42 protein-coding genes are annotated in these 42,830 nt (G+C 72.4%); 31 read left to right on the plus strand and 11 right to left on the minus strand.

The window, feature by feature from the left end; all coding sequences use genetic code 11:
* Positions 1–121: 121 nt before the first annotated feature.
* Positions 122–706, minus strand: coding sequence for a hypothetical protein (locus tag LG634_RS29890; protein WP_226738293.1), 585 nt, complete (start codon positions 704–706; stop codon positions 122–124).
* 139 nt (positions 707–845) lie between these two features.
* Between LG634_RS29890 and hemL the strand changes: the two genes are divergently transcribed.
* The 10 genes from hemL (at position 846) to LG634_RS29940 (ending at position 9,862) form a co-directional block, all read left to right on the plus strand.
* Complete coding sequence (hemL, locus tag LG634_RS29895) at positions 846–2,171, plus strand: glutamate-1-semialdehyde 2,1-aminomutase (RefSeq protein ID WP_226738295.1); 1,326 nt, start codon at positions 846–848, stop codon at positions 2,169–2,171.
* Entirely contained in the window at positions 2,168–2,842 is a 675-nt protein-coding gene (locus LG634_RS29900) for a histidine phosphatase family protein (protein ID WP_226738297.1), read from the plus strand. Before hemL ends, LG634_RS29900 begins: the two co-directional genes overlap by 4 nt.
* A gap of 171 nt (positions 2,843–3,013) precedes the next feature.
* Entirely contained in the window at positions 3,014–4,240 is a 1,227-nt protein-coding gene (locus LG634_RS29905; RefSeq protein ID WP_226738299.1) for a polysaccharide deacetylase family protein, read from the plus strand.
* 66 nt (positions 4,241–4,306) lie between these two features.
* On the plus strand, positions 4,307–4,933 hold the full coding sequence (locus tag LG634_RS29910; RefSeq protein WP_226738301.1) for a TlpA family protein disulfide reductase: 627 nt from the start codon (positions 4,307–4,309) through the stop codon (positions 4,931–4,933).
* A 52-nt stretch (positions 4,934–4,985) separates the two neighbouring features.
* Complete coding sequence (locus tag LG634_RS29915; protein WP_226738355.1) at positions 4,986–5,708, plus strand: cytochrome c biogenesis CcdA family protein; 723 nt, start codon at positions 4,986–4,988, stop codon at positions 5,706–5,708.
* A 17-nt stretch (positions 5,709–5,725) separates the two neighbouring features.
* Positions 5,726–7,516, plus strand: coding sequence for a cytochrome c biogenesis protein ResB (gene resB, locus LG634_RS29920; RefSeq protein ID WP_226738303.1), 1,791 nt, complete (start codon positions 5,726–5,728; stop codon positions 7,514–7,516).
* The gene (ccsB, locus tag LG634_RS29925) at positions 7,513–8,595 is read left to right on the plus strand and encodes a c-type cytochrome biogenesis protein CcsB (protein WP_226738304.1); all 1,083 of its coding nucleotides are present in this window, start codon (positions 7,513–7,515) and stop codon (positions 8,593–8,595) included. Before resB ends, ccsB begins: the two co-directional genes overlap by 4 nt.
* 76 nt (positions 8,596–8,671) lie before the next feature.
* Positions 8,672–9,175, plus strand: coding sequence for an SRPBCC family protein (locus tag LG634_RS29930; RefSeq protein WP_226738306.1), 504 nt, complete (start codon positions 8,672–8,674; stop codon positions 9,173–9,175).
* 130 nt (positions 9,176–9,305) lie between these two features.
* The gene (locus LG634_RS29935) at positions 9,306–9,503 is read left to right on the plus strand and encodes a hypothetical protein (protein WP_226738308.1); all 198 of its coding nucleotides are present in this window, start codon (positions 9,306–9,308) and stop codon (positions 9,501–9,503) included.
* Between the two features lie 11 nt (positions 9,504–9,514).
* Positions 9,515–9,862 carry a DUF1036 domain-containing protein gene (locus tag LG634_RS29940; protein WP_226738310.1) on the plus strand — a complete coding sequence of 116 codons (348 nt, stop codon included), beginning with the start codon at positions 9,515–9,517 and terminating at the stop codon, positions 9,860–9,862.
* Between the two features lie 28 nt (positions 9,863–9,890).
* Here the strand turns inward: LG634_RS29940 and LG634_RS29945 are convergent, their stop codons facing one another.
* Positions 9,891–10,193, minus strand: a complete 303-nt coding sequence (locus LG634_RS29945; RefSeq protein ID WP_226738312.1) for a PLD nuclease N-terminal domain-containing protein — start codon at positions 10,191–10,193, stop codon at positions 9,891–9,893.
* Positions 10,194–10,293: 100 nt separating this feature from the next.
* On the opposite strand from LG634_RS29945, the gene LG634_RS29950 reads away from it, so the two are divergent.
* The 3 genes from LG634_RS29950 (at position 10,294) to LG634_RS29960 (ending at position 13,458) form a co-directional block, all read left to right on the plus strand.
* Positions 10,294–11,751, plus strand: coding sequence for a menaquinone biosynthesis decarboxylase (locus LG634_RS29950; RefSeq protein WP_226738314.1), 1,458 nt, complete (start codon positions 10,294–10,296; stop codon positions 11,749–11,751).
* 79 nt (positions 11,752–11,830) lie between these two features.
* The gene (gene mqnP / locus LG634_RS29955; protein WP_226738316.1) at positions 11,831–12,733 is read left to right on the plus strand and encodes a menaquinone biosynthesis prenyltransferase MqnP; all 903 of its coding nucleotides are present in this window, start codon (positions 11,831–11,833) and stop codon (positions 12,731–12,733) included.
* A 56-nt stretch (positions 12,734–12,789) separates the two neighbouring features.
* The gene (locus tag LG634_RS29960) at positions 12,790–13,458 is read left to right on the plus strand and encodes a UbiX family flavin prenyltransferase (protein ID WP_226738318.1); all 669 of its coding nucleotides are present in this window, start codon (positions 12,790–12,792) and stop codon (positions 13,456–13,458) included.
* On the opposite strand, the gene LG634_RS38025 is transcribed toward LG634_RS29960, so the two are convergent.
* A complete protein-coding gene (locus LG634_RS38025; RefSeq protein ID WP_264203783.1) occupies positions 13,455–13,586 on the minus strand; it encodes a hypothetical protein in 132 nt (43 codons plus the stop codon). The two genes, LG634_RS29960 and LG634_RS38025, sit on opposite strands and share 4 nt — an antisense overlap.
* Before the next feature lie 123 nt (positions 13,587–13,709).
* Between LG634_RS38025 and LG634_RS29965 the strand changes: the two genes are divergently transcribed.
* The 10 genes from LG634_RS29965 (at position 13,710) to LG634_RS30010 (ending at position 26,736) form a co-directional block, all read left to right on the plus strand.
* On the plus strand, positions 13,710–14,165 hold the full coding sequence (locus tag LG634_RS29965; protein ID WP_226738319.1) for an Lrp/AsnC family transcriptional regulator: 456 nt from the start codon (positions 13,710–13,712) through the stop codon (positions 14,163–14,165).
* 50 nt (positions 14,166–14,215) lie between these two features.
* Complete coding sequence (gene mqnE / locus LG634_RS29970) at positions 14,216–15,379, plus strand: aminofutalosine synthase MqnE (protein WP_226738321.1); 1,164 nt, start codon at positions 14,216–14,218, stop codon at positions 15,377–15,379.
* A gap of 163 nt (positions 15,380–15,542) precedes the next feature.
* Complete coding sequence (locus tag LG634_RS29975; protein ID WP_226738323.1) at positions 15,543–16,067, plus strand: GNAT family N-acetyltransferase; 525 nt, start codon at positions 15,543–15,545, stop codon at positions 16,065–16,067.
* 192 nt (positions 16,068–16,259) lie between these two features.
* Complete coding sequence (locus LG634_RS29980; RefSeq protein WP_226738357.1) at positions 16,260–16,529, plus strand: DUF4229 domain-containing protein; 270 nt, start codon at positions 16,260–16,262, stop codon at positions 16,527–16,529.
* Between the two features lie 437 nt (positions 16,530–16,966).
* Positions 16,967–18,307, plus strand: a complete 1,341-nt coding sequence (locus tag LG634_RS29985) for a dicarboxylate/amino acid:cation symporter (protein ID WP_372482518.1) — start codon at positions 16,967–16,969, stop codon at positions 18,305–18,307.
* Between the two features lie 329 nt (positions 18,308–18,636).
* Entirely contained in the window at positions 18,637–20,502 is a 1,866-nt protein-coding gene (locus LG634_RS29990; RefSeq protein ID WP_226738325.1) for an AMP-dependent synthetase/ligase, read from the plus strand.
* Positions 20,503–20,585: 83 nt separating this feature from the next.
* Positions 20,586–22,130 carry an alpha/beta hydrolase gene (locus LG634_RS29995; protein WP_226738327.1) on the plus strand — a complete coding sequence of 515 codons (1,545 nt, stop codon included), beginning with the start codon at positions 20,586–20,588 and terminating at the stop codon, positions 22,128–22,130.
* A 184-nt stretch (positions 22,131–22,314) separates the two neighbouring features.
* Positions 22,315–23,538, plus strand: coding sequence for an FG-GAP-like repeat-containing protein (locus LG634_RS30000; RefSeq protein ID WP_226738329.1), 1,224 nt, complete (start codon positions 22,315–22,317; stop codon positions 23,536–23,538).
* A gap of 26 nt (positions 23,539–23,564) precedes the next feature.
* Positions 23,565–24,815: an FG-GAP-like repeat-containing protein gene (locus LG634_RS30005; RefSeq protein ID WP_226738331.1), complete on the plus strand. Its 1,251-nt coding sequence runs from the start codon at positions 23,565–23,567 to the stop codon at positions 24,813–24,815.
* A 268-nt stretch (positions 24,816–25,083) separates the two neighbouring features.
* Positions 25,084–26,736, plus strand: a complete 1,653-nt coding sequence (locus tag LG634_RS30010; RefSeq protein WP_226738333.1) for a lytic transglycosylase domain-containing protein — start codon at positions 25,084–25,086, stop codon at positions 26,734–26,736.
* A 226-nt stretch (positions 26,737–26,962) separates the two neighbouring features.
* Here LG634_RS30010 and LG634_RS30015 read toward each other — a convergent pair whose 3' ends face one another.
* Positions 26,963–27,166, minus strand: coding sequence for a cold-shock protein (locus tag LG634_RS30015; RefSeq protein WP_019707740.1), 204 nt, complete (start codon positions 27,164–27,166; stop codon positions 26,963–26,965).
* 237 nt (positions 27,167–27,403) lie between these two features.
* Between LG634_RS30015 and LG634_RS30020 the strand changes: the two genes are divergently transcribed.
* A complete protein-coding gene (locus LG634_RS30020; protein WP_226738335.1) occupies positions 27,404–28,252 on the plus strand; it encodes a menaquinone biosynthetic enzyme MqnA/MqnD family protein in 849 nt (282 codons plus the stop codon).
* Here LG634_RS30020 and LG634_RS30025 read toward each other — a convergent pair.
* Positions 28,227–29,405: an alpha/beta hydrolase gene (locus tag LG634_RS30025; protein WP_226738336.1), complete on the minus strand. Its 1,179-nt coding sequence runs from the start codon at positions 29,403–29,405 to the stop codon at positions 28,227–28,229. The genes LG634_RS30020 and LG634_RS30025 overlap by 26 nt on opposite strands.
* A 110-nt stretch (positions 29,406–29,515) precedes the next feature.
* Here LG634_RS30025 and LG634_RS30030 point away from each other — a divergent pair, with 110 nt between their 5' ends.
* From LG634_RS30030 to LG634_RS30040, 3 genes are all read left to right on the plus strand, one after another.
* Complete coding sequence (locus LG634_RS30030) at positions 29,516–31,276, plus strand: serine/threonine-protein kinase (protein ID WP_226738338.1); 1,761 nt, start codon at positions 29,516–29,518, stop codon at positions 31,274–31,276.
* Between the two features lie 100 nt (positions 31,277–31,376).
* A complete protein-coding gene (mqnC, locus tag LG634_RS30035) occupies positions 31,377–32,576 on the plus strand; it encodes a cyclic dehypoxanthinyl futalosine synthase (RefSeq protein ID WP_226738340.1) in 1,200 nt (399 codons plus the stop codon).
* Between the two features lie 7 nt (positions 32,577–32,583).
* Positions 32,584–33,231 carry an imidazolonepropionase-like domain-containing protein gene (locus LG634_RS30040; protein ID WP_226738342.1) on the plus strand — a complete coding sequence of 216 codons (648 nt, stop codon included), beginning with the start codon at positions 32,584–32,586 and terminating at the stop codon, positions 33,229–33,231.
* Here the strand turns inward: LG634_RS30040 and LG634_RS30045 are convergent.
* Together LG634_RS30045 and LG634_RS30050 are read right to left on the minus strand one after the other, a co-directional pair.
* Positions 33,197–33,505, minus strand: coding sequence for a response regulator transcription factor (locus LG634_RS30045; RefSeq protein ID WP_226738344.1), 309 nt, complete (start codon positions 33,503–33,505; stop codon positions 33,197–33,199). The two genes, LG634_RS30040 and LG634_RS30045, sit on opposite strands and share 35 nt — an antisense overlap.
* Positions 33,506–33,588: 83 nt before the next feature.
* Complete coding sequence (locus LG634_RS30050) at positions 33,589–33,987, minus strand: hypothetical protein (protein ID WP_226738346.1); 399 nt, start codon at positions 33,985–33,987, stop codon at positions 33,589–33,591.
* A gap of 218 nt (positions 33,988–34,205) precedes the next feature.
* On the opposite strand from LG634_RS30050, the gene LG634_RS30055 reads away from it, so the two are divergent.
* Positions 34,206–34,922, plus strand: coding sequence for a demethylmenaquinone methyltransferase (locus LG634_RS30055; RefSeq protein WP_226738348.1), 717 nt, complete (start codon positions 34,206–34,208; stop codon positions 34,920–34,922).
* A 13-nt stretch (positions 34,923–34,935) separates the two neighbouring features.
* Positions 34,936–35,847 carry a glutaminase gene (locus tag LG634_RS30060; protein ID WP_226738350.1) on the plus strand — a complete coding sequence of 304 codons (912 nt, stop codon included), beginning with the start codon at positions 34,936–34,938 and terminating at the stop codon, positions 35,845–35,847.
* Positions 35,848–35,910: 63 nt separating this feature from the next.
* Here the strand turns inward: LG634_RS30060 and LG634_RS30065 are convergent, their stop codons facing one another.
* Positions 35,911–36,417 (minus strand): GNAT family N-acetyltransferase, encoded by a 507-nt coding sequence (locus LG634_RS30065; RefSeq protein ID WP_226738352.1) that lies wholly within the window; start codon positions 36,415–36,417, stop codon positions 35,911–35,913.
* Positions 36,418–36,519: 102 nt separating this feature from the next.
* Here LG634_RS30065 and LG634_RS30070 point away from each other — a divergent pair, with 102 nt between their 5' ends.
* Positions 36,520–37,803, plus strand: coding sequence for a geranylgeranyl reductase family protein (locus LG634_RS30070; RefSeq protein WP_226738354.1), 1,284 nt, complete (start codon positions 36,520–36,522; stop codon positions 37,801–37,803).
* Positions 37,804–37,973: 170 nt separating this feature from the next.
* On the opposite strand, the gene LG634_RS30075 is transcribed toward LG634_RS30070, so the two are convergent.
* The 3 genes from LG634_RS30075 to LG634_RS30085 form a co-directional block, all read right to left on the minus strand.
* A complete protein-coding gene (locus LG634_RS30075) occupies positions 37,974–39,194 on the minus strand; it encodes an ABC transporter permease (protein WP_226738361.1) in 1,221 nt (406 codons plus the stop codon).
* Positions 39,195–39,229: 35 nt separating this feature from the next.
* Positions 39,230–39,901 (minus strand): ABC transporter ATP-binding protein, encoded by a 672-nt coding sequence (locus tag LG634_RS30080; protein WP_226738363.1) that lies wholly within the window; start codon positions 39,899–39,901, stop codon positions 39,230–39,232.
* A gap of 62 nt (positions 39,902–39,963) precedes the next feature.
* The gene (locus LG634_RS30085) at positions 39,964–41,469 is read right to left on the minus strand and encodes an efflux RND transporter periplasmic adaptor subunit (RefSeq protein ID WP_226738365.1); all 1,506 of its coding nucleotides are present in this window, start codon (positions 41,467–41,469) and stop codon (positions 39,964–39,966) included.
* A 139-nt stretch (positions 41,470–41,608) separates the two neighbouring features.
* Between LG634_RS30085 and LG634_RS30090 the strand changes: the two genes are divergently transcribed.
* Positions 41,609–42,613: a hypothetical protein gene (locus LG634_RS30090; protein WP_226738367.1), complete on the plus strand. Its 1,005-nt coding sequence runs from the start codon at positions 41,609–41,611 to the stop codon at positions 42,611–42,613.
* Positions 42,614–42,830 lie beyond the last annotated feature (217 nt).

Genomic DNA, 42,830 nt, shown 5'->3' on the forward strand with positions numbered 1-42,830 from the left:
GCCGCCCCCCCCCCCGGGGGGGGGGGGGCCGCGGGGGGGGGGGGGGCGGGGCCCCCCAACCCCCGGACCCTGCGGGGCCTTTCCCCCACCCCGCCCCTTCCCGAACCGGGGCTCCGCCCCGTTACGGCCAGACCAGGCAGTACGGCTGGTGGCCCGCCTCGTGGAGGCGGATGGAGAAGTCCTGCCATTCGTGGAGGAGCTGGTAGACGTCGAAGGCGTCGCGCGGCCCCCCGCGGTCGGGAACCGTGGACCAGATGAAGGCGGCCGCGCCGACGGACTCCTCGGCGATGTCCCGCAGCGGGTCGACGACGGTCATCGGCAGCTTGACGACCGCGTAGTCGGGGTGGAGGACGACCAGTTCCAGCGGCGGCACCTTGTGCAGCGGTATGCCCTCGATGCCGGTCAGGACCATCGCCGCCACCGTCTCCGGCTTGATCTTGGTGAACAGTCCGCCCATGCCCAGCTCGTCCCCGCCGAGCTCCTCCGGACGCATCGAGACCGGTACCCGGGCGGCGGTGGCGCCGTCGGGCGCGCCGAAGTACTTGTAGGTCACCCCCATGCCGCGGCCCCCGCTCTTGCCCGCAGCCGGTACTGCTGCCGCGTCCGTCGTCTTGCGCCGGTGCCTGCCGCGGCGGCCGCGGGCGCGCTCAGGACCCAGGCCGTCCAGCCCGTCGGTTCCCTCGCCCGGTCCGCCACCGCGTTGCATATCTCCACCCGACTGCTCTTCCGGCCGCGCGGACCCCACCGTGCAGCCTGATCATCATGGCAGTGACCTCCCCCGCGGCACGACGGTGAAACACGATGCGCAAACACCTGTCCGCAAGACGGCCCGGGGCTCTGACACCATGGCCGGTGTGAGCTACCCATACCAGGCCCCAGTTTCGCAGACTCTTTTCGACCGGGCGGCAGTCGTGACCCCCGGCGGCGTGAACTCTCCCGTGCGCGCGTTCCGTGCCGTGGGCGGAACGCCCCGGTTCATGGTGTCCGGTACCGGTCCCTACCTCACGGATGCCGACGGCCGCGAGTACGTGGACCTCGTCTGCTCGTGGGGACCGATGATTCTCGGCCACTCCCACCCGCAGGTGGTGGAGGCCGTGCAGGCGGCGGTCGCCCGCGGCACCTCCTTCGGCACGCCCGGTGAGGGCGAGGTCGCGCTCGCGGAGGAGATCGTGGCGCGGATCGAGCCGGTGGAGCAGGTCCGGCTGGTGTCTTCCGGTACGGAGGCCACGATGTCGGCGATCCGGCTCGCGCGCGGGTTCACCGGGCGGGCCAAGGTCGTGAAGTTCGCCGGCTGCTACCACGGGCACGTGGACGCGCTGCTGGCCGCGGCCGGGTCGGGCCTGGCGACGTTCGCGCTGCCGGACACCCCCGGGGTGACGGGCGCGCAGGCCGGGGACACGATCGTGCTCCCGTACAACGACCTGGAGTCGGTGCGGGCGGCGTTCGCGGCGCACCCCGGCGAGATCGCGTGCGTGATCACCGAGGCGGCCCCGGGCAACATGGGCGTGGTCACCCCGGCCGAGGGCTTCAACCAGGGTCTGGCGGACCTGTGCCGGGAGAACGGCGCGCTGTACATCTCCGACGAGGTGATGACCGGTTTCCGTACCAGCCGGGCTGGCTGGTACGGGGTGGACGGCGTGAAGCCGGACCTGATGACCTTCGGCAAGGTCATGGGCGGCGGTTTCCCGGCGGCGGCGTTCGGCGGCCGGGCGGACGTGATGGCGCACCTGGCGCCGGCGGGCCCGGTGTACCAGGCGGGCACGCTGTCCGGGAACCCGGTGGCGACGGCCGCGGGCCTGGCGCAGCTGCGGCTGCTGGACGAGGCGGCGTACGCGAAGGTGGACGCGGTGTCGGCGGAGATCCAGGGGCTGGTGACGGGCGCGCTGGCCAAGGAGGGCGTGGCGCACCGGCTGCAGACCGCGTCCAACATGTTCTCGGTGTTCTTCACCGCGGACGAGGTGCGCAACTACGACGACGCGAAGAAGCAGGAGGCCTTCCGGTTCAACGCGTTCTTCCACTCGATGCTGGCGGACGGCGTGTACCTGCCGCCGTCGGCGTTCGAGTCGTGGTTCGTGTCGACGGCGCACGACGAGCGGGCGGTGGAGCGGATCGCGGCCGCGCTGCCGGCGGCGGCGCGTGCGGCGGCCGAGGCCACGGGGGCCGGCGCATGAGCGAGATCACGGTCGTCCACCTGATGCGGCACGGCGAGGTGCACAACCCGGACGGGGTGCTGTACGGCCGGCGGGCCGGCTACCACCTGTCGGAGCTGGGCCGGCAGATGGCCGACCGGGTGGCGGAGCACCTGGAGGGCCGGGACATCACGCACGTGGTGGCCTCGCCTCTGGAGCGGGCGCAGGAGACGGCGGCGCCGATCGCGAAGAGCCACGGGCTGGACCTGGCGACGGACGCCCGGCTGCTGGAGGCGGAGAACGTCTTCGAGGGCAAGACGTTCGGCGTCGGTGACGGTGCGCTGCGCAAGCCGGGCAACTGGAAGCACCTGACGAACCCGTTCCGCCCGTCGTGGGGGGAGCCGTACATCGAGCAGGTCGTGCGGATGATGGGGGCGCTGGAGGCGGCCCGGGACGCGGCCCGCGGGCACGAGGCGGTGGCGGTCAGCCACCAGCTGCCGATCTGGATCGTGCGGAGCTTCGCGGAGAAGCGGCGGCTGTGGCACGACCCGCGGCGCCGGCAGTGCACGCTGGCCTCGCTGACGTCGTTCACGTTCGACGGCGACGCGCTGGTGTCGGTGGGGTACAGCGAGCCGGCGCGGGACCTGGTGCCGGCCCACCTGCTGGCAGGTGCGAAGCCGGTGAAGGGGAAGTCGAAGGCGTTCGGCGCCTGATGGCGTGCGGGGGGCCGCCGGCCGGGCCGGCCGGCGGCCGATCCCCGATCGTTACCGGCTTTGCCAAATGAACACCGGCCGTGCGGGAACCACCGTATCGAGGCCTCCGCTCCTACCAATTGTCCGTTTATATGGACGCGGTGAGGGCCTCGGGAGCAACGGGACGGTGGCATGGGCGGGATCAGTCGACGTGGTGTGCTGGGACTGGGCCTGGGGGCGGCGGCCGCGTTCGGCGTCGCGGGCTGCAGCGGCGGAGCATCCGGCTCCGGTGCCCTCGGCACCGGCAAGGGCGGCAAGGAGAAGCCGAGCGGCCCGGCTCCCCGGCCGATAGGCGACGGGTCGACCGCGGACACCGGGCCGCAGCCGCACCAGCCGCCCAAAGCGGTGCCGCTGCAGCCGGGCGAGACCCCGCCGCAGTTCGTGGTGTTCAGCTGGGACGGCGCGGGCGAGGTCGGCAACGGCCTTTTCCCGCGGTTCCTGAAGGTGGCCAAGGACCACGGCGCGGCCATGACGTTCTTCCTCTCCGGCATCTACCTGCTGCCGGAGTCCAAGAAGAGCCTCTACCGGCCGCCGAACAACCCCGTCGGCGCCTCCGACATCGGCTACCTCAAGGACGAGAACATCCGCCGGACCCTGCAGAACGTCCGGCAGGCCTGGCTCGACGGCCACGAGATAGGCACCCACTTCAACGGGCACTTCTGCGGCGGCTCCGGCTCCGTCGGCAACTGGACCCCGGCGGACTGGCAGAACGAGATCGACCAGGCCAAGTCGTTCGTGAAGAACTGGCGGACCCACACCGGGTTCACCGACCTGGAGCCGCTGCCGTTCGACTACGACAAGGAACTGACGGGCGGCCGCACGCCCTGCCTGCTCGGCCAGGACAAACTGCTGCCGACTGCCGAGAAGCTGGGCTGGCGCTACGACGCCAGTTCCTCGGGGGGTCTCCAGATGTGGCCGGCGAAGAAGGGCACGGTGTGGGACCTGCCGCTCCAGGGCATCCCGTTCCCCGGCCACTCCTTCGAGGTCCTGTCCATGGACTACAACATCCTGGCGAACCAGTCGAAGAACACCACGAACGGCGTTCCGGCCCGCTACCCGGCCTGGCGCAAGCAGGCCACCGGCGCCTACCTCAACGGCTTCCGGCGGGCCTACGAGTCCAACCGCGCGCCCTTCTTCATCGGCAACCACTTCGAGCAGTGGAACGGCGGGATCTACATGGACGCCGTCGAGGAAGCCCTCAAAGCCATGGCGGACAAAAAGGACGTACGGCTCGTATCCTTCCGGCAGTTCGTGGACTGGCTCGACGTCCAGGACCCCAAGGTGCTCGCAAAACTCCGCGCCCTGACCCCCGGCCAGGCCCCCGCCGGCGGCTGGAAGTCCTACCTCGCGGCGGCCTGACCTCGGCCTTCGAACCCCCTCGGGGGGTGCGGAAGATCCATAAAACGCCCATGCGAAACTTTTCACATGAGCCTTAGCCGCGCCCCCCGACGCCGCCGCTCGACCAGCGGCCGCGCCCTCCTGCTGACCGCGGTGACCGCCGTGGGCGCCCTCACCCTGACGGCCTGCGGCGAATCGGAAGTCGGCGGCGCCTCCAGGGGCTCCGGCACCAACTTCGTCACCAGCAAGGACACCGGCACCTCCACCGTCGCCAAGGGCAAGCGGACCCCCGCCCCCAAGCTCGACGGCAAGACCGTCGACGGCGGTACCCTCGACGTCGCCGACCTCAAGGGCAAGGTCGTCGTCCTCAACGTCTGGGGCTCCTGGTGCGCGCCCTGCCGGGCCGAGGCCCCGCACTTCGCGAAGGTGGCCAAGGACCTCAAGCCCAAGGGCGTCGAGTTCGTCGGGATCAACATCCGCAACACGCCGCAGGCCGCCCAGGCCTTCGACGACCGGTTCGGGATTCCCTACCCGAGCCTGCACGACCCGGACAGCAAGCTCCTGCTGCGCTTCCCCAAGGGCACCCTGAGCCTGCAGACCATCCCCTCCACCCTGGTCCTCGACCGGGAGGGCAAGATCGCCGCCCGCGCGCTCATCGGCCTCAACGAAGAGCAGCTGCGCAAGATGATCGACCCCGTCGCGGCCGAGAAGTGAGCGGGGAAACCGACCCGTGCTGACGCTCGCCGTCGAGCCGAACCAGACCGTCATGAGCGGGGCCCTGATACTGGCCCTGCCCATCGCGCTGCTGGCCGGCCTCGTCTCCTTCTTCTCGCCCTGCGTGCTGCCGCTCGTCCCCGGATACCTCTCGTACGTCACCGGCGTCAGCGGCTCCGACCTCGCCCAGGCCCGCCGCGGCCGGATGGTGGCCGGCGCCGGGCTCTTCGTCCTCGGCTTCACCGCCGTCTTCGTCTCCGGCGGCGCCCTCTTCGGGTTCTTCGGCGACACCCTCCAGGAACACCGGGAGATCATCTCCCGGGTCCTCGGCGGCGTGGTGATCCTGCTCGGCTTCTTCTTCATGGGCTGGATCCCCGGCGTCACCATGCGGGAGTTCCGCTTCCACAAGAAGCCGGCCGCCGGACTCGCCGGCGCGCCCGTCCTCGGGGTGCTGTTCGGGATCGGCTGGACGCCCTGCATGGGCCCCACCCTCGGCGCCCTCACCACCCTGTCCCTGGACCAGGCCAGCGCCGGCCGGGCCGCCCTGCTGACCGTCGTCTACTGCCTCGGTCTCGGCGTCCCGTTCATCCTGACGGCCATCGCGTTCCGCAAGGCGCTCGGCGCGTTCGGGTGGGTCAAGAAGCACTACGCCTGGGTGATGCGCATCGGCGGCGGCATGCTGATCCTCACCGGTCTGCTGCTCGTCACAGGTGTGTGGAACACACTCGTCAGCGAGATGCAGGTGTGGACCAACGGTTTCACGGTGGGGATCTAGCGAATGAGCACGCGCGTATGAGTACGACCGACAACACGAGCACCCCGGTCGCCGGACCGGACGGGGCGGCCGACGAGGCGACGGACGAGGCGACGGACGAGGCGACGGCCGAGCAGACGGCCGACCGGGCGGCCGAGGAGGCCGCCACCGCGCTGTCCACCGCGCCCCGCGAGGACACCACCGGCCCCGCGGCCGCCGGCGTCCTCGGCATGCTCCGCTGGACCTGGCACCAGCTCACCTCCATGCGGGTGGCGCTGATCCTCCTGCTGCTGCTCTCCCTCGGCTCCATCCCGGGCTCGCTCGTCCCGCAGTCCAACGTGGACGAGCTGAAGGTCGCCCAGTGGAAGGACACCCACGAGACCTGGGTGCCGCTGTTCGAGAAGCTCCAGCTCTTCGACGTCTACAGCTCGGTGTGGTTCTCCGCGATCTACATCCTGCTGTTCGTCTCCCTCATCGGCTGCATCGTGCCGCGCACCTGGAAGTTCGTCGGCGAACTCCGCGGCCGCCCGGTGCGCACCCCCAAGCGGCTCGACCGGATGCCCGCCTACGCGGTCTGGCGCACCGAGGCCGAGCCCGAGGCCGTACTCGCCGCCGCCCGGCAGGTCCTGAAGGGCAGCCGGTTCCGGCACGACCTGACCGGCGACTCGGTCACCGGCGAGAAGGGCTACCTGCGCGAGGCTGGGAACCTGATCTTCCACATCGCGCTCATCGTGATGCTCGTGGCCTTCGCCGCCGGCCAGCTCTACAAGTCGGAGGGCGGCAAGCTCGTCGTCCGCGGCACCGGGTTCTCGAACACGATGACCCAGTACGACGACTTCCGCTCCGGCAGCCTCTTCAAGCGCGACGACCTGCCGCCGTTCAGCTTCACCCTCGACCGGTTCGACGCCACCTACGAGCGCACCGGCCCGCAGAAGGGCACCCCGCGCACCTTCGCCGCGCAGGTCACCTACAGCAAGGGCGCGTTCGGCACCCCGCAGAAGGCGTCGATCGAGGTCAACAAGCCGCTCGACATCGACGGCTCGAAGGTCTACCTGATCGGCCACGGCTACGCGCCGATCGTCTCGGTGACCGACCCCCGCGGCAAGGTGATCTTCAAGGAGGCGGTGCCGGTCCTGCCGATCGACTCCAACATCACCTCCACCGGCGCCATCAAGGTCACCGACGGCTACCGCGACAAGAGCGGCAAGCAGGAGCAGCTCGGCTTCAACGCCTTCTTCGTGCCGACGTTCGCCGGCGTCGGCAAGGGCCAGATGTTCTCCCAGTTCCCCGCCCTGGACTTCCCCGTGCTCGCGCTCAGCGCGTACCACGGCAGCCTCGGCGTGGACTCCGGCCTGCCGCAGAACGTGTACCGGCTCAACAAGGACAAGATGCAGGAGTTCAAGGACAAGGACGGGCAGCTGTTCAAGCAGCGGCTGCTGCCCGGCGAGTCCATGACCCTGCCGAACGGCGCCGGCACCGTGAAGTTTGAGGGCGTCGAGCGCTGGGCCTCCTTCCAGATCTCCCAGCAGCCCGGCAACGGCCTCGCGCTCGCGGGCGCCGTCGCCGCCGTGCTGGGCCTGGCCGGCTCCCTGTTCATCCAGCGCCGCCGGGTCTGGGTCCGCGCCCGGCGCGGCGCCGACGGCACCACCCTCGTCGAGATGGCCGGCCTCGGCCGCAGCGAGTCCGCCAGGCTCCCCGAGGAGCTGGCCGGCCTGGCCGCCGCCCTGAGCACCGAAGCCCCCATCGCACCCGAGCCGGAGCCCGACGCGGCCGAGGCCGGCACCGAAGCCCCTGCAAGTCCTGCCCACGCAGAAGGAGAGCGCGGATGACCCCGCTCGCAGTCGCCGCCAACGAGAACCTGGCGCACATCAGCAACGTGCTGGTCTATTCGTCGATGGCGGTCTACACGCTCGCCTTCTTCGCCCACATCGCCGAATGGGTCTTCGGCAGCCGCAGCAAGGTCGGCCGCACCGCCGCCGCCCTGACCGGCGCGGCGGCCGCCGCGGCCCCGGCCGTACAGGTGCGGGGCAAGGGCGGGACCACCGCCGTCCTCGACCGGCCGCAGGTCGTCACCCGCGCCGGCGCCGGCAGCCGGGACCTGCCGGACGGGCCCGGCGCGGCCGGCGGCACCGAGAAGGGCGACCTGTACGGGCGGATCGCCGTCTCGCTGACCGCCCTCGGCTTCCTCGTCGAGGCAGGCGGCGTGGTCACCCGCGCGATGTCCGTGCAGCGTGCCCCCTGGGGCAACATGTACGAGTTCTCGATCACCTTCTCCACGGTGGCCGTCGGCGCGTACCTGGTGCTCCTCGCGGCGAAGAAGAACGTGCGCTGGATGGGCCTGATCCTGGTCACCACCGTGCTGCTGGACCTCGGCGTGGCCACCACCTGGCTCTACACCGACAGCGACCAGCTGGTGCCGGCGCTGCACTCGTACTGGCTGTGGATCCACGTCTCCACCGCGATCATCTGCGGTGCCGTCTTCTACATCGGCGCCGCGGGCACCCTGCTCTACCTGTTCCGCGACTCCTACGAGAGCAAGCTGGAGCAGGGCGGGCAGCCCGGCCGGTTCGCGACCTCGGTGCTGGAGCGGCTGCCGTCGTCGGCCTCGCTCGACAAGTTCGCGTACCGGATCAACGCGGCGGTCTTCCCGCTGTGGACGTTCACGATCATCGCCGGCGCGATCTGGGCCGGCGACGCCTGGGGCCGCTACTGGGGCTGGGACCCCAAGGAGGTCTGGTCGTTCGTCACCTGGGTCGCGTACGCCTGCTACCTGCACGCCCGCGCCACCGCCGGCTGGAAGGGCCGCAAGGCCGCCTACCTGGCGCTCTTCGCCTTCGCCTGCTGGATCTGGAACTACTACGGCGTGAACATCCTGCTCAACGGCAAGCACTCGTACGCGGGCGTCTGACCCCGCCGCACACCGCCCGTACCGGCGGCCGCGCCCCTGAGGTGCGCGGTCGCCCGTACGGAGTAACGCTGGTGCCATGACGGCATCGACGACGGTGATCGGGCACCGTAGCAGCGAGGTCCGCGACGGCCGGCTGCTGCTGCACTTCGAGGTGCACCTGCCGCACGGCTACGAGCCGGTGTGGTCGGCCGTCGCCACGGGCCCCGGGCTGCGCGGCTGGCTGGCCCGTCCCGAGGTGCTGCAGCGCCGGCTCGGCGGGGCGGTCACCCTGGTGTGGCCCGGCGGGCCGACCGTCTCCGGCCGGATCACCGCCTGGGACGTGGACCACGTCGCCGAGTACACCCTCGCCGGCTACGGCCGGATGCGCTTCCACCTGGACGCCGTGGGCACCGACTCCACCCTGGTCCGCTTCACGAACGAGCGGGCCGCCGTCCCCGACGCCGAGCGGCTCGACGCCCTCGCGGCCTGGCACGAGCACTTCGAACGGCTCGCGGACGCCCTGGACGGCCACCCCGTCGACTGGATCACCTGGACCCCGGCCCGCCGCGCCGAACTCCGCGCGTACTACGCCGGTTCCTGAACCCGCCCGTGCCGGAGGGCGGCCCACCCGTCCTCGCTCGTACGGGGCACGGGCCCGCCCGCGGCGGTACGCCGGCCGCCGGCCCGGGAACCCCTGCTCCGTACCGACCCACGGAGACCCGGAGGTGTCCATGTCCGAGGAGTCAGCCGACACGGTGGATCAGACCACCGATGCGGACGAGGCAGCACTGGACCGCGCGCTCGCGCAGGACCGGTCCGCTTCCGACGGCGGGACGAGCACCAGCTCGTCGAGTCCCGCCACGGGCCCGGCCGCCCTGCAGCGGTCGGACGGCAGCCCCGCCGCCCGCCGGCAGCCGGAATCCGAGTAGGAGACGCGTCCATGCCGCTGAAGCTGAGGAACAACTACCACACCGAGATCTGGGCGATGGTCGAGTGGCACCAGCCCAACTGCTCCGACGGCAGCAACTGGGTCAAGAAGGGCTGGTGGCGGATCGGCCCCGCGCAGACCGCCACGGTCTTCGGGGGCAACCCGCAGGCCGTCAACCCGATCTGGTACTGCTACGCCTACTCCACCGACGGCACCGAATGGCGCGACCGCTTCCAGGAGACGGTCCCGCCCCGCGTCTTCGAGTGGTGCTCCAACACGGGGAGCTCCGACTCCCGGACGATCCTCATGAACGAGTTCGTGGTGAGCAGCCCGAACCACACGCACACGTTCAACCGCTAGACGGGCCCGCGGGACAGGCGACCCGGTTCTAGTCCCTGTCGTCCTGCTCGTCCTTCTTGCGGTCCTCGTCGAGGGACTTCAGGAACTCCGGGTTGTCGTCAGGGGCGACCCACCGGGTGCGGCCGCCGGAACCGAGACCTCCGGCGGCCGGCACCCGCTTCTTCCCCGCGATCAGCCACACCACCGGGCCGACCAGGGAGAACAGCAGGATGATGATCACCCACACCACCTTGGGCAGGTGCTTGACCTCTTCCTCGGGCGTGTTCAGGCAGTCGATGAACGCGTAGATCGTCAGCGCGATGACCAGCAGGAAGGGCAGATAGCGCAGCACGGTGTGGGACCGACCCCCAGGCAAGTGGTGAAGGCGTGGACTGGGGCCGACCCGGCCCCGGTGACCCTTCCAGGGTAGTGCGTGGCGGATACTTGGCCGCATGGCTTACGACGATCTCCGCTCGCTGCTCCGGGCTCTGGAGCGGGAGGGCGACCTCAAGCGCATCAAGGCCGAAGTCGACCCGTACCTGGAGGTCGGGGAGATCGTCGACAGAGTGAACAAGGCGGGCGGCCCGGCCCTGCTCTTCGAGAACGTCAAGGGCTCGTCGATGCCCCTGGCGATGAACGTCTTCGGCACCGACCGCCGGCTCCTGAAGGCCCTCGGCCTGAAGTCGTACGGCGAGATCAGCGAGAAGATCGGCGGCCTGCTGAAGCCGGAGCTGCCGCAGGGGTTCATCGGCGTCCGCGAGGCCTTCGGCAAGCTCGGCTCGATGGTGCACGTGCCGCCGAAGAAGGTGAAGGGCGATGCCGCGCCCGTCCAGGAGGTCGTCCTCACCGGCGACGACGTGGACCTCGACCTGCTGCCGGCGCTGTTCACCTGGCCCAAGGACGGCGGCTCGTTCTTCAACCTGGGCCTGACCCACACCAAGCACCCCGAGACGGGCGTGCGCAACCTCGGCCTCTACCGCCTGCAGCGCCACGACAAGCGCACCATCGGCATGCACTGGCAGATCCACAAGGACAGCCGCAACCACTACGCGGTCGCCGCCAAGCGCGGCGAGCGGCTGCCGGTCGCGATCGCCTTCGGCTGCCCGCCGGCCGTCACGTACGCGTCGACCGCGCCGCTGCCCGGTGACATCGACGAGTACCTGTTCGCGGGCTTCGTGGCGGGCAAGCGGATCGAGATGGTCGACTGCAAGACCGTGCCGCTCCAGGTCCCGGCCAACGCCGAAGTCGTCGTCGAGGGCTGGCTGGAGCCGGGCGAGATGCTGCCGGAGGGCCCCTTCGGCGACCACACCGGCTTCTACACGCCGCAGGAGCCGTTCCCGGCCCTGAAGATCGACTGCATCACGATGCGGAAGCGGCCGCTGCTCCAGTCCATCGTGGTCGGCCGCCCGCCGACCGAGGACGGGCCGCTGGGGCGGGCCACCGAGCGGTTCTTCCTGCCGCTGCTGAAGATCATCGTGCCGGACATCGTGGACTACCACCTGCCGGAGTCGGGCGGCTTCCACAACTGCGCGATCGTCTCGATCGACAAGAAGTACCCGAAGCACGCCCAGAAGGTGATGCACGCCATCTGGGGCGCGCACATGATGTCGCTGACCAAGCTGATCATCGTGGTGGACGCCGACTGCGACGTGCACGACCTGCACGAGGTGTCCTGGCGGGCGCTGGGCAACACCGACTACGCCCGGGACCTGACGGTGGTGGAGGGCCCGGTGGACCACCTGGACCACGCCTCGTACCAGCAGTTCTGGGGCGGCAAGGCGGGCATCGACGCCACGAAGAAGCTCCCCGAGGAGGGCTACACCCGCGACGGGGGCTGGCCGGACATGGTGGAGTCGGACCCGGCGACGGCCGAACGGGTGACGCGACGCTGGAAGGAATACGGACTGTGAGCCGCTGGCGGACTATGGACGAGTGCGGTGCGGGGGCCGGGATTCCCCGCCGTCGCGGGGGTGTATCGGAGTACGGACTGTGAGTTCCGCCGCCGCTGCCGTTCCGGCCCCCGGCCGGACCCGGGCGTTCCTGCGACTCGTGATGATCGAGCACTCGGTCTTCGCGCTGCCCTTCGCCTACATCGCCGCGCTGACCGCGATGTTCCAGCTGGACCGCAACGTCCACTGGGGCAAGCTGCTGCTGGTCACCGTCTGCATGGTGGGCCTGCGGACGTTCGCGATGGCCTGCAACCGGATCATCGACCGGGAGATCGACGCCCGCAATCCCCGCACGGCCGGACGCGAACTGGTCACCGGCGCGGTGTCGGTGCGGTCGGCGTGGACCGGCGCCGGGATCGCGGTGGCGGTCTTCCTGGGGGCGGCGGCCCTGCTCAACCCGCTGTGCCTGGCGCTCGCGCCGGTGGCCGTCGTCCCGATGGTGGTCTACCCGTACGGCAAGCGGTTCACGAACTACCCGCACGCGATCCTCGGGCTCGCGCAGGCCATGGGCCCGGTGGGCGCCTGGCTGGCGATCACCGGCGAGTGGTCCTGGGAAGCGGTCGTCCTGGGCCTGGCGGTCGGGGTGTGGATCGGCGGCTTCGACCTGATCTTCGCCTGCCAGGACGTGCAGGCCGACCGCGCCGAGGGCGTCATGTCGGTGCCGGCCCGCTTCGGCGTCCCGGCCGCGCTGTGGGGGGCGCGGGTCTGCCACGCCGTGACCACGGCCCTGCTGGTCTGGTACGCGCTGGCCACCGACGCCGGGGTGCTGTTCTGGGCGGGCCTGGTGGTCGTCGTGGCGGCGTTCCTCTACGAGCACACCATCGTCAAGCCGCACGACCTGTCCCGCCTGAACCGGGCCTTCTTCACGGTGAACGGCTTCATCGGCATCGCGCTCTTCGCCTGCGCCCTCGCCGACCTCCTGGCCCGCGGCCTGACGCTCTAGCAGCTCCCGAGCACCTGACCCGCACCCCCGCAGCGGTGGCCGGATAGGCTCGACGCATGACTGAGGGCAAGCGCACCCCGTGGGTGGTCGGGGTCTCCGGGGCGTCGGGGACGCCGTACGCGGCGGCGGTGCTGCGCGGGCTGCTGGCCGCCGGGGAGAGCGTCGACCTGGTGGTGAGCCGTGCCTCGCGGCTCACTCTTCTGGACGAGACCGGAATCGCGTTCCGGGACGCGCACTGGCGCGACGACCTGGCGCAGTGGCTGGCGCGCGGCGCCGACGGCAAGCCGGACACGTTCACGGGGCTCGACCTGGACGACGTACGGCACTGGGGTGCGGGCGACCTGGCGGCGGGGCCGAGCAGCGGCTCGTACCCGGTGAAGGGGATGCTGATCGTGCCGGCGTCCACGGCCTGTGTGGCCGGGGTGGCGCTGGGGCTGTCGAAGGACCTGCTGCAGCGGGCGGCGAGCGTGATGCTCAAGGAGCGGCGCCGGCTGGTGGTCGCGGTGCGGGAGACCCCGCTGAACGGTCAGACGCTCAAGGCTCTGGTGGCGCTGGACGAGGCGGGCGCAGTGGTGCTGCCCGCCTCGCCGGCGTTCTACTCGGGTGCGACGCACATCCAGGATCTGGTGGACTTCGTCGCGGGGCGGGTGCTGGACGCGGCAGGGGTGCCGCACCGGCTGTACCGCCGTTGGGAGGGAGAGCTCGGTGGAGCTCGTGGCGCTTAGCGCTTCTTGCCGACGCGGGCGTGGACCTTGTCCGCTCGCTTCGCGGCAGCCGGCTGGTGGGCACGGGATCGGTTGGCCAGCTCCTGCAGCTGTCGCATGTGAGCGTAGGCCATCTCGATCGTGTACACGGTGAACCACTCCTGAAAGATCGTCTTTGATCTGCTGAAAGATTCACAGGGCGTTGACCCTGTGTGCCTTAGATTCTATACGTAAACTCGCGGGATCGCTGAACAATGGAAGGCTCCAGGCATATGGACGCGGTGGACAGGCAGCTCATCCAGGCACTCAGGGAAAACGGCCGGGCGTCATACGCCGAGCTCGGACGGCTCGTCGGCCTGTCCGGCCCGAGCGTCACCGACCGGATCAACCGGCTGGAGACCGCCGGTGTGATCACCGGTTACCGGGCCACGGTCGACGCGGCCTCCCTCGGCCTGGGCGTCACGGCCCTCATCGGCATCTCCCTGTCGGACGCCGCCGACCACGAGGACGTGGCCCGCCGGCTGCGCGACCTCGCCGAGATCGAGGACTGCTGGTTCATCGCCGGCGACGACTCCTTCATGCTCAAGGTCCGCGCCAGCGACGTCGACGGCCTGGAGAAGATCATCCGCAAGCTGTCCGGCACCCGCGGGGTCTCCCGCACCCGCACCACGATCGTGCTGTCCACGAAGTGGGAGAACCGGGTCGGGGATCTGCCGGAGGAGCGCTGAGAGTACGGTGGGGCAGGGTTGCAGGACATCGAGTAGGAGGCGACCGCCACATGGACGCTGGTCTCAAGCGTGAGCTGGAGGAGAAGGTCCGCTCCGGCGAGCGGCTGACCCGTGAGGACGGCATCGCCCTCTACGCGTCGGACGACCTGGCCTGGCTCGGCGGGCTGGCCCACGAGGTGCGCACCCGCAAGAACGGCGACGTCGTGCACTTCAACGTCAACCGTCACCTCAACATGACCAACGTGTGCACCGCCTCCTGTGCGTACTGCTCGTTCCAGCGCAAGCCGGGCGAGAAGGACGCGTACACGATGCGCATCGAGGAGGCCGTCCGCCTCGCCAAGGCGATGGAGAACGACCACCTCACCGAGCTGCACATCGTCAACGGCCTGCACCCGAACCTGCCGTGGCGCTACTACCCGCGGTCGCTCAGCGAGCTGAAGAAGGCGCTGCCGGACGTCTCGCTGAAGGCGTTCACCGCCACCGAGATCCACCACTTCGAGACCATCTCGGGGCTCAGCGCCTCGGAGATCCTGGACGAGCTGATCGAGGCCGGGCTGGAGTCGCTGACCGGCGGCGGCGCCGAGATCTTCGACTGGGAGGTCCGGCAGCACATCGTCGACCACCGCACCCACTGGGAGGACTGGTCGCGCATCCACCGGCTCGCGCACGAGAAGGGCCTCAAGACCCCGTGCACGATGCTGTACGGGCACATCGAGGAGCCGCGCCACCGCGTGGACCACGTGCTGCGGCTGCGCGAACTCCAGGACGAGACCGGCGGCTTCCAGGTCTTCATCCCGCTGCGGTACCAGCACGACTTCGTCGACATGAAGGACGGCAAGGTCCGCAACACCCTCCAGGCGCGCACCACGATGGCGACCGGCGCCGAGGCGCTGAAGACCTTCGCGGTCTCGCGGCTGCTGTTCGACAACGTGCCGCACGTGAAGGTCTTCTGGGTGATGCACGGTGTGCAGACCGCCCAGCTCGCGCTCCAGCACGGTGCGGACGACATGGACGGCTCGGTGGTCGAGTACAAGATCACGCACGATGCCGACAACTACGGCACGCCGAACAAGCTGTCGCGCGACGACCTGCTGGACCTGATCCGCGAGGCGGGCTTCCGGCCGGTCGAGCGGAACACCCGCTACGAGGTCATCCGGGAGTACCCCGGCCCGGACGCGTCGCTGCGCGAGTCGCCGCAGCCGATGCGGGTCTGAGGCCCGTACCGCTTCCCCTTTCGGGGGCTTTTCGGGAGGGCGGTGCCGCCGCGGCCTTCGGGCCGGGGTGGTGCCGCCCTTCTGCGTGTCCGTGTCCGGGTCCGTATCCGCGTCCGTCCGAAATCGATTGCGGCTCCGGTGATGTAAGGGATAATTTTGCGCTGTGACCCTTACTTTCACTCTTGATCCCGCCCTGGACGAGCCGCTGCGCGACGCACTGCTCCGGATCTGGACCGACGCCAGCAACGCCGGCGGCTCCATCGGCTTCGTGCCGCCCGTCACCCGCGAGGACGTCCGGCCCGAGCTGCTGCGCCACCTGGCGGGGATGGCCGAGGGCACGATCCGGCTGGTGGCCGGGCGGGACGCGGCGGGGGAGGTGCGCGCCGCCGGGTTCCTCGCGTTCAACCGGCACCGGCTCATGCTCCACTGGGTGACGGCGTACACGGTCATGGTCGACCCGCAGGTCCAGGGCCGCGGGTACGGGCGCGACCTGATGGCCGCCCTCGCCGGCGCCGCCCGGTCCTTCGAGGGTGTCGAGGCCATCCGGCTCGGCTGCCGCGGCGGGCTCGGGCTGGAGGACTTCTACGCGTCCTGCGGCTACAAGGAGGTCGGGCGGGTACCCGGCGCGATCCGGGTCGCGCCCGGCGACGACCGCGACGACATCACGATGCTGCTGCCGCTGGGCTGAGCCTCCGGGGCGGGCCGGCTGCCGGTGCGGCGCCGTTTGCGGTCGGTCCGCGGCCGGTCCGGTGCCGGTCCGGTGCCGGTTCACGGCCGGGAACGGGGGCGTGCTTCACTGGTCGGGCAGGAGCGACATTTCGACGAAGAGAGAAGGCGTGCCGTGGCCGGGAAGCCGAGCGCAACGATCCGCTACACGACCATGCGGCTGGGCATCTTCTTCGCCTGCCTGGTGGCCGTCCTGGGCCTGGTGGAGCTCGGTGTGCTGCCGTCCGGGATCGGCGACGCCAACTACATCTGGGTCGTGCTGCTCGCGCTGCTGATCTCCGCGCCGCTGTCCCTCGTCCTCCTGCGCAAGCAGCGGGACGAGATGTCGCAGCAGATCACGCCGAAGGTCGAGGGCGTGCGCTCCAGGCTCAGCGCGAACCGCAACCAGGAGGACGAGGCCGACGACGCGGCCCGCACCTCGTAAGGTTCATCACACCCCAACACGTCACAAACCGCCCCGGTCCCGGACCTCCCCGTCCGTGACCGGGGCGGATGCGTTTCCGGGGGCGGGTTCCGGCCACCCGGGGCGGGCGGCGGCCTGTCCGGATCCCAAAGTCAGACTTTGAGATTCTCAAAGCGAAAGTGTTAGCGTCTCAACATGTTGACCGCAGCCGCGCACCGATCCCCCAGGAGCCTCCCGCTCGTGGCGCGCCGGCACGTCGACCTCTGCCGCCGCATCTCCGCGGCCTGCTGCTGTCGCTGAAACCTCGGCTCCGCGCGAGAGTCTGAACCGAGCCCTGCGACTCGGCAGCGGTCCCGGCCGGTCGTTCCGGCTGCCGCACCGCGCACCCAGCACCCGCAGAACCCCGCCCCGCCCCCGTGCGCCATCCCCCGTGCGTCGTCCCCCCCCGGAGTGTGTCCGTGTCCGCGATACCGAAGAGCCCGAGTCAGGCCTCGCCCTCGGCGAGCCCGTCCGCCGGGTTCAAGCTGCCCTTCAAGCTGCCCTTCTGGGCGCAGATCGTCGCCGGCCTCGTGCTCGGCGTGCTGCTCGGCTGGCTCGCCCGCAGCCAGGACATCGGCTGGCTGTACACGACCCTGGAGAAGGTCGGTGACATCTTCGTCCAGCTGCTGAAGCTGGCCGTCGCCCCGCTCGTCTTCTTCGCGATCCTGGTGTCGATCACCAACCTCCGCAAGGTCAACAACGCCGCGCGGCTGGCCTCCCGCACCCTCCTCTGGTTCATGATCACCTCGCTGATCGCGGTCGGCATCGGCCTCGCCATCGGCCTGCTGACCAACCCGGGGGCGGGCACCGGCCTCACCCCGAAGGACGGCAAGACCCCCGAGCACACGGGCTCGTGGATCGACTTCCTCACCGGCATCGTGCCGAGCGACGTGATCACCCCGTTCACCGAGCTGAACGTCCTGCAGATCGTCTTCATGGCCGCCGTCGCCGGCATCGCCGCGCTCCAGCTCGGCGAGAAGGCCGCCCCGGTCCTCGCCTTCAGCGAGTCCGTCCTGGAGCTGCTCCAGAAGGCGCTGTGGTGGGTCATCCGGCTCGCCCCGATCGGCACCGTCGGCCTCATCGGCTACGCCATCGCCGACTACGGCTGGGACCTCATCGGCAAGTACGCGACCTTCACCGCGGACGTGTACATCGGCTGCGCCCTGGTGATGTTCGGCGTGTACCCGCTGCTCCTCGCCACCGTCGCCAAGGTCAGCCCGCTCCAGTTCTTCAAGGGCGCCTGGCCGGCGATCCAGCTGGCCTTCGTCTCCCGCTCCTCGGTCGGCACCATGCCGGTCACCCAGAAGGTCACCGAGCGCCTCGGCGTCCCGAAGGAGTACGCCTCCTTCGCCGTCCCGTTCGGCGCCACCACCAAGATGGACGGCTGCGCCGCGATCTACCCCGCGCTCGCCGCGATCTTCATCGCGCAGATCTTCGACGTCCCGCTGGGCGTGGGCGACTACCTGCTGATCGCCTTCGTCTCGGTCGTCGGCTCGGCGGCCACCGCGGGACTCACCGGCGCCACGGTCATGCTGACCCTGACCCTCTCCACCCTGGGCCTCCCGCTGGAGGGCGTCGGCCTGCTGCTGGCCATCGACCCGGTCCTCGACATGATGCGCACCGCCACCAACGTCGCCGGCCAGGCCCTCGTCCCGGTCGTCGTCGCCTCCCGCGAGGGCATCCTCGACCGCGACGCGTACGCCAAGGCCTCCGCGTCCCCGCTGGACGGGGCGGCCGCCCCGGCACCCGCGGCCGCCTGACCTGCCGCACTCCGGGTGACGGGTCCGGGCCGCAGTACCTCTGGTCCTGCTCAAATCCCTGTGCAAGCCCGCCCGCCGCACTGATCATGACCGTGGGACGGCGCCCCTGGACGCCCCCGGAAACCGCAGCCCCCGCCACCCTCCCGGCGGGGGCTGCGGTCGTGTGCGGGGTGTGCCGGTCCTGTGCAGGGGGTTCTCAGCCGGGTTACCCGTCGGTTTAATTACCGGCGGTAACTAGTTGCCCGGACGGGAGGCGTGCCGTGTCGTACGAGCAGAGAGCCGTTGCCGATGCCAGTGCCGGAGGGGCCGCAGCGGCCGGAACCCGGCTCGTGGAGCCCCTGAAGCGGGTGGACGGCGGGGTGGTCCGCGAGGTGTTCGTCCCCCCGCTGGCCGCCGAGCCGCAGCGCGGGTCGCTCGGGGACATCCCGTACGACAACGCAGCCGAGGCGCCCGCGGAGGTCGTCCTCTCCCGGAAGCAGCCGGACGGGAGCTGGGCGGACGTCACCGCCGCGGAGTTCGCCGCCGAGGTGACCGCCGTCGCGAAGGGCCTGATCGCCGAGGGGCTCCAGTGGGGCGACCGGATCGCGATCATGGCGCGCACCACCTACGAGTGGACCCTGCTGGACTTCGCGGCCTGGGCCGCCGGACTGATCACCGTACCGATCTACCCCACCTCGTCGGCCCTCCAGGCCCGCTGGATCATCCACGACTCGGGCACCGTGGCCTGCGCCGTCGAGGACACCGCCCAGGCCCGGATGATCAGCACCCAGCGGGCCCACCTGCCCGGGCTGCTGCACCTGTGGGAGTTCGACACCGGCGCCGTCGACCGGCTCAAGCGGGCCGGGGCGCACCTCGCGGACGAGGAGGTCGCCGCCCGCCGGGCGATGACCGGCCCGCCGTCCGTGGCCACCGTCATCTACACCTCCGGCACCACCGGCCGACCCAAGGGCTGCGTGATCACCCATGCGAACTTCTTCGCCGAGGTCGACAACGCGATCGAGCTGCTCTACCCGGTGTTCAAGAACCTCAGCAGCGAGCCCGCCGCCACCCTGCTCTTCCTGCCGCTGTCCCACGTCTTCGGCCGCATGGTGGCCATCGGCTGCCTGCGCGCCCGGGTCCGGCTCGGCCACGCGCCGAGCATCCAGACCGAGGACCTGCTGCGCGACCTCGGCGGCTTCCGGCCGACGTTCCTGCTGGCCATCCCGTACGTGCTGGAGAAGGTGTTCAACACCGGCCGGGCCACCGCCGAGAAGATCGGCCGCGCCGCCTCCTTCGACCGGGCGGCCCGGATCGCCCGCCGCTACGGCGAGGCCGTCGAGGCGCAGGAGCACGGCACCGGCAGCGGGCCCGGGCTCGGCCTGCGGCTCGCCCGCGGCCTGTACGACCCGCTCGTGTACCGGCGGATCCGGACCGCGCTCGGCGGCCGCGTCCGGTACGTCATCACCGGCGGCTCCCCGCTCGGCCACCGCCTCTCCGCCTTCTACGCGGGCGCCGGCATCGACGTGTACGAGGGCTACGGCCTGACCGAGACCACCGGCGCCAGCACCGTCACCCCGCCGCTGAAACCCCGCCTCGGCACGGTCGGCTGGCCGCTGCCCGGCACCTCGGTGCGGATCGCCGACGACGGCGAGGTGCTGCTGCGCGGCGGCCACGTCTTCGGCGGCTACTGGAACGGCGAACGCGGTGTCGTCGAGCCCGCCACCGACGCCGCCGCCTGGCTGCCCACCGGCGACCTCGGGGCCCTCGACGCCGAGGGCTACCTGACGATCACCGGCCGCAAGAAGGACATCATCATCACCTCCGGCGGCAAGAACGTGGCCCCGGCCCCGCTGGAGGACTGGCTGCGCGCCCATCCGCTGGTCGGCCAGTGCATGGTCCTCGGCGACGACCGGCCGTACGTCACCGCCCTGATCACGCTGGAGCCGGACGGGCTGCGGCACTGGCGGCAGATGCGGCGCAAGGAGCACCTGCGGACCGCGGAGCTGGTCCGTGACGAGGATCTGCTCGCCGAACTCCAGCGGGCCGTGGACGAGGCGAACCAGCTGGTGTCCCGGGCCGAGTCGATCCGCCGGTTCGCCGTGCTGCCGGGCGACTTCACCGAGGAGCGGGGGCACCTGACCCCGTCCCTCAAGCTGAAGCGGGCCGCCGTCGTACGCGACTTCGCGGAGGAGATCGAGGAGCTGTACCGGAAGTAGCACGGCCGGGTGCCGCGGGCGCGACGGGCGCGGCCGCGGCACCCCGCCTATGGTGGTGCGGGGGTGTCCCGAGGAGGGGTGCCGTGCACCGGATCCTTTCCCGTACGGCGGCCGTCGGCTGTGCCGCCGTCCTGCTGGCGGCGCTCGCCCTGGCACCGGCCCCCGCGGCGGCCGGATCCCTGCCGTCCGCCGCGCCACCGCGGTCCGCCGCGCCCGCGCCGTCCGCCGCGCCCGCCCGCATCGACTGGCGGCCCTGCGAGAACGGCGTCCGGGACATGCAGTGCGGCACCCTCGACGTGCCCCTCGACCACGCCGTGCCCGCCAAGGGCACCGTCACGCTCGCGCTCGCGCGGATCCCGGCGACCGGGCGGCACCGGCTGGGATCGCTGCTCCTGAACTTCGGCGGGCCCGGCGCCTCCGGCGTCGACACCCTCGCCGGCACCGCCCGGGAGTTCGCCGACCTCGGCGAGGCGTACGACCTGGTGACCTTCGACCCGCGCGGGATCGGCGGCAGCGCACCCGTCAGCTGCGGCGGCGCGCTGGACACCGGGGTGCCGCCGGGGGCCGACGCGGCCGCCGCGCTGGCCTCGCTGCGGGCGGTGGTGCGGCAGTGCGAGCGGCACTCCGGGCCGGTCCTGCCGTACATCGGGACCGTGTACGCCGCCCGCGACCTGGACCTCATCCGGCAGGCCCTCGGCGAGCGCCGGCTCGACTACCTCGGCTTCTCGTACGGGACCCGGCTCGGCGCCGTGTACGCGGCCCAGTTCCCGCGGCGTACCGGGCGGATGGTCCTCGACGGGGTGGACACCCTCACCGAGCCGCTCGCCGAGCAGGCGCTGGTCTCGGCGCAGGGGCAGCAGCGGGCATTCGACAACTTCCTCACGTGGTGCGCGCACCAGCGGGGGTGCGTGTACGGGACCAACACCCGCCTCGCGAAGGAGCGGGCCGCGGCGCTGGTGGCCCGGCTCGACCGGCAGCCGCTGGCGGGCTGGGACGGCTCGTACTTCACCGGGCAGGACGCGGCCGACGCGATCGGGGCGGCGCTGTACAGCCGGGAGCTGTGGCCGCCGCTGGCGCGGGGGCTCGCGATGCTGGAGCGGGACGAGGACCCGAGCGGACTGCTGGAGCTGGGCGGGCCGGTCGCGCCGGAGGACGAGGAGGTCACGGGCCGGCCGGTGCCCGCCGACAACGAGGCCGCGGCCCTGACGGCCGTCAACTGCGCGGACGATCCGGACCGTTCCGCCGACGGGCGGGAACCGGCGGCCGTGGAGCGGGACATCGAGGCCCTCTCCGCGGAATTCCGGGCCGTGTCGCCGGTGTTCGGGCCGCGCCAGCTGATGACCGTGCTGGCCTGTTACGGGCGGCCGGCCGGCACCGACTTCATCCGGCGGATCGACCGTCCGGGCGCGCCGCGGATGCTGCTGGTCGGCACGCGGGGCGACCCCGCGACCCCCTACCGCTGGACGGAGGAAACCGCCGCCCGCCTCGGCTCGGCGGTCGTCCTCGACTACAAGGGCGACGGCCACGGGGCATACCCCGCGTCCGCGTGTGTCCGTGAGCGGGTCGACGCCTTCCTGATCGACGGCAAGCTGCCGTCAGGCACCCGCTCCTGCCCGGCCTCGGGCTGACCCTTCACACCCCGGGCTCCGCCGCGGACCCCGCGCCTCACGCTCCCCCAGCCCCTGGGGCTGGGGGAGCGTGAGGCGCGGCGGGGGCCGGGGCGAAAACCCGCTCGCGTGCTCGTTATGATCCGGCCATCATTCCGGTGCCGGCATCCGGCCACCGCACACGCACAGCCATCGGGGGACATCCGTGCGTCCGAAGACCCACCGCGCCGCCGTGACCGCCCTCGCCGCGGTCACCCTGGCCCTCGCCGCCCCGGCCGCACCCGCTGCCGCCGCGAGCGGCTTCGACCGCTGCGCCTGGGGCAACCTCTGCCTGTTCAGCGGCCCCGTCGGCGAAGGCGACATGCTCGTCGTCAAGAGCGGCGGCCGCCTGGACCTGGGCACCTGGAACAACAGGGCCAGCTCGTTCGCGAACTACACCGAGCACCCCGTCTGCTTCCACAAGGAGCCCGCGCTCGCCAACCCGCTCGCCAGCACCCACTTCTACGTCGGGAGCGGCACCTTCGACGAGACCGCCGAACCCGATTTCGACAACAACGTCAGCTCCTTCGACCTCGGTCCCGAGGCCGACCAATGGTGCGGCGGCGAGTCCCGCTTCCCGGTGTTCCAGTACGACGGCCCCGCCGCCCCGCGCCCCGCCCCCGTCCCCGCCGAGGCGGCCTTCGGCGACCTGAACGGCGACGGCTGGGCCGACCTGGCCGGCCGCAACAAGTTCGGCCAGCTGTGGAGCAGCAACTCGTACGAGAGCGGCGCCAAGGAGGGCGTGCTCGTCGGCGCCGGCTGGAACGCCATGACGAAGCTGACCCGGCACGGCGACCACAACGGCGACGGCCGCGAGGACCTGTACGCCCGCGACACCGCCGGCGTCCTCTGGTTCTACCCGGGCACCGGCACCGGCACCTTCGGCACCCGCGTGAAGATCGGCGCCGGCTGGAACACCATGGCCGACCTGGCCGCCGCCGGCGACCTCACCGGCGACGGCCGCCGCGACCTGCTGGCCGCCGACACCACCGGCGTGCTGTGGACGTACCCAGGCAACGGCAAGGGCGGCTTCGGCACCCGCACCAAGGTCGGCGCGGGCTGGAAGGTCATGAACGAACTCGTCGGCGCCGGCGACCTGAACGGCGACCGGCGCTCCGACCTGGTCGCCCGCGACACCACCGGCCGGCTGTGGCTCTACCCCGGCAACGGCAAGGCCGCCTTCGGTGCCCGCAAGCTCATCGGCACCGGCGGCTGGAACGGCCTCACCGAACTCACCGGCGCCGGCGACGTCACCGGCGACGGCCGCCCCGACCTTGTCGCTCACCACCGCAAGGACAACACCCTGCGGGTCTACCCCGGAGCCGCCGGCGGTGCGCTGAAGGCCCCCGCCACCCTGGCCGGCGTCCCGGACCCCACCTTCGTCTTCTGATCCCTCCCCGCCCTGGAGCCCGCTTCATGACCGGTACCCCCCGCCCGCGCGCCCTGGCCCGGCGCGCCCTCGGCACCGCGGCCGCCCTGGCCGCCTCCCTCGCCGGCCTCGTCACCGCCGCCCCGGCGGCCTCGGCGGCCGAGCCCTCGGACCGCTGCCCCGCCGGCCGGCTCTGCGTCTTCCAGTACCCCAACTACGGCGGTGCGATGAAGATCCTTTCGGCGAGCGCGCCCACGCTCACCGCCGACTGGAACGACAAGATCTCCTCGATCGTCAACAAGAGCGGCCTGTGGGCGACGTTCTACACGAAGCCCCGGTACGAGACCGACCCCGACTACATCATCGTCACGCCCCACAACGGCGCCATCGACCTGGGCTTCTCCTGGGACCGGACGTACGACAACAAGATCAGCTCCTACCGGGTCGCCACCACCCAGTACGAGGTGGTCCAGGGCGTGCCGTACATGGACTGGTACGTCTTCCCCGAGGTGAAGCGGCCCGAGGGGCTGCCCGCCGCCGGGCAGTTCGGCGACCTGAACAACGACCGGCGGCCCGACCTGCTGGAGCGCGCCGACGACGGCCGGCTGTGGTGGCTGTCCGGCAACGGCGACGCCGACCGCGTCACCAAGGGCAAGCTGATCGGCGGCGGCTGGAACAGCATGACCCAACTGGTCCGGCACGGCGACTACAACGGCGACGGCCGCGAGGACCTGTTCGCCCGCGACACCACCGGCGTGCTGTGGTTCTACCCGGGCAACGGAGCCGGCGCGTTCAGTACCCGCGTGAAGATCGGCGCGGGCTGGAACACCATGCGCGAGATCAGCGCCGTCGGCGACGTCACCGGCGACGGCCGCCGCGACCTGGTGGCCCGTGACACCACCGGTGTGCTGTGGACGTACCCGGGCAACGGCAAGGGCGCGTTCGGCACCCGCAAGAAGGTCGGCGCGGGCTGGAACGTCATGAACAAGCTGGCCTCGCCCGGCGACATGACCGGCGACGGCAAGTCCGACCTGCTGGCCCGCGACACCGACCGGGCGCTGTGGCTCTACCCGGGCAACGGTTCCGGCGCCTTCGGCGCCCGCAAGAAGCTCCCGTACGGCTGGCCCTCCTCGGACCCGGTCTTCTCGGTGGGCGACGTCAGCGGCGACGGGCACTCGGACATCCTGCGGCCGATCAACTCCCAGCTGTTCATCTACCACGGCACCGGCCTCGGCACGATCAAGAGCCCGTGGGCCGACACCCTGTACGACACGGCCGACCGGGTACGCGTGTTCTGAGCATCACCCGTGTTCAACCGGCGCCCCTTGAGGGGTGCTGGTGCACACAGGGGTGTTACGGACATATCCGACGCGCTCAAGCGCTTGTGCCCGAACGGTCATTGACCCTGCGGGCAAACGGGGCGTCACATTGCACGGGGGCTCGGCGAGTCGTCGTCGAATACCTGATAAACAGTGAATACTCACGGCCCGATCGGCCGGGTCCGTCTTGGGGGGACGCCGCACAGTGAAGCCTCTTCACCGTCACATCGTCAGCACGTCGCGCAAAGTGGTGTGCACTGCTGCGCTCGCGGCCAGCCTGACCACGGCCGCCGTCGTGGGCAACACGCCCGCCGCCGGCGCCGGCGAGTCCGAACCCACCGGTGACAGCCCCCAGGCCCAGGACCGCGGCAACGCCCGCCTGGACCTGCCCGACCTCGTCGCCGACCCGCCGCCCGCCCAGAACGCCCCGGCGGGCTCCACCGGCATACCCGGCACCGCCCTCGACGCCTACCAGCGCGCCGCCTCCTCGGTGGCCGCCGCCCTCCCCGGCTGCCACCTCCCCTGGGAGCTGCTCGCCGGCATCGGCCGGGTGGAGTCCGTCCACGCCTCCGGCTACGGCCTGAAGGCCGACGGCAGCACCGAGAAGCCGATCCGCGGCCCCCGCCTCGACGGCAAGCAGTTCGCCAAGATCCTCGACACGGACAAGGGCGCCTGGGACGGCGACACGGAGTACGACCGCGCCATCGGCCCGCTCCAGTTCATCCCGTCCACCTGGGCGCAGTGGGGTGCCGACGGCAACGGCGACAGCCAGCGCAACCCCAACAACATCTACGACGCGGCCCTCGGCGCCGGCCTCTACCTGTGCGCCGGCGACCGGGACCTGTCCCAGGCGGCCGACCTCGACAAGGCCGTCCTCAGCTACAACAGGTCCCGCGAGTACGTGAACACCGTGCTCGGCTGGATGCGCCAGTACCAGCAGGGCGCCAGCCAGGTCCCGAACCCGCCGGCCGTCCCCAACCCGGTGCCGCAGCCGCCCGGTCCCATCCCGACGCCGAACCCGCCCGTCAACCCGCCGGTCCGGCCGCCCGTCAACCCGCCGCACAAGCCGACGAAACCGACGAAGCCGACGAAGCCGGCCACCGTCTCCGGCCTGGAGCGGGTCGGCGCCGCCGACCTCAAGGCCCAGGCGGGCAGCCTCTTCACGGCGAAGCCGAAGGTCAAGGCCAAGCTGAGCAACGGCAAGCCGGCCGCCCGGGAGATCGTGGTCTTCGAGATCGAGGGCGACACCACCGGCACCGCATTCGCGGGCGGCAAGACGCACGCCGTGGTCCGCACCGACGCCTCCGGCCACGCGGCCGCGCCGCAGCTGAAGGCGGGCGAGAAGGCCGGCGCCAAGCAGGGCTCCTTCACCCTGCGCGCCACCCTGTACGGCACCCGCGAGTTCACCGTGAAGTTCGCCGGCACCGTCACCCCGAAGCCCGTGGTCCCGGCGCCCAAGGCCGACAAGCTGGCCCGCGTCGGCGACAAGCCGATGGAGGCGGTCGCCGAGGGCAGCTTCGCCGAGAAGCTCCAGCTGCTGGCCACGGCCAAGGGCAAGGCGTCCGCGGGCACCGTCGTCACGGCGGCCATGGTGAAGCTGGACGAGAAGGGACAGTGGATCCCGGCCGAGACCGGACCGTTCTTCAAGGACAAGGACGGCAAGGAGCTGCGCACCCTGGTGCTCGCCCCGACCGGCGCCGACGGGAAGATCACCCTCCCGGAGATCCACGCCTCCGACCTGGCCGGGACGTACCAGCTGCGGCTGACCACCCCGGAGGGCGTGCAGCTGGTCGTCGACCTGGTGGTGAAGCCGAAGCCGGCCACGGAGCCGCCGTCCACCCCGGACGCGCCCACCACCGAGCTGCCGGCCACGCCGACCACGGAGCCGGTCAGGCCCTGACGCCGGACCGAAGACCCTGAGCCCCGCCCGGGCGCGACCCGCCCGGCCGGGGCTCGGTCGTGTCCGGGCACCGGCCCGGAGACCCCCGGGGAGCAGGCCCCGGAAGGCGGGCCGCGGAAAACAGGCAGGAGCCCCGCCCCCCGCTCGCGCGGGAAGGGCAGGGCTCCTTGGGTACTGCACTTGAAGTTCTGCGAGGTTCCGACCGCGATCCGGTCGGCCCGGGTACTTAGACCGGGGTGACGTTCTCCGCCTGCGGACCCTTCGGGCCCTGCGTGACGTCGAAGTTCACGGTCTGGTTCTCCTCGAGGGAGCGGAAGCCAGACGCGTTGATCGCGGAGTAGTGGACGAAGACATCCGGGCCGCCGCCGTCCTGGGCGATGAAGCCGAAGCCCTTTTCAGCGTTGAACCACTTCACGGTTCCGGTAGCCATAAGCCCTCCTTGGGCCAAAGGGTTGCCCTGCTCCAGAACCTGCTGAGAAGTCTGAAAACTACAAAAGCCTGCGGGGTTACATGCTCCGCAGGCTCTGTACTGCAAGGGAAACCAAACTGCAACTTGCGTCGAGCCTAGCACGCAGAGTGCAGAGGAGACCAGAGGGAAAGATCACGTCACTCGGACGTTTGAGACCCTCGACGAGGCTGACGGCAGGCCGGGGGCTAGTCTCGCGATGTGGACGCCAATCGCAGCCGGCCCCGGGTCGGCCACATTCAGTTCCTGAACTGCCTGCCCCTCTACTGGGGCCTGGCCAGGACCGGCACCCTGCTGGACCTGGAGCTGACCAAGGACACCCCCGAGAAGCTCAGCGAGCGGCTCGTCGCGGGGGAGCTCGACATGGGCCCCATCACCCTCGTCGAGTTCCTGAAGAACGCCGACGACCTGGTGGCGTTCCCCGACCTGGCGGTGGGCTGCGACGGCCCCGTGATGTCCTGCGTGATCGTCTCCCAGCGGCCCCTGGAGGAGCTGGACCGGGCCCGCGTCGCCCTCGGCTCCACCTCCCGCACATCCGTACGACTGGCCCAGCTGCTCCTCGCCGAGCAGTACGGCGTACGCCCCGACTACTACACCTGTCCGCCCGACCTCGGGCTGATGATGCAGGAGGCCGACGCCGCCGTCCTGATCGGCGACGCCGCCCTCCGGGCCTCCCTCCACGACGCACCCCGGCTCGGCCTGGAGGTCCATGACCTGGGGCGCATGTGGAAGGACTGGACCGGACTGCCGTTCGTGTTCGCCGTCTGGGCGGCCCGCAAGGAGTACGTCGCCGCCGAGCCCGCCCTGGTCGGGAAGGTCCACGAGGCCTTCCTCGCCTCCCGCGACCTGTCCCTCGACGAGGTCGCGAAGGTGGCCGAGCAGGCCGCCCGCTGGGAGGCGTTCGACGCGGACCTGCTGGAGCGGTACTTCCGCACGCTCGACTTCCGCTTCGGCCCGGAGCAGCTCGCCGGCGTCCGCGAGTTCGCCCGCCGGACCGGCCCCACCACCGGCTTCCCGGCCGACGTCAGGGTCGAGCTGCTGGCCCCGTAGGGCCGGTGGCCGGCGGGGTGGCGGCGGGCGTCGCCGCCGGTACCGTCGCCACCCAGGACGGACCGGACGGTTCCGTGCCGGGCTCGGCGATCGGCGGCTGCATCTGCTCGCTGATCCAGTGCATCGAGCCCTCGCCCATGCCGCGGATGTAGCTCTTCGCGTTGTGCGTTCCGCCCGGGATGACCTGCAGGCGGGTCTTCACCGGACCTCTGCCGAAATTCCCGATGAATTTCCGGAGATTCCCCATTCCGGTTTCCGTCGTGCCGATCTGGAAGGCGAGATAGACGTCCGGACCGCCGCGCGCGATCAGGGCCGCCGCGAGGTTTGCCGGATTGTCCGCCGCACGCTCCTCCTCGTACCCCTTCCACAGCGGCGAGTCCGGGACCAGGTCGGGGCCGGAGGCGATCACCGCCTTGAATTGGTCCGGGTACTTCAGGACGGTCTTCAGGCCGACGAATCCGCCCGACGAGGACCCCATGAACGCCCAGCCGTCACGGGACTTGAAGGTGCGGAAATTGGCCCGGACGAAGTCGGGCACGTCCTGGGCCAGCCAGGTGCCCATCCGCGGCTGCCCGGGGATGTCGCTGCCGTCGTAGAAGTGCTTGCCGTCGGCGTTCAGCACCGGCATGACGACCAGGAACGGCAGGCTGCCGCCCTCCTGGGACCAGCGGGCGATGCTGCTCTGGAGCTTCAGCCCGGCACCGATCCAGTAGTTCTTCGGGTAGCCGCGCCCGCCGGGCAGCGCGATCAGGACGGGGAACCCGCTGCGCGCGTACCGGGGCTCGAAGTACTGCTTCGGCGCCCACACCCACACCTTGCCGGTGAACCCCGACTTCCGGCCCGCCAGCGTGGTCACGGCGATGGCCGTGCCGTCGTCGAGGGTGCTCTCCTGCGTGAACCGCGCCTTCGGCCCGGTCGGCAGCCGGGTCAGCCGCTCCGCCTCCGACTGCGCGCTCCCGGTCCCGGTGGCCGACGCGGAGCGGGCGTCGGTGGCCACCGCGTGCGGGGCGTCGAAACTGACCGGATCGCCGGACCCGGCGCAGCCGGCCAGCAGGGCGCCGAGGGCCGCGGCGGCGAGCGCGGTACGGGCCGCGGGACGGCGCCGGGCGGATATGCGGGACGTGCGGTGTGCAGGGGTGGTGCGGTGCTTCATGTGGATCACCGTTGCACGGATCCGCCGCCACCGCGTCACCGGCGGAGCTAGGGTGCTGCCCGGGACCGGGGGTCGGGCCGGGCAGGACGTATACGAACACAGGGGGCGCGATGCAGCCGCTCGAAGCGGGCGATCCGCGGACCATCGGGGCCTACCGGCTGCTCGGCCGGCTCGGCGCCGGCGGTATGGGCGTGGTGTACCTGGGCCGCAGTGCGGGCGGCCGGACGGTCGCCGTGAAGATCGTCCACCCGCACTTCGCGCAGGACGACGAGTTCCGCGCCCGGTTCCGCCGCGAGGTGGCCGCCGCCCGCCGGGTCGGCGGGGACTGGACGGCGCCGGTGCTCGACGCCGACCCGGAGGCCCCGGTGCCGTGGGTGGCCACCGGCTTCGTCGCGGGCACCTCCCTGGACCGCGCGCTGGCCGGGCACGGCCCGCTGCCGGAATCATCCGTACGGGCGATCGGCAGCGGTCTCGCCGAGGCGCTGGCGGCCGTGCACGCGCTGGGCCTGGTGCACCGGGACGTGAAGCCGTCGAACGTGATGCTGACCCTCGACGGGCCGCGGCTGATCGACTTCGGCATCGCGCGGGCCACCGACGGTACCGCTTCGCTTACCTCCACCGGCGTATCGGTCGGCTCGCCGGGGTACATGGCCCCCGAGCAGATCCTCGGCAAGGGCACCACGGCGGCCGCCGACGTGTTCTCGCTGGGCGCGGTCCTGGTGGCCGCCGCGACCGGGCAGCCGCCGTTCACCGGCGACAACTCTGCGACCCTCCTCTACAAGGTCGTGCACGAAGAGCCGTACCTCTCCGACGCCCTCACCGGCCCGCTGCGCGAGCTGCTGCTGTCCTGCCTCGCCAAGGACCCGGCCGCGCGGCCCGCGCCCGCGGCCCTGGCGGCGGCCCTGGCCCCGGAGGGCGCGGCAGCGCTGATCGAGCCCGGCTGGCTGCCCGCCCCGCTGGTCGCCGGCATCTCCAAGGCCGCCGTCCGGCTCCTCGACCTGGAACCGGACCGCGCCCCGGCCGACGCCTCCGGCCCGGTCCCGTTCGGCACCCCGGCGTACGGCGGCCCCGGCGGGACGGGGGGCTTCGGGCCGCCGGACCCCTCTTACGGGCAGCACGGGCAGCCGGCCGCCGCCTTCGCCGCACAGCCCGGCAACCCGTACCACCAGCCGACGGCGACCGCGGGTGCCGTCCCCGGCCCCCGCGAAGCGGCCCACCCGGCCCAGGGCGGCGGCCCGGCGACGGCGGGCGCGGACACCTCACCGGGCGGCGTCTCGTTCACCGCGACGGCCGGCCGCCGGGTCAGCTGCACGGTGGCGCTCGCGGTCGCCGCGGCGGTGGCCGGGGTCACGGTCGGCGGGATGTTCGCCTTCGACCTGTGGCCCGGCGGCAAGGACCGCGGCGACGCACTGGCCGACGGCGGCAAGACCGGCACCCGCCCGCCGGCCGCGACCCCGGACCCGAGCGCCTCCGCAGGCAGGCCCACGAAGAGCACCCCCGGCACCCGCCAGGAGCTGCCCGAGGCCTTCCGCGGCACCTGGAAGGGCACCATCACCAGCCAGAACCTGAACGTGTCCAGCCCGATGGAGATCACGATCACCGCCGGCAAGGTCGGCGAGGTGGTCGGCAAGGACCGCTCGGTGCTGGCCGTCCTGAACGCCGACTGCAGCGGCGAGTGGAAGCTGGTGCGGGCCACCGACAAGGAGATCGTGCTCGACAGCCGCCGCACCGGCGCCAACCCGCACCCGGGCATCTGCGCCGACGGCAGCCCCGAGGAAACCTTCACCCTCAAGCGGGACGGCGTCCTGCACTACGTCTCCAAGGACGCGGCCGCCGGCGAGCCCACCGGCGACCTGACCCGCAGCCGCTGACGGCCCGCCCAGGCTGCTGGCGTAGGCTGACTCGGGGCCCCGCGCCCCGTTCGTGGTGCTTCCGGCACCTCCCGACCCCCCGCCGAAAGGTGACGCACCGGTGACCGACCAGGCCGCTCTCCAGTCTGTTCTCGACCGCGCGGCCGAAGGGGGCCGGATCTCCGCGGAGGAGGCCCTCGACCTCTACCGGCACGCGCCCCTGCACGCGCTCGGCACCGCCGCCGACACCGCACGCCGCCGCCGGTACGCGGGCACCGAGCACATCGCCACGTACATCATCGAGCGGAACATCAACTACACGAACATCTGTGTGACGGCGTGCAAGTTCTGCGCCTTCTACGCGGCCCCCAAGGACACGAAGAAGGGCTGGACCCGCGACCTCGACGACATCCTGCGCCGCTGCGCGGAGACCGTCGAGCTGGGCGGCACCCAGATCATGTTCCAGGGCGGCCACCACCCCGACTTCGGCGTGGAGTACTACGAGGAGCACTTCGCGGCGATCAAGAAGGAGTTCCCGGAGCTGGTCATCCACTCCCTGGGCGCCTCCGAGGTCGAGCACATGGCGCGGATCTCCGGGGTGAGCGCCGAGGAGGCGATCCGCCGGATCCACGCGGCCGGGCTGGACTCGTTCGCGGGCGCCGGCGCCGAACTCCTGCCGGAGCGGCCGCGCAAGGCGATCGCCCCGCTGAAGGAGTCCGGCGAGCGCTGGCTGGAGATCATGGAGCTGGCCCACGGCCTGGGCGTCGAGTCCACCTCCACCATGCTGATGGGCACCGGCGAGACCAACGCCGAGCGGATCGAGCACATGCGGATGATCCGCGACGTGCAGGACCGGACCGGTGGCTTCCGGGCCTTCATCCCCTACACGTACCAGCCCGAGAACAACCACCTCAAGGGCCGCACCCAGGCGACGATCTTCGAGTACCTGCGGACGATCGCCATCGCCCGGCTGTTCTTCGACAACGTCGCCCACATCCAGGGCTCCTGGCTGACCGTCGGCAAGGAGGCCGGCCAGCTCTCCCTGCACTACGGCGCCGACGACCTGGGCTCGATCATGCTGGAGGAGAACGTGGTCTCCTCGGCCGGTGCCAAGCACCGCTCGAACCGCCAGGAGATCATGGACCTGATCCGCAAGGCGGACCGCGTCCCTGCCCAGCGCGCCACCACGTACGAGCACCTCGTCGTGCACACCGACCCGGCCGACGACCCGGTCGACGAGCGCGTCGTCTCGCACATCTCCTCGATCGCCATCGAGGGCGGCACCGCGCACCCGGAGCTGAAGCTCCTCGACGCCCGCTGAGCCGGCCGTGCTGACGCTGCACACCGCCCCGCTGCTGCTGCCGGTCGGATCGGAGCCGGTGCCGGACGGGGCCGTGCTCGTCGAGCACGACCGGATCGCCGCCATCGGCCCGCGCACCGAACTGGAGTCCGTACGCCCGGAAGCCCGGGTCCGGGCCTGGCCCGGGGTGCTCACCCCCGGCCTGCGCCAGTGGCACGCCGTGTTCCTGCTCAAGCGGTGCTACCACCCGGACCCGCGGGAGGCGGACCTGCTCGGCACCGAACCGCTTACCGGGGACGCGCTCGACACCCTGGAGCTCAACGCCGCCCGCTGGTCGGGCAGCGTCCGCCGGGGCCTCCAGCAGATGCTGCGGCACGGCACCACCGCGGTGGCCGTCACCGCCGGCGACCCGCTGCTCGCCGCGCCGGTGGCGCGGTCCGGGCTGGCGGCCGTGCCGGTGGTCGGGGCGCCCGCGATCCTCGTGGACGCGCCGTCCCTCGACCCGTTCGTCGCCGGCGCGGACCTCGCCGGCAGCGTGGCCGGACCGCTGGCGGCGGGCGGCCGCGCCGACTTCGCCGTCTTCGACGTACCCGACGGGCAGGCACTCCTGGAGCGGGGCGCGGCCGCCTGCGTGGCCACCGTCATCGCGGGACGGCTGCTGTACCGCAGGCGCTGACCTCCGCCCCGCCGGTGCCTTCCGGGTCCGACGGCCGCGCCGTGTGGTGCACGGCCAGCAGGCAGGCCTGCAGCCGGGAGACCCCGCCCAGCTTGGCGCGGATGTTCGCCACGTGGAACTTCGCGGTGCGGACCGTCAGATGCAGGTGCTCGGCGAGCTGCGCGTTCGTCGGCCCGGTCGGCAGGCAGCGGAACACCGACAGCTCCTGCTCGGTGAGCCGCGGGATCCCGGCCAGCGCCCGGTGCAGCCGCTCGGCGTCCAGGGTGCCCGGCACCCATGTGCACGGTAAGCAGGGACGCTCCATCCAAATACCCCCCGGGTGCGCGGAAACGGCCGACCGGAAGGCTATCTCCGGGCTCACGGCTCCAGGTAGGCCGAGGTGATCGTGTTCCGGAACAGGGTGCTCGCGTTGCCCCGGTAGCCGCCCGGCAGCCAGCCGGCGTACCCGCCGCGGTAGGCCTCCGTGTACACGGACCAGGTGGCGGTGTCCCGGTTCAGGTAGGACTCGGTGTAGTCGTCCGTGGTGTGCCGGGCGCAGGCCAGGGTGCCCTTGAAGTAGTTGTCCCGGAAGTTGGCGTCGGCCGTGTACATGTCGAAGACGGCGCCGCCCTGGTTCTGCAGGCAGTACAGCCCGAACTCGCCGGGGTCGAGGATGCCGTCCTTGTCGACGGCGGCCGTCGCGGGGCCGGTGCCGGTGGAGAGGGCGGCCGCCAGGGCGAAACCGGCGGCGAGCGCGCGCAGACACGTTCTGTTCACGAGGCGTGCCTTTCCGTGGGGATCCGGGCCGCCGACGAGTGGAACACCGGCACCACCCGTCACGCCACTGTCCTTCGGGCCAGTGTCCGGTGCCGGGGCCACCGCCTGCCGGACACGTCGGGACGGCCTGCCAGAATGGGGGCGGAACCCACCGCGACGTGCGGCCGGCCAGCGTCCAGCGCGCACCGCCGCACCCGACACCTGCGAGGCGAACGCCAGTGACCCGGGCATCCCTGGACAAGCAGCCGCACGAGGTCGCCTCCATGTTCGACGGAGTCGCGGCCAACTACGACCTCACCAACGACGTGCTGTCGCTGGGCCAGGCCCGGCTGTGGCGCAAGGAGGTCGCGCGCGCCGTCGCCGCCCGCCCCGGGCAGAAGGTCCTCGACCTGGCGGCCGGCACCGCCACCTCCTCGCTGCCGTTCGCCGCGACCGGCGCGTACGTCGTGCCCTGCGACTTCTCCCTCGGCATGCTCCGCGAGGGCAAGAAGCGCCACCCGCACCTGCCGCTCACCGCGGGCGACGCCACCAGGCTGCCGTTCAAGGACGGCGTGTTCGACACCGTCACGATCTCCTTCGGCCTGCGCAACGTCCAGGACACCGACAGCGCGCTGCGCGAGCTGTACCGGGTCACCAAGCCCGGCGGGCAGGTCGTCATCTGCGAGTTCTCTCAGCCGGTCCGGGGCCCGTTCCGCACCGTCTACACCGAGTACCTGATGCGCGCCCTGCCGCCGGTGGCCCGCGCGGTGTCCTCCAACCCGGACGCGTACGTGTACCTGGCCGAGTCGATCCGCGAGTGGCCCACCCAGCCGGAGCTGGCGGGCCTGATGCAGAAGGCCGGCTGGCAGCGCGTCGCGTGGCGCAATCTGACCGGTGGCATCGTCGCCCTGCACCGCGGCGTCAAGCAGGCCGGGCCCGCCGGCTCCGCCGCGTAGCGCCCGTACGCCCGTGGACTACCAGGCCGTACTGGAGCGCATCGCCGAGGACGTGGCCCCGCTGGTCGGTGCCGGCACGCCCGCCGAGTACATCCCGGCGCTCGCCGGGGTGGACCCGGGCCGCTTCGGCATGGCCATCGCCGAGGTCGACGGCACCGTGCACGGGGTGGGGGACTGGCAGGTGCCGTTCTCCGCGCAGTCCATCACCAAGGTGTTCACGCTGGCGCTGGTGCTCGCCCACGGCGGCGACAGCATCTGGGAGCGGGTGGGCCGGGAGCCGTCCGGCAACCCGTTCAACTCCCTGGTGCAGCTGGAGTACGAGAACGGCATCCCGCGCAACCCGTTCATCAACGCGGGCGCGCTCGTCGTCACCGACCGCCTCCAGACCTGGACCGGCGACGCGAGCAGCGAACTCCTGGAGTTCCTGCGGCGCGAGAGCGGCAACCCGGACCTCGCCTTCAACGCCGAGGTGGCCCAGTCCGAGGCCGCGCACGGCGACCGGAACGCGGCCCTCGCCCACTTCATGGCCTCGTACGGCAACATCACGGGCCCGGTGCCGGCCCTCCTCGACCACTACTTCTGGCAGTGCTCGATCGAGACCAGCTGCGCCGACCTCGCGCTCGCGGCCCGCTTCCTCGCCCGGCACGGGCTGCTGGCCGACGGCTCCCGGCTGCTGACCCGCAGCGAGGCGAAGCAGGTCAACGCGGTGATGCTGACCTGCGGCACGTACGACGCCGCCGGGGACTTCGCGTACCGGGTGGGACTGCCCGGCAAGAGCGGGGTCGGCGGCGGGATCGTCGCCGTCGTGCCGGGGCGCTGCACGCTGTGCGTGTGGAGCCCCGGGCTCGACGAGCGCGGCAACTCGGTGGCGGGCGTGGCCGCCCTGGACCGCTTCACCACGCTGACCGGGCTGTCGGTGTTCTGACTCCGCCTTCTGACTCCGTGTTCCGACTCCGCGTTCTGCCTCCGCGTTCTGACTCCGCGGGGGTCAGCCGAACGACAGGGCGTAGCGGCGGCCGGTGTTCCCGGAGGCCAGCGTGAACGTCTCCTCCAGGGCCATGCCGAGCCGTTCCGCCACGGCGATCGACCGGGCGTTGCGGTCGTCGATCATTGCGACCACTCTGGGTATCCCGGCCTCCCGCACCCGCTCCAGGGCCTGGCGGGCCGCGGCCGTCACGTACCCCTTGCCCCAGTACGGGCGCGCCAGCCGCCAGCCGATCTCGATCTCGCCCACCGGGCCCCAGTCGCGCGGCCAGGGCTGCGCGCCGGTGAAGCCGATCACCTCGCCCGCCTCGTCGAGCACCGTCCAGAAACAGACCCCCAGCTGGGCGTCGTGCATGCGCTGGCGGGCGGTGAGTTCCTCGTACACGGACAGCTCGGCGGGCGCGCCGCCCTGGAATTCCATGACGTCGGGATCGGCGAAGAGGCGGTGCCAGGCGTAGGCGTCCTCCTCGGTCGGGACGCGGAGCTCGACGGTGGGGTGCTGCTCGCTCATCGGTACGGCCCTTCGGAATCGTGATCACTCAACGCTGCATAGACTGCCCATGTCCCTGTGCATTAGGCACCCCCCTCCATCGAGCCTTCGGGAGATCCCGCAGTGACCGAGCCCCTCTCCGAACACACCGCAGATGTGATCGTCGTCGGGGCCGGGCCCGCCGGCTCGACCACCGCGTACCACCTCGCCAAGGCCGGGCTCGACGTCCTGCTCCTGGAGAAGACGGCGTTCCCGCGCGAGAAGGTGTGCGGTGACGGTCTGACGCCGCGTGCGGTCAAGCAGCTGGTGGCGATGGGCATCGACATCTCCGAGGAAGCCGGCTGGCTGCGCAACAAGGGCCTGCGGATCATCGGCGGCGGGGTGCGGCTCCAGCTGGACTGGCCGGATCTCGCCTCGTTCCCCGACTACGGACTCGTACGCAAGCGCGACGACTTCGACGAGCAGCTCGCCCGGCAGGCGCAGAAGGCGGGCGCGCGGCTGTACGAGCAGTGCAACGTGGGCGAGCCGATCCGGGACGAGCGCACCGGCCACATCACGGGCGTGCACGCGAAGCTGGGCGACGAGAAGCGGGCCGTGACCTTCCACGCGCCGCTGGTGGTGGCCGCCGACGGCAACTCCTCCCGGCTGTCGCTGGCGATGGGACTGCACCGGCGCGAGGACCGGCCGATGGGCGTCGCGGTCCGCACCTACTTCGAGTCGCCGCGGCACGACGACGACTACCTGGAGTCCTGGCTGGAGCTGTGGGACCGGCGCGGTCCGCAGGACCGGCTGCTGCCGGGCTACGGCTGGATCTTCGGCATGGGCGACGGCACGTCCAACGTGGGCCTGGGCATCCTGAACTCGTCGTCCGCCTTCCGGGAGCTGGACTGGCGCGAGGTCCTCAAGGCGTGGTGCGCGTCCATGCCGGAGGACTGGGGCTACACGCCGGAGAACATGACGCAGCCGATCCGCGGGGCGGCGCTGCCGATGGCGTTCAACCGGCAGCCGCACTACACGAAGGGGCTGCTGCTGGTCGGTGACGCGGGCGGCCTCGTCAACCCGTTCAACGGCGAGGGCATCGCCTACGCGATGGAGTCGGGCCAGATCGCGGCCGACGTCATCGTCCAGGCACACGCCCGCGCGACCCCCGCACAGCGGGAACTCGCCCTGCACGCCTATCCGAAGGTGCTCAAGGAGACCTACGGCGGCTACTACACGCTGGGCCGCGCCTTCGTGAAGATCATCGGAAACCCGAAGATCATGAAGATCGCCACCCAGCGGGGCCTCACCCACCCCGTCCTGATGAAGTTCACCCTCAAAATGCTGGCGAACCTCACGGACCCGACGGGCGGCGACGCGATGGACCGCATCATCAACGGCCTGAGCAAGGTGGCCCCGAAGGCCTGACCCCCGGGGGCTCCGCCCCGGACCCCGGTCCTCAAACGCCGGACGGGCTTGATTTCCCCCGTCCGGCCTTTGCCTGCGGGCACATTCCGGCCCCGCCGGCGGTCGAGGCGCGGGGGTGCGGGGCGGAGCCCCGGTTCGGGAGGGGCGGGGTGGGGAAAAGCCCCGCAGGGTCAGCGGCGGAGGGCGGCGGCCGGTTCCACGCGGGCCGCCCGGTGGGCGGGATACGCACCGGCGAGAAGCCCGGTCACCAGCCCGACCACCGGTGCCACGGCCAGAACGGCCGGCGACAGCACGGGCGTCCAGCCCCGGGCGACGGCCACGCCCGTGACCGCCAGGACGCCCAGGGACATGCCGAGCAGCCCACCCAGCCCGCCCAACAGCGCGGATTCCGCCAGGAACTGCGCCGCGATGTGCCGCCCCCGCGCCCCCACCGCCCGCCGCAGCCCGATCTCCGGCGCCCGCTCCAGCACCGCCACCAGCGTCGTGTTGGCGATCCCCGCCGCCCCGACCAGCAGGCAGACCCCCGCCAGCAGCAGGAACAACACCCCCAGATCCGCCCCCACCCCGGCTCGCAACCGCCGCGGATCCGCCGGCGGCACCGCCCGCAGGAACTCCGGCCGGTCCGGCCGCAACGCCACCGGCGCGAGCGCCGCGACCTGCCGCGCCGCCCCCGTCTCGGTGGAGATCAGCATCCGCGCCGCCCCCGCCCCCGGCGGCCCCCACAGCTCCGCCGCCGTTGCCCGCGGCACCAGCGCGGCCAGCAGGTTCTCCGGCTGCCGGGCCACGTCGCCGAGGATCCCCGCCACCGCGAACATCTCGCCCCCGATCCGTACGGCCGGCCGCGTCGACAGCGTGGTGACGCCGAGCCGGGCCGCGGCCCCGCCGCCGAGCACGACCACCCGCTGCCGGGTCCGCTCGGCGAAGTCGTCGTACAGCCGCCCCTGCTGCAGCCGCGGCACCATGGCGAGCACCGCCTCCGGCGAGGCCGCGACCACCGCCGGCCCGGCCGCGGCCGGATCGCTCCCGACCGGATCGCTCCCGACCGGATCGCTCCCGACCGGATCGCTCCCGACCGGCGGGGAGGGGCGTACCTGCCAGTGCACGCCCGCGTGTTCGACCCCGGCCAGCACCCTGATCCGCCGCTCCGCATCGGCAGGGAACGCGGGCGGCGCGTACGGATCCCGCTGCGCGGCCACGTCCTCGACCGTCACCTCGGTCGCCGTCAGCATGCTGAACCGCCCGTCGATCCGGGCGGACAGCGTGGCCGTCAGCCCGAGCACGACCACGAAGCCGCCCACCCCGAGCACCGTCCCCAGCCCGGTCAGCACCGCCCGGCCCGGCCGCCGCACCAGCCCGGCCAACGCCTCGCCCAGCACGTCCCGCACCGACATCCGCGTCGCCGCGGCCGCCACCCGCCCGCGCCGCCTCACGCGGGCCGGGCCCGTTCGTACAGGCGGCCGTCGCGGATGGTGACCGTACGTCCGCCGCGGGCGGCGACCTCCGGGTCGTGGGTGATCACGACGACCGTCATCCCGGCCCGGTGCAGCCCGTCCAGCAGGGACAGCACGGCGGCGGCACTCGCCGAGTCGAGGTTGCCGGTCGGCTCGTCGCACAGCAGCAGCGAGGGCCGGCCCACCAGCGCGCGGGCCACCGCGACCCGCTGCCGTTCGCCGCCGGACAGCTGCCCGGGCGGGGCGTGCAGCCGGTGGCCGAGCCCGACGCGTTCCAGGGCGGCCCGGGCCCGGTCCCGCCGCTCGGCGGGCGGTACGCCGGTGTACAGCAGGGCCAGTCCCACGTTCTCCAGCGCGCTGCGGTGCGGCAGCAGGTGGAACGACTGGAACACGAAGCCGATCCGCCGCCCGCGCAGCGCGGCCCGCTCCCGCTCCCGCAGTCCGCCGGTGTCGATCCCGTCGAGGAGGTACCGCCCCCGGGTCGGTACGTCGAGCAGCCCGGCCAGGTTGAGGAACGTCGACTTCCCCGAGCCGGAGGGCCCGACCACGGTGAGGAACTCACCGCGCCGCACCGTCAGTTCGCACGCACCGAGCGCCGTCACGGGCGGCGGCCCCGGGTACGTGAACCCCACCCCGCGGAACTCCATGACGAACGGGCCGGGATCCGGACCGGTCGCCGCCGCCGGGGCCGGTCCGCGCCGCCACCGGTTCACCGGGGCGTTCCGGCCGGGGCCGCCGCGCTGCCGGTGACCACCCGGGTGCCTTCGGCGAGGGCGCCGGGGCGCAGCGGGACGACCTCGACGTAGCCGCTGCCGGAGGTGCCGGTGCGGACCCGGACGCGGTGGTGGGTGCCGGTGGGGGTGACCGCGGTGACCGCCGTGCGGCCGTCGGCGCCGGCCGAGACCGCGGTGACCGGGACGACGAGGGCCGGGCCGGCGGTGGAGGCGGATTCGACGGTCAGGCGGACGTCCTGCCCGGCGAAGCCGGCCGGCAGCGGGCGGGTCGGGCGGACCAGCATGCGGTAGCCGAGGCGGGGCGGGGCGGCGGTGCCCGTGGCGGGGGTGTCGGAGGCTTCGGTGGGTTCGGTGGCGACGAGGTGGACCCGGGCGGGGACGTCCTGGCCGAGGACCTCGGACGAGATCGTGGCCGGCTGCCCGGCGCGCAGGAGGCGGCGGCGGTCGGGCTCCAGCCAGGATTCGGCGACGAGTTCGCCGGCGGAGAGGGTGAGCAGGCTGCCGGTGGCGGTGGTGCCGACGCGTGCGGCGACGGTGTTCACCCGGGCCGGGAACGAGCGCAGGAAGACGGCTTCGGCCGCCGGCAGCATCGGCCCGTCGGCCGCCTCTGCCGCGGCCAGCCGGGCCTGCGCATCCACCAGCGTCTCCCGCGCCCGCGTCACGGCCCGCTCGGCCGCCCCACCCCCGGGGCTCCGCCCCCCACTCCGGTCCTCAAGCGCCGGACGGGCTGAAAGCCCGGGGCTCTGTCCCGGAGACGGGGGGGAAGATTCAGCCTCGCCGGCGTTTGAGGCGCGGGGGTGCGGGGGCGGAGCCCCCGGGGTTCTGAGCCCCGCAGGGTCGGGGGCGAGGGCGGCGGACTGCGCGTCCTCCAGGGCCCACCGGGCCGAGCGGACCGCCTCGCGGGCGGCGCGGAGCGCCTCACCGGCGTCGGGCACGGCTGCGATCGGCGGGTAGCCGAGGGACCGGTAGAGGGAGGCGAGGGCGGACTTCGTACCGCTGCCGAACACCCCGGACCGGTCCGGCGCGGTGGAGTGGCCGAGCTCACGGAGCGCCCGCTGGAGCTGGGCCACGTCCGCACCGACCGCGCCGGGCCGGAGATCCCGGTAGGCGGGCAGCGCCCCGCGCAGGGCGAACACCGGCCGCCCGGACACCTCGGCCAGCACCCGCCCCGCCCGCACCCCGTCCCCCGCCTTCACCGGCAGCCGGGTCACCACGGCCACCCCACCGCCCGGCTGCGGCGCGGCCACCGACACGCTCTGGTCGGCCACCACCAGCCCGCGCAACACCACCGTCTCGGCCAGCACCCGCCGTTCGACCGTGGCCAGCAGCGCCCCCTGCGCCGGCGCCGCCGCCTCGGCCGCCAGCTGGGCCGGGGACTTCACCAGGGCGGTGGCCAGCAGCCCGCCCGCCGTCATCAGCGCGGCTCCGGCGACGACACCGAACACCACGCGCCTCCCGCGCGTGAGCGCATCCTTCGGCATGAACGCGCATCCTAGGAACCGGTTTCCGGCCCGAACAAGTGATCTCTCAGCCAGGCCGGTTGTCTACTTGTGCACCCCCGGGCGGGGCCGTTGACTCCGGTTCCTCGATTTCCCGACTCCCCGAGGTGAGGAACCCGCCGTGGACGCACCGGACGTACCGGATGCAACGGACGCAACGGACGCACGATCCCCCCGCCGGCCGTCGGTCCCCGCCCTGTTCGCCACCCTGCTCGCCGGGCTCCTGACCGCCGGCTGCTCAGCCGGCGGCGGCGCGGACGGTCCGGCCGAGCCCGCCCTCGGCCCGGTCGCCGTGAACCCGTCCACCGCCACGCTCGCCCTGCCCCTCGACGCGTACGAGGACACCGACGAGGAGAAGTCCCGGCTGGCGGCGGCCCAGCAGCGGCTGGCGGTCGACTGCATGGCCCGCTTCGGCTTCGCGTACGCGCCGCCGCCCGCGCCGGCCCGGCCCGCCCGCACCGACCGGCACCGCCACCTGTTCGGGCTGGCCGACCCCGCGGAGGCCGCCGCGTACGGCTACGACAAGGACGCCGGCCGGCCGCCCCGGGAGCGCCCGGCCCGGCCGGTGCTCAGCGACAGCGCCCGCACGGTCCTGTACGGCGAACGCCCCGGCGCGCAGGGCGGGCAGCCGGGGCCGGATCCGCGGTCCGAGGAGGAGGCGGCGACGGCGGACAGCGGGATCACCGTCGGCGGCCGCCGGGTGCCGGCCGGGGGCTGCCTGCGGGAGAGCTACCGGAAGCTGTACGCGCCGAAGAAGGACAGCGTCGACCTGCTGTTCGCGTTCGGCCTGGCCTCCGAGGCCCACACGCGGGCGCAGCGCGACTCGCGGGTGGTGGCGGTGGTCGCCGAGTGGTCGGCGTGCATGGCGCGTGCGGGGCACCGGGGGGTGGACAGCCCGTACGAGGTGACGGCGCGGCTCGGACTGGACGCGGAGCCGGGCGGGGCGAAGGCGGTGGCGGTGGCGGTACGGGACGTGGCCTGCAAGCGGGAGGTCAATCTGGTGGGGGTGTGGGCGGCGGTGGAGGCGGCGTACCAGCAGCGGCTGCTCGAAGCCCAGGCCGAGACGCTCGCCGCCTACCGCACCCAGCGCACTACCCGCCTCCGCCTGGCCGCCACCCTCCTCTGACCCGCCCCGCCGGGACCCCGCCCCGCCGGGACCCCGCCCCTCCGGGACCCCGCCCCTCCGGGACCCCGCCCCTCCGGGACCCCGCCCCTTGCGGGTCCATCCAGACCGGGCCGGGCAAATCCAGCCCCGCCGGCGTTTGAGGCGCGGGTCCGGGCAGAGCCCGCGAGGCGGCGCAGCCGGCCTGCCTTGGGGGGGGGGGGGGGGGGGGGGGGGGGGG

The organism is Streptomyces bambusae, assembly GCF_020532645.1.
Taxonomy (GTDB): domain Bacteria; phylum Actinomycetota; class Actinomycetes; order Streptomycetales; family Streptomycetaceae; genus Streptomyces; species Streptomyces bambusae.

Bases quoted from the DNA above. Each gene is read 5' to 3' on its own strand.
- LG634_RS29890 (WP_226738293.1), bottom strand. From the start codon at position 706: ATGCAACGCGGTGGCGGACCGGGCGAGGGAACCGACGGGCTGGACGGC.
- hemL (WP_226738295.1), top strand. From the start codon at position 846: ATGGCCGGTGTGAGCTACCCATACCAGGCCCCAGTTTCGCAGACTCTT.
- LG634_RS29900 (WP_226738297.1), top strand. From the start codon at position 2,168: ATGAGCGAGATCACGGTCGTCCACCTGATGCGGCACGGCGAGGTGCAC.
- LG634_RS29905 (WP_226738299.1), top strand. From the start codon at position 3,014: ATGGGCGGGATCAGTCGACGTGGTGTGCTGGGACTGGGCCTGGGGGCG.
- LG634_RS29910 (WP_226738301.1), top strand. From the start codon at position 4,307: ATGAGCCTTAGCCGCGCCCCCCGACGCCGCCGCTCGACCAGCGGCCGC.
- LG634_RS29915 (WP_226738355.1), top strand. From the start codon at position 4,986: ATGAGCGGGGCCCTGATACTGGCCCTGCCCATCGCGCTGCTGGCCGGC.
- resB (WP_226738303.1), top strand. From the start codon at position 5,726: ATGAGTACGACCGACAACACGAGCACCCCGGTCGCCGGACCGGACGGG.
- ccsB (WP_226738304.1), top strand. From the start codon at position 7,513: ATGACCCCGCTCGCAGTCGCCGCCAACGAGAACCTGGCGCACATCAGC.
- LG634_RS29930 (WP_226738306.1), top strand. From the start codon at position 8,672: ATGACGGCATCGACGACGGTGATCGGGCACCGTAGCAGCGAGGTCCGC.
- LG634_RS29935 (WP_226738308.1), top strand. From the start codon at position 9,306: ATGTCCGAGGAGTCAGCCGACACGGTGGATCAGACCACCGATGCGGAC.
- LG634_RS29940 (WP_226738310.1), top strand. From the start codon at position 9,515: ATGCCGCTGAAGCTGAGGAACAACTACCACACCGAGATCTGGGCGATG.
- LG634_RS29950 (WP_226738314.1), top strand. From the start codon at position 10,294: ATGGCTTACGACGATCTCCGCTCGCTGCTCCGGGCTCTGGAGCGGGAG.
- LG634_RS29960 (WP_226738318.1), top strand. From the start codon at position 12,790: ATGACTGAGGGCAAGCGCACCCCGTGGGTGGTCGGGGTCTCCGGGGCG.
- LG634_RS29965 (WP_226738319.1), top strand. From the start codon at position 13,710: ATGGACGCGGTGGACAGGCAGCTCATCCAGGCACTCAGGGAAAACGGC.
- mqnE (WP_226738321.1), top strand. From the start codon at position 14,216: ATGGACGCTGGTCTCAAGCGTGAGCTGGAGGAGAAGGTCCGCTCCGGC.
- LG634_RS29980 (WP_226738357.1), top strand. From the start codon at position 16,260: ATGCGGCTGGGCATCTTCTTCGCCTGCCTGGTGGCCGTCCTGGGCCTG.
- LG634_RS30005 (WP_226738331.1), top strand. From the start codon at position 23,565: ATGACCGGTACCCCCCGCCCGCGCGCCCTGGCCCGGCGCGCCCTCGGC.
- LG634_RS30015 (WP_019707740.1), bottom strand. From the start codon at position 27,166: ATGGCTACCGGAACCGTGAAGTGGTTCAACGCTGAAAAGGGCTTCGGC.
- LG634_RS30025 (WP_226738336.1), bottom strand. From the start codon at position 29,405: ATGAAGCACCGCACCACCCCTGCACACCGCACGTCCCGCATATCCGCC.
- LG634_RS30030 (WP_226738338.1), top strand. From the start codon at position 29,516: ATGCAGCCGCTCGAAGCGGGCGATCCGCGGACCATCGGGGCCTACCGG.
- LG634_RS30065 (WP_226738352.1), bottom strand. From the start codon at position 36,417: ATGAGCGAGCAGCACCCCACCGTCGAGCTCCGCGTCCCGACCGAGGAG.
- LG634_RS30075 (WP_226738361.1), bottom strand. From the start codon at position 39,194: ATGTCGGTGCGGGACGTGCTGGGCGAGGCGTTGGCCGGGCTGGTGCGG.
- LG634_RS30080 (WP_226738363.1), bottom strand. From the start codon at position 39,901: ATGGAGTTCCGCGGGGTGGGGTTCACGTACCCGGGGCCGCCGCCCGTG.
- LG634_RS30085 (WP_226738365.1), bottom strand. From the start codon at position 41,469: ATGCCGAAGGATGCGCTCACGCGCGGGAGGCGCGTGGTGTTCGGTGTC.